The 55,842-nt window shown below is 72.7% G+C and carries 57 protein-coding genes (1 of these 57 running past the window's edge); 39 read left to right on the forward strand and 18 right to left on the reverse strand.

Annotated elements, in window-relative coordinates:
- The 5 genes in view from Csp2054_RS12695 to Csp2054_RS12715 are tightly spaced (at most 46 nt apart) and all read left to right on the forward strand, a layout consistent with a single transcriptional unit that may run on beyond the window.
- Positions 1-35, forward strand: partial view of a phosphatase PAP2 family protein gene (locus Csp2054_RS12695; RefSeq protein WP_096899680.1) — the final stretch only. 772 nt of this gene lie to the left of the window's left edge; the window shows 35 of its 807 coding nt (coding positions 773-807); the start codon falls outside the window, past its left edge; it ends in the stop codon at positions 33-35.
- 9 nt (positions 36-44) lie between these two features.
- Complete coding sequence (locus Csp2054_RS12700) at positions 45-1,712, forward strand: serine/threonine-protein kinase (RefSeq protein WP_096899681.1); 1,668 nt, start codon at positions 45-47, stop codon at positions 1,710-1,712.
- Positions 1,713-1,748: 36 nt separating this feature from the next.
- Positions 1,749-4,901: a GH92 family glycosyl hydrolase gene (locus Csp2054_RS12705; protein WP_255252733.1), complete on the forward strand. Its 3,153-nt coding sequence runs from the start codon at positions 1,749-1,751 to the stop codon at positions 4,899-4,901.
- A 34-nt stretch (positions 4,902-4,935) separates the two neighbouring features.
- On the forward strand, positions 4,936-5,154 hold the full coding sequence (locus Csp2054_RS12710; protein WP_096899682.1) for a hypothetical protein: 219 nt from the start codon (positions 4,936-4,938) through the stop codon (positions 5,152-5,154).
- A gap of 46 nt (positions 5,155-5,200) precedes the next feature.
- Complete coding sequence (locus Csp2054_RS12715) at positions 5,201-5,401, forward strand: hypothetical protein (protein WP_141399263.1); 201 nt, start codon at positions 5,201-5,203, stop codon at positions 5,399-5,401.
- Between the two features lie 157 nt (positions 5,402-5,558).
- On the opposite strand, the gene Csp2054_RS12720 is transcribed toward Csp2054_RS12715, so the two are convergent.
- The 6 genes from Csp2054_RS12720 to Csp2054_RS12745 form a co-directional block, all read right to left on the reverse strand.
- The gene (locus Csp2054_RS12720; protein ID WP_096899684.1) at positions 5,559-6,068 is read right to left on the reverse strand and encodes a GNAT family N-acetyltransferase; all 510 of its coding nucleotides are present in this window, start codon (positions 6,066-6,068) and stop codon (positions 5,559-5,561) included.
- A 144-nt stretch (positions 6,069-6,212) separates the two neighbouring features.
- Positions 6,213-6,413, reverse strand: a complete 201-nt coding sequence (locus Csp2054_RS12725; RefSeq protein WP_096899685.1) for a hypothetical protein — start codon at positions 6,411-6,413, stop codon at positions 6,213-6,215.
- Positions 6,410-7,186 carry an Abi family protein gene (locus Csp2054_RS12730; RefSeq protein ID WP_176491692.1) on the reverse strand — a complete coding sequence of 259 codons (777 nt, stop codon included), beginning with the start codon at positions 7,184-7,186 and terminating at the stop codon, positions 6,410-6,412. Before Csp2054_RS12730 ends, Csp2054_RS12725 begins: the two co-directional genes overlap by 4 nt.
- A 189-nt stretch (positions 7,187-7,375) precedes the next feature.
- Positions 7,376-8,302, reverse strand: a complete 927-nt coding sequence (locus tag Csp2054_RS12735) for an aldo/keto reductase family oxidoreductase (protein ID WP_096899687.1) — start codon at positions 8,300-8,302, stop codon at positions 7,376-7,378.
- A gap of 86 nt (positions 8,303-8,388) precedes the next feature.
- Entirely contained in the window at positions 8,389-9,000 is a 612-nt protein-coding gene (locus tag Csp2054_RS12740) for a CG0192-related protein (RefSeq protein WP_096899688.1), read from the reverse strand.
- Positions 9,001-9,023: 23 nt separating this feature from the next.
- Positions 9,024-9,779, reverse strand: coding sequence for an SDR family NAD(P)-dependent oxidoreductase (locus Csp2054_RS12745; protein ID WP_096899689.1), 756 nt, complete (start codon positions 9,777-9,779; stop codon positions 9,024-9,026).
- Between the two features lie 34 nt (positions 9,780-9,813).
- On the opposite strand from Csp2054_RS12745, the gene Csp2054_RS12750 reads away from it, so the two are divergent.
- Positions 9,814-10,656, forward strand: a complete 843-nt coding sequence (locus Csp2054_RS12750; protein WP_096899690.1) for a putative RNA methyltransferase — start codon at positions 9,814-9,816, stop codon at positions 10,654-10,656.
- Positions 10,657-10,681: 25 nt separating this feature from the next.
- Positions 10,682-11,116: a hypothetical protein gene (locus Csp2054_RS12755; protein WP_096899691.1), complete on the forward strand. Its 435-nt coding sequence runs from the start codon at positions 10,682-10,684 to the stop codon at positions 11,114-11,116.
- A gap of 71 nt (positions 11,117-11,187) precedes the next feature.
- On the opposite strand, the gene Csp2054_RS12760 is transcribed toward Csp2054_RS12755, so the two are convergent.
- Positions 11,188-11,607, reverse strand: a complete 420-nt coding sequence (locus tag Csp2054_RS12760; protein ID WP_096899692.1) for a VOC family protein — start codon at positions 11,605-11,607, stop codon at positions 11,188-11,190.
- A 61-nt stretch (positions 11,608-11,668) separates the two neighbouring features.
- On the opposite strand from Csp2054_RS12760, the gene Csp2054_RS12765 reads away from it, so the two are divergent.
- The 8 genes from Csp2054_RS12765 (at position 11,669) to Csp2054_RS12800 (ending at position 21,411) form a co-directional block, all read left to right on the forward strand.
- Positions 11,669-12,610 (forward strand): helix-turn-helix transcriptional regulator, encoded by a 942-nt coding sequence (locus Csp2054_RS12765; RefSeq protein ID WP_096899693.1) that lies wholly within the window; start codon positions 11,669-11,671, stop codon positions 12,608-12,610.
- A 226-nt stretch (positions 12,611-12,836) separates the two neighbouring features.
- Positions 12,837-12,926 (forward strand): K(+)-transporting ATPase subunit F, encoded by a 90-nt coding sequence (kdpF, locus tag Csp2054_RS12770; RefSeq protein WP_042724093.1) that lies wholly within the window; start codon positions 12,837-12,839, stop codon positions 12,924-12,926.
- Positions 12,926-14,614, forward strand: a complete 1,689-nt coding sequence (kdpA, locus tag Csp2054_RS12775; RefSeq protein WP_096899694.1) for a potassium-transporting ATPase subunit KdpA — start codon at positions 12,926-12,928, stop codon at positions 14,612-14,614. The genes kdpF and kdpA overlap by 1 nt, the downstream gene beginning before the upstream one ends.
- A complete protein-coding gene (gene kdpB / locus Csp2054_RS12780) occupies positions 14,611-16,746 on the forward strand; it encodes a potassium-transporting ATPase subunit KdpB (protein WP_096899695.1) in 2,136 nt (711 codons plus the stop codon). The genes kdpA and kdpB overlap by 4 nt, the downstream gene beginning before the upstream one ends.
- 1 nt (position 16,747) lies before the next feature.
- Positions 16,748-17,350 carry a potassium-transporting ATPase subunit KdpC gene (gene kdpC, locus Csp2054_RS12785; RefSeq protein ID WP_096899696.1) on the forward strand — a complete coding sequence of 201 codons (603 nt, stop codon included), beginning with the start codon at positions 16,748-16,750 and terminating at the stop codon, positions 17,348-17,350.
- 130 nt (positions 17,351-17,480) lie between these two features.
- On the forward strand, positions 17,481-19,973 hold the full coding sequence (locus Csp2054_RS12790; RefSeq protein WP_096899697.1) for an ATP-binding protein: 2,493 nt from the start codon (positions 17,481-17,483) through the stop codon (positions 19,971-19,973).
- Positions 19,970-20,662, forward strand: coding sequence for a response regulator (locus Csp2054_RS12795; protein WP_096899698.1), 693 nt, complete (start codon positions 19,970-19,972; stop codon positions 20,660-20,662). Before Csp2054_RS12790 ends, Csp2054_RS12795 begins: the two co-directional genes overlap by 4 nt.
- An 83-nt stretch (positions 20,663-20,745) precedes the next feature.
- Positions 20,746-21,411 carry a hypothetical protein gene (locus tag Csp2054_RS12800; protein WP_096899699.1) on the forward strand — a complete coding sequence of 222 codons (666 nt, stop codon included), beginning with the start codon at positions 20,746-20,748 and terminating at the stop codon, positions 21,409-21,411.
- Positions 21,412-21,544: 133 nt separating this feature from the next.
- Here Csp2054_RS12800 and Csp2054_RS12805 read toward each other — a convergent pair whose 3' ends face one another.
- The gene (locus tag Csp2054_RS12805; RefSeq protein ID WP_096899700.1) at positions 21,545-22,141 is read right to left on the reverse strand and encodes a hypothetical protein; all 597 of its coding nucleotides are present in this window, start codon (positions 22,139-22,141) and stop codon (positions 21,545-21,547) included.
- A gap of 223 nt (positions 22,142-22,364) precedes the next feature.
- Between Csp2054_RS12805 and Csp2054_RS12810 the strand changes: the two genes are divergently transcribed.
- The 4 genes from Csp2054_RS12810 to Csp2054_RS12825 are packed head-to-tail and all read left to right on the forward strand — an operon-like array spanning position 22,365 to position 25,156.
- Positions 22,365-22,844, forward strand: coding sequence for a helix-turn-helix transcriptional regulator (locus tag Csp2054_RS12810; protein WP_096899701.1), 480 nt, complete (start codon positions 22,365-22,367; stop codon positions 22,842-22,844).
- Positions 22,831-23,337 carry a GNAT family N-acetyltransferase gene (locus tag Csp2054_RS12815; RefSeq protein ID WP_255252734.1) on the forward strand — a complete coding sequence of 169 codons (507 nt, stop codon included), beginning with the start codon at positions 22,831-22,833 and terminating at the stop codon, positions 23,335-23,337. The genes Csp2054_RS12810 and Csp2054_RS12815 overlap by 14 nt, the downstream gene beginning before the upstream one ends.
- Positions 23,334-24,419: a bifunctional GNAT family N-acetyltransferase/class I SAM-dependent methyltransferase gene (locus Csp2054_RS18180; RefSeq protein WP_176491693.1), complete on the forward strand. Its 1,086-nt coding sequence runs from the start codon at positions 23,334-23,336 to the stop codon at positions 24,417-24,419. The genes Csp2054_RS12815 and Csp2054_RS18180 overlap by 4 nt, the downstream gene beginning before the upstream one ends.
- Complete coding sequence (locus Csp2054_RS12825; protein ID WP_176491694.1) at positions 24,416-25,156, forward strand: alpha/beta hydrolase; 741 nt, start codon at positions 24,416-24,418, stop codon at positions 25,154-25,156. The genes Csp2054_RS18180 and Csp2054_RS12825 overlap by 4 nt, the downstream gene beginning before the upstream one ends.
- Here Csp2054_RS12825 and Csp2054_RS12830 read toward each other — a convergent pair.
- Both Csp2054_RS12830 and Csp2054_RS12835 read right to left on the reverse strand, forming a co-directional pair.
- Positions 25,098-25,565: an NUDIX domain-containing protein gene (locus tag Csp2054_RS12830; protein WP_096899703.1), complete on the reverse strand. Its 468-nt coding sequence runs from the start codon at positions 25,563-25,565 to the stop codon at positions 25,098-25,100. The two genes, Csp2054_RS12825 and Csp2054_RS12830, sit on opposite strands and share 59 nt — an antisense overlap.
- 75 nt (positions 25,566-25,640) lie before the next feature.
- Entirely contained in the window at positions 25,641-27,008 is a 1,368-nt protein-coding gene (locus Csp2054_RS12835; protein WP_096899704.1) for an APC family permease, read from the reverse strand.
- Between the two features lie 142 nt (positions 27,009-27,150).
- Between Csp2054_RS12835 and Csp2054_RS12840 the strand changes: the two genes are divergently transcribed.
- Complete coding sequence (locus Csp2054_RS12840) at positions 27,151-27,918, forward strand: HAD family hydrolase (RefSeq protein ID WP_096899705.1); 768 nt, start codon at positions 27,151-27,153, stop codon at positions 27,916-27,918.
- A 65-nt stretch (positions 27,919-27,983) separates the two neighbouring features.
- A complete protein-coding gene (locus tag Csp2054_RS12845) occupies positions 27,984-30,494 on the forward strand; it encodes a glycoside hydrolase family 65 protein (RefSeq protein ID WP_096899706.1) in 2,511 nt (836 codons plus the stop codon).
- A 51-nt stretch (positions 30,495-30,545) separates the two neighbouring features.
- Here Csp2054_RS12845 and Csp2054_RS12850 read toward each other — a convergent pair whose 3' ends face one another.
- Genes Csp2054_RS12850 through Csp2054_RS12860 form a run of 3 tightly spaced genes read right to left on the reverse strand, consistent with a single transcriptional unit; the run spans position 30,546 to position 31,773 of the window.
- Entirely contained in the window at positions 30,546-30,959 is a 414-nt protein-coding gene (locus Csp2054_RS12850) for a VOC family protein (RefSeq protein ID WP_255252735.1), read from the reverse strand.
- Positions 30,956-31,483 carry a DUF1697 domain-containing protein gene (locus Csp2054_RS12855; RefSeq protein ID WP_096899748.1) on the reverse strand — a complete coding sequence of 176 codons (528 nt, stop codon included), beginning with the start codon at positions 31,481-31,483 and terminating at the stop codon, positions 30,956-30,958. Before Csp2054_RS12855 ends, Csp2054_RS12850 begins: the two co-directional genes overlap by 4 nt.
- Before the next feature lie 26 nt (positions 31,484-31,509).
- Positions 31,510-31,773, reverse strand: coding sequence for a hypothetical protein (locus Csp2054_RS12860; protein ID WP_096899707.1), 264 nt, complete (start codon positions 31,771-31,773; stop codon positions 31,510-31,512).
- Between the two features lie 141 nt (positions 31,774-31,914).
- Between Csp2054_RS12860 and Csp2054_RS12865 the strand changes: the two genes are divergently transcribed.
- From Csp2054_RS12865 to Csp2054_RS12885, 5 genes are read left to right on the forward strand one after another with little or no spacing between them, the layout of a single operon-like run.
- Complete coding sequence (locus Csp2054_RS12865) at positions 31,915-32,490, forward strand: ArsR/SmtB family transcription factor (protein ID WP_096899708.1); 576 nt, start codon at positions 31,915-31,917, stop codon at positions 32,488-32,490.
- A complete protein-coding gene (locus Csp2054_RS12870) occupies positions 32,487-33,767 on the forward strand; it encodes an MFS transporter (protein ID WP_096899709.1) in 1,281 nt (426 codons plus the stop codon). The genes Csp2054_RS12865 and Csp2054_RS12870 overlap by 4 nt, the downstream gene beginning before the upstream one ends.
- A 38-nt stretch (positions 33,768-33,805) precedes the next feature.
- Complete coding sequence (locus tag Csp2054_RS12875; protein WP_096899710.1) at positions 33,806-34,267, forward strand: prevent-host-death protein; 462 nt, start codon at positions 33,806-33,808, stop codon at positions 34,265-34,267.
- A 57-nt stretch (positions 34,268-34,324) separates the two neighbouring features.
- On the forward strand, positions 34,325-34,612 hold the full coding sequence (locus tag Csp2054_RS12880; RefSeq protein ID WP_255252736.1) for a hypothetical protein: 288 nt from the start codon (positions 34,325-34,327) through the stop codon (positions 34,610-34,612).
- Between the two features lie 58 nt (positions 34,613-34,670).
- Positions 34,671-35,132, forward strand: a complete 462-nt coding sequence (locus Csp2054_RS12885) for a hypothetical protein (RefSeq protein ID WP_096899712.1) — start codon at positions 34,671-34,673, stop codon at positions 35,130-35,132.
- A gap of 128 nt (positions 35,133-35,260) precedes the next feature.
- Here the strand turns inward: Csp2054_RS12885 and Csp2054_RS12890 are convergent, their stop codons facing one another.
- Positions 35,261-36,730: an NCS2 family permease gene (locus Csp2054_RS12890; protein ID WP_096899713.1), complete on the reverse strand. Its 1,470-nt coding sequence runs from the start codon at positions 36,728-36,730 to the stop codon at positions 35,261-35,263.
- Positions 36,731-36,879: 149 nt separating this feature from the next.
- Here Csp2054_RS12890 and folE point away from each other — a divergent pair, with 149 nt between their 5' ends.
- From folE to Csp2054_RS12915, 5 genes are all read left to right on the forward strand, one after another.
- Positions 36,880-37,509, forward strand: a complete 630-nt coding sequence (gene folE / locus Csp2054_RS12895) for a GTP cyclohydrolase I (RefSeq protein ID WP_255252737.1) — start codon at positions 36,880-36,882, stop codon at positions 37,507-37,509.
- Positions 37,506-38,444: a dihydropteroate synthase gene (gene folP, locus Csp2054_RS12900; protein ID WP_096899715.1), complete on the forward strand. Its 939-nt coding sequence runs from the start codon at positions 37,506-37,508 to the stop codon at positions 38,442-38,444. The genes folE and folP overlap by 4 nt, the downstream gene beginning before the upstream one ends.
- Positions 38,441-39,178, forward strand: coding sequence for a pyrimidine reductase family protein (locus Csp2054_RS12905; protein WP_096899716.1), 738 nt, complete (start codon positions 38,441-38,443; stop codon positions 39,176-39,178). Before folP ends, Csp2054_RS12905 begins: the two co-directional genes overlap by 4 nt.
- Positions 39,179-39,221: 43 nt before the next feature.
- Entirely contained in the window at positions 39,222-39,875 is a 654-nt protein-coding gene (locus Csp2054_RS12910; RefSeq protein ID WP_096899717.1) for an HAD-IA family hydrolase, read from the forward strand.
- Between the two features lie 110 nt (positions 39,876-39,985).
- On the forward strand, positions 39,986-40,537 hold the full coding sequence (locus Csp2054_RS12915) for a type 1 glutamine amidotransferase domain-containing protein (RefSeq protein WP_096899718.1): 552 nt from the start codon (positions 39,986-39,988) through the stop codon (positions 40,535-40,537).
- Here the strand turns inward: Csp2054_RS12915 and Csp2054_RS12920 are convergent.
- Positions 40,521-41,102, reverse strand: coding sequence for a molybdenum cofactor biosysynthesis protein (locus Csp2054_RS12920; protein WP_176491695.1), 582 nt, complete (start codon positions 41,100-41,102; stop codon positions 40,521-40,523). The genes Csp2054_RS12915 and Csp2054_RS12920 overlap by 17 nt on opposite strands.
- Before the next feature lie 88 nt (positions 41,103-41,190).
- On the opposite strand from Csp2054_RS12920, the gene Csp2054_RS12925 reads away from it, so the two are divergent.
- From Csp2054_RS12925 to Csp2054_RS12945, 5 genes are all read left to right on the forward strand, one after another.
- Positions 41,191-42,744 (forward strand): DNA-3-methyladenine glycosylase 2 family protein, encoded by a 1,554-nt coding sequence (locus Csp2054_RS12925; RefSeq protein WP_096899719.1) that lies wholly within the window; start codon positions 41,191-41,193, stop codon positions 42,742-42,744.
- Positions 42,741-43,253: a methylated-DNA--[protein]-cysteine S-methyltransferase gene (locus tag Csp2054_RS12930; protein ID WP_096899720.1), complete on the forward strand. Its 513-nt coding sequence runs from the start codon at positions 42,741-42,743 to the stop codon at positions 43,251-43,253. The genes Csp2054_RS12925 and Csp2054_RS12930 overlap by 4 nt, the downstream gene beginning before the upstream one ends.
- Before the next feature lie 169 nt (positions 43,254-43,422).
- Positions 43,423-44,238 carry an alpha/beta fold hydrolase gene (locus tag Csp2054_RS12935; protein WP_176491696.1) on the forward strand — a complete coding sequence of 272 codons (816 nt, stop codon included), beginning with the start codon at positions 43,423-43,425 and terminating at the stop codon, positions 44,236-44,238.
- 7 nt (positions 44,239-44,245) lie between these two features.
- The gene (locus Csp2054_RS12940; protein WP_096899722.1) at positions 44,246-45,118 is read left to right on the forward strand and encodes a hypothetical protein; all 873 of its coding nucleotides are present in this window, start codon (positions 44,246-44,248) and stop codon (positions 45,116-45,118) included.
- A gap of 264 nt (positions 45,119-45,382) precedes the next feature.
- A complete protein-coding gene (locus Csp2054_RS12945; RefSeq protein WP_096899723.1) occupies positions 45,383-46,858 on the forward strand; it encodes an APC family permease in 1,476 nt (491 codons plus the stop codon).
- A gap of 109 nt (positions 46,859-46,967) precedes the next feature.
- On the opposite strand, the gene Csp2054_RS12950 is transcribed toward Csp2054_RS12945, so the two are convergent.
- Positions 46,968-47,849, reverse strand: coding sequence for a LysE/ArgO family amino acid transporter (locus tag Csp2054_RS12950; RefSeq protein ID WP_255252738.1), 882 nt, complete (start codon positions 47,847-47,849; stop codon positions 46,968-46,970).
- 70 nt (positions 47,850-47,919) lie between these two features.
- Here Csp2054_RS12950 and Csp2054_RS12955 point away from each other — a divergent pair, with 70 nt between their 5' ends.
- A complete protein-coding gene (locus Csp2054_RS12955) occupies positions 47,920-48,837 on the forward strand; it encodes a LysR family transcriptional regulator ArgP (protein WP_096899726.1) in 918 nt (305 codons plus the stop codon).
- Positions 48,838-48,896: 59 nt separating this feature from the next.
- Positions 48,897-49,391: a hypothetical protein gene (locus tag Csp2054_RS12960; protein WP_096899728.1), complete on the forward strand. Its 495-nt coding sequence runs from the start codon at positions 48,897-48,899 to the stop codon at positions 49,389-49,391.
- A gap of 32 nt (positions 49,392-49,423) precedes the next feature.
- Here Csp2054_RS12960 and Csp2054_RS12965 read toward each other — a convergent pair whose 3' ends face one another.
- Complete coding sequence (locus Csp2054_RS12965) at positions 49,424-50,203, reverse strand: DNA-formamidopyrimidine glycosylase family protein (protein WP_096899730.1); 780 nt, start codon at positions 50,201-50,203, stop codon at positions 49,424-49,426.
- The gene (locus Csp2054_RS12970) at positions 50,196-54,872 is read right to left on the reverse strand and encodes an ATP-dependent helicase (RefSeq protein WP_096899732.1); all 4,677 of its coding nucleotides are present in this window, start codon (positions 54,870-54,872) and stop codon (positions 50,196-50,198) included. The genes Csp2054_RS12965 and Csp2054_RS12970 overlap by 8 nt, the downstream gene beginning before the upstream one ends.
- 161 nt (positions 54,873-55,033) lie before the next feature.
- Here Csp2054_RS12970 and Csp2054_RS12975 point away from each other — a divergent pair, with 161 nt between their 5' ends.
- Positions 55,034-55,699: a PadR family transcriptional regulator gene (locus Csp2054_RS12975; protein WP_255252739.1), complete on the forward strand. Its 666-nt coding sequence runs from the start codon at positions 55,034-55,036 to the stop codon at positions 55,697-55,699.
- Positions 55,700-55,842: the final 143 nt, after the last annotated feature.

Consider the following 55,842-nt stretch of genomic DNA (forward strand, 5'->3'; position numbering starts at 1 on the left):
GTCGAGGTGCGCGGCCCGTCAGGTCCGGCCGGTAGTTTCGCCACATGGGTGATCGGGTCTTCGGCGGCAGGTACCGCGTCACGGGCACGCTCGGACACGGCGGGATGGCGTCCGTCTACCGTGCCGTGGACGAGCAGCTCGGGCGCGAGGTGGCCGTGAAGGTCTTCCGCATCGGCGCGGTCGACCACGGTGAGCGAGCCCGTGCTGAGGCCGAGATCCAGGTGCTCGCGTCGCTGCGGAGCCCGGCGCTCGTGACGCTCCACGACGCGACCCTCGACGACGCCGACGGCGACTCGTACCTCGTGATGGAGCTCGTGCCGGGCAGTGACCTGTCCACCCGGCTGCGCGAGGGGCCGCTCGACCCGGTCACGAGTGCCCGGATGGGAGCCCAGGTCGCCGAGGGGCTGGCGGTCGCGCACGCGCAGGGCGTCGTGCACCGTGACGTGAAGCCCGCCAACGTGCTCCTCGAGTCGGACGGCGTGCACGTCAAGCTCGCCGACTTCGGCATCGCCCTGCTCCGTGACTCCGCCCGCGTCACCGGGACCGGCACCGTGATGGGGACGGCGGCGTACATCGCCCCCGAGCAGGTCCTCGGGCAGCCGATCACGGGCAAGGTGGACGTCTACGCGCTCGGACTGCTCCTCCTCGAGAGCCTCACCGGACGTCGGCCGTTCCCGGGCTCGGCCGTGGAGTCCGCGACCGCCCGGCTCGCCCGCGGACCCGAGATCGACCAGCACCTGCCGACGGCGTGGCGGACGCTGCTCCACGTGATGACCGCGCAGGACCCACGGGACCGCCCGACCGCTGCGGAGGCGGCCGAACGGCTCCGGGCCCTGGGACGGGACGACGCCGCTCCCGCGACCCAGCTGCTGCCCGGAGCCCCGGGTGCGGTGACCCGTGCCGGCGCGGCGGGCGGCGTGGCAGGTGCTGCGGCGGCCGGGGGTGCTGCGGCGGCGGGCGACACCGCTGCGGCCGACACCGCGGCGCTCGGTGCCACTGCGCCGATGGACCAGGCGGACTGTCCCGTCGGCCCGGACGAGGCGACGCGGGTGCTCCCGACGAGCCGCGCCCCCGGACCGGACGACGTGGCCACGACCGTGCTCGGCACCCGCGCGGCCGACAGCGGCGTCGCTGGTGGCGGCGTCGCTGGTGGCGGCGGCGCGGGCACCGGCGGCCCGGGTGGCCGGACGAGTGCCGCCGCTGGTGCAGCGGCCGGTGGCGGAGGTGCCGGGTCGGCTTCGGGCGGCTCCGGCGGTCGACCGCCGGGGCCGGGCGGCTCCGGCAGCCGGGGCGAGGACCCGGACCGCCGTCGCCGTCGCGCGGTCATCGCCGCGATCGTGGTCGTCGCCCTCGTCGTCGCCGCGATCGTGACCGCGCTCGTCGCCCTGGGCGGGGGTGGTGGGACACCGGCTCCGACCGAGTCGAGCACGAGCAGCCCCAGCAGCGAGCCGGGGCAGGAGCAGCCGAGCGACGACCAACAGCCGAGTGCGCCCGCCGAGCAGCCGAGCGACCAACAGCCGAGTGCGCCCGCCGAACAGTCGAGTGAACCGGCGCAGCAGCCGTCGCAGGACATTGTGCCGTCGACGCTACCGGAGCCGACGATCCCGGCCTCGAACCCCGTGCAGGCACCGCAGGGCGGGTCCGGGACGGGTGCCGGCACGAAGGGCGGCCCGGGGAAGTCGTCGGACGCGCCGGGACACGACAAGGGCTAGCGTTCGTCCACACGCTGGAGCAAATAGGCTCGTCGGGTGGATGAGCTGCAACGGAGCGGTGGGCCGACGACGGCCGTCGCGGCACGCAACGGCGTCGGCTTCACGTCGGCCGAGGCCTGGCTGGTCGAACGGCCTCTCGGCGGCAGCTCCGTCGAGCGGGTCGTGCCCGGGTTCGCGGGACGGGTGATCGAGCCCGGTGACGAACTGTCGTGGGTCTGGTTCCCCGAACGGACCCTCCCGGCCGGGCTGACCGAGCCCGCGGAGGCGGATCTGCAGCACTTCTGGGACGCCACCGCGTTCTCCGTCGACCTCGTCTGCACCGACGGCACCCGGCTGAGCGACACGGCAAGGGACCAGTACGGAGACGCCCTGACCCCGGAGGCCCAGGACGCCGCCCGCAAGCAGTGGGTCGACCAGTGGAACCGTCGGGCCGTCGACCTCACGCCGCTCGCCGGTCGCGTCGTGGACCGCCTGGAGGCGCGGCTCGGCTCCGCCACGCCGCACCCGTCCGGCGACGGCGCACGTCCGGCGCTCCGCGGCTGGCTCGACGACGTCCGGCTCGGTCCGGCGCGCCCGACCCCGACGACGCCGCTCGACCACGTCCGCACCACCCGCGGCACCCAGGCGTCCTCCCGGTTCTCCCGCGGCAACAACGCCCCGCTCGTGGGACTGCCGCACGGCGGGGTGTTCGGCCTGCCGATGACCGACGCGTCGAGCAACCGGTGGCCGTACGCGTACCAGGAGCACTCGCGGGTCGAGGGCGACCGGGTCCGTCCGGCGATCCAGGCCTTCGCGACGAGCCACCTCCCGTCGCCGTGGATGGGGGACCGCGGCGTCTTCCAGGTCATGCCCTCCCCGCTCGACACCCCGGACCCCGACCGGTCGGCGCGGGCCCTCGGGTTCGACCACGACGACGAACGCGACGGGCCGCACCGGTACCGGGTGGCGCTCGACCACGGCGTGACGGCGGAGGTGACCGCGGGGGAGTTCGCCCTGGGCTTCCGGTTCACCGGCACCCGCAGCGTCGTGCTCGACCACCACGGCCGGGTCACCGACGTCACGGTGACGGTCACGGACGGGGTCGCCGTCGTCGAGTGCCTGCTGGACGACCGGCCCGGCACCCCGTCGCACCACGTCCACCTCCGGGTACCCGGCGTCACCGCGGACCACACCACGGTGACGGACCACGAGCTCCGCGGCTGGTTCACCGTGGACGGTGACGTGGACGTGCTGCTCGGCATCTCGACGGTCTCGGCGGAGGACGCTCGCGCGAACCTCGCCGCCGCCGGGGACTTCGACGCGATGCACGCCCACGCCGAGGAGCGCTGGACCGCCGAGCTGTCGACGATCGCCTTCGAGGGAGCCACCCCGGACCAGCTGACGTCGCTGTGGTCGGGCCTGTACCGGCTCTTCCTCTACCCGAACCGTGCCGGCGAGACCGCCCGCGACGGCGTCCCGCGTCACCGGTCCCCGTACGGCTCCGTGCAGGACTCCCCGATCCGTGACGAGCCCGGACCCGAGGTCGTCGAGGGACCGTTCACCACCACGAACGGGTTCTGGGACACCTACCGGACCGCCTGGCCGCTGCTGGCGCTCCTCACCCCGGAGACCGCGGGAGAACTCGCGCAGGGCTTCGTCGAGCACCACCACGACGGTGGGTGGACGCCCCGGTGGAGTGCCCCCGGCGCCGAGGACTGCATGACCGGCACCACGAGCGACACCGTCTTCGCCGACCTCGCCACGAAGGGCATCGGCGGCTTCGACCTGGCGGCGGCGTACCGGAGCGCGCTGCGCAACGCGACCGTCCCGCCGCGGGACGAGCGTGTCGGACGCAAGGGGAGCCTCCCGGGCGCCTTCCGCGGCCACGTCGACACCGCGACCCACGAGGGGATGAGCTGGACCCTCGACGCGGCGATCAACGACTGGGGGCTCGCCGTGATGGCGAGCCTGCTCGCCTCCCGGGCGCGGGACGGCGCCGAGCTGGCCCGCTACGAGGCCGAGGCGGAGTGGTTCTCGCGGCGGTCGCTGCAGTACCGCAACGTGTTCGACGCCGAGCGTGGGTTCTTCATCGGCCGCGACCCGGACGGCTCGTGGCGGGTCGGCGCCGAGTTCGACCCGCGCGACTGGGGCGACGACTACACCGAGACGAACGCGTGGGGCACCGCGTTCACCGCTCCCCACGACGGCGACGGCGTCGTCGACCTGCACGGCGGGCCCGCTCGGTTCGACGCCGCACTCGACGCGTTCTTCGCCACGCCGGAGACCGGCGCGACGGCCCGGTCCGGCTCCTACGGCTTCCCGATCCACGAGATGACCGAGGCCCGCGACGTCCGGATGGGCATGCTCGGCATGTCGAACCAGCCAGCGCACCACATCCCGTTCTTCCCGATGTTCACGGGCCGGCACGACGACGCGCACCGCATCGTGCGGTCGGTGCTCGAGCGCCTGTTCGTCGGCTCCGACCTCGGCCAGGGCTACCCCGGCGACGAGGACAACGGCGAGATGAGCGCCTGGTACGTCTTCGCGACGATCGGCCTCTACCCGCTGGCGCCGGCGACGGGCACCTACGTGCTCGTGCCGCCGTCGGTCCGGCGCACGGTGCTGCGGCCGGGAGGCTCGGAGACCGTCATCGAGGTCGTGTCCGGTCCGGTGGGCGGGTACGTCGCGTCGGTGACGGTCGACGGTGCGCCGTGGGAGTCGGTGAGCATCCCGCACGAGGTCGTGGTCGCTGCGTCGCGCATCGAGTTCACGCTGTCCGCCGAGCCCACCGGGTGGGCGTCGGACACACGGCCGGTGTCGGCGTCCGAGCTGCACGGGTACCGGGACGTGCCGCGCGACCTGCTGCCGGTGGGTGCTGCGCTGGTGGGCGCTGCGCCGGTCGGTGCTTCCTCGTTGTGCGACGACACCGGGCGGACGACCACGGCGCTCGCCGCCAATTCCTCGGTGACGTTCGACGTCCCGCCGACCCCAGCGTCCCTGTACACCGTGACCGTCGAGGCTCCGGGGACGTACTCGTGGGACGTCACGCTCGGTACCGCGGCCGTGTCGGTACGCGACGCCGAGTTCGCGTGGGCCGGGCAGACGCGGGTCTTCCGGCTGCAGGGAACGGGGTCGACGTTCACCATGTCGGCCGTGACCGACCTTGCCCTGACGCAGCTCGAGCTGATCGCGGAGGACGGACAGCGTTGACCCGGCGTTCACCGATCGGGAGCATGCTCGGGCCATGTCGATGAGCGCACCCTTCGATCCCGAGCAGCCCGACGCGTCCGTCCCCGTCGACGGCAGTGACCCCACCGAACTCGAGGTGGAGGAGGAGCGCGGGGCCGATGCCGGCGACCCGAGCGTCTCCCCGGTCGACCACCGCGACGAGGACGAGGCCGGCGGCGGACCGGTGTTCCGACGTCCGCGGGCCGGCGACCGGCTGCACCCCGACGACCTCTGACGCGCTTCTTGGCGGATTGCCATGCGGGTCGGGCATGCTCTGCCGCATGTCGATCGCGAACTCCTGGGACCCCTCCGGCGGCCGGGCCATCCCTGAGGACCAGGTGAAGGAAGACGGACTCGAACTCGACGAGGAGACCGCCGCCGAGCTCGGCATCTCGTTCGACGTCGTCGGCGGTGCGTCCGCCGACCCGGCGCGCGTGTCGCCGGTGGACGTCGCCGTGCCGTCACCCCCGACCGAGGACTGACGCCCGGCGCGCGGTGTTCCCTGGGTGCCGTCGTGGAGCGTTGTGCGCATCGAATCTGCACAACCGAAGTCATGCCGAACCGCGAAGATCCGCGGTTCGGCATGCCTTCGGTTGTGCGCGGGCGTGCCGCGCCTGCCGCGCCCGTGGCGCACGTCGGTTAGCGCGAGTACTTGAACCCGACGTGCGACCCGACGAACCCGAGGCGTTCGTAGAACCGGTGAGCGTCCGTCCTGGCGGCGTCGGACGTCAGCTGCACCACCGATGCCCCGAGCGCCGGAGCGGCCTCGTCCGTCACCCACCGCATCAGTGCCGTGCCGATCCCACCGGACCGCTGCGTGCTCCGGACCCGCACGGCCTCGACGAGCAGCCGGGTGGCGCCTCGTCGGGCCATCCCCGGGATCCGGGTGAGCTGGAACGTCCCGACGAGTGCACCGGACTCGTCCTCGGCGACGAGCAGTCCGTTCGCGGGGTCGTCAGCGACCGCGCGCAGTGCCGCGGCGTAGCGCGGGCGGTCCTCCGGGGCGGCGACGTCGCCGCGCGCCGCGCTGACCGGGTCGTCCGACAGCAGCGCGACGAGTGCATCGAGGTCATCGTCCGTGACGCTCCGGAGCGTCACCTCCCCTGCGGGCGTGGAGAGTCGGACCGGGAGCGCGAGTTCGGAGAGCACACCTCCACCCTGCCGCACGGCGCCTCCGGTGGCCGGTCCGCTCGCGGGTGGCCGATCCGCTCGTGGGTTGCCGAATCGCTCGTAGGTGACCGAATCGCTCGTAGGAGGTTGTTTCTTCCGGCCTCCTACGAGCGATCCGGCTTTCTACAGCAGGCGCGATGGGACGGAACACTCGTCCGACAGCCAGTCGGACGGCTGGTCGAGCGCGACGACCCCGAACGCGAGCACGTCGACACCGCTCGCGACCGGGTCCGAACCACCGTGGTGGGCACCCGCCTGGCCGGTCCGCCGGGCCTGGTCCGACTCCTCGTCCGCCCGTCGGTGTGACTCACGGGCGCAGCTCAACGGCGATGAGGTCGTTTCAGGCCGTCTTGCCAGACGGGATGCCGGTCCACGAGGTCGAGCAGAGACTCGGAGTAGCCAGAGTCGCGCCGGATGCCGTCGACCAGGGAGGCAAGCGTGACGATGAGCCCCCACATCGTCTGTCGGTAGATCGACCGGTCCGGGTCACGCTGCAGGGGTCGCGGGACCTGGAGGGGAACCGTCGGGACCCGGTTCCACAGCCGGCCGTGGTGCGCGCACACGTTCTGGAGCACGGCGAGTGCTCGGACAGCCGACTCCGTCCGTTTCGGGTCGAGGCCGAACGACTTCGCGACGCTGTAGCGGACGTCGCCATCGTCGATGAGGCGGTGGATCTTCGACACCGCACCGAACGTCAGCGCTTCGACGGCTGCCCAGACGGGGACGGGGACACCTCGCCGCGTGTGGTGCGCGATGAAGTCTTCCTTCGACCGTCGGAGTTCGCGTCGGACGTCGAGGAGGAGTTCATCGCGGAGTTCGACGATCTGCCCGTCGCGAGCGACGACCTGTGCGCAGTACGCGTTGCGTCGGAGGTACGAGGTGGGCGACTCGATGTCATCGAGCGTCGCGTCTGGGCGGAACCGGTCGTCACCGAGGTGCGGAGCGACTTGGAAGTAACGCCAGTAGCCGGAGAGCCGGTAGTAGCCGTGGCTCATGAGGAGCCGTGCGAGTCGATTCCGCTCCCCAGCACCGAGACGAAGCCCCCGCGACTCGAGGAGATCGATCTGTTCGGCGATCGTGCGCGCTGGTTTGGACACGGGATGATCGTGGCACCGGTACATCACCGTACAGAAAAGCCCCGCCGGTCTTGGGGAAGCTCACGCTCTAGCCCTGGCGGGGTCTGTTGCTGTCAGTCTAGCAGTGCTCGCGGAAGCGGCGAAGAACCCTGCCGCCGACGTCCGTGGTACACGATCCTGCAGCGTGGACGTCGGCGGCCAGGACGAGGGTCAGGGGACCGTGTGACCCGCCGCCGTGAAGATCCGGTACCACTCCTCGCGCGAGAGCTCCACGTCCGAGCCGGCCGCCGAGTCCCGCACCCGCTGCGGGTTCGTGGTGCCGAGGACCACCTGGAAGTGCGCCGGGTGCCGGGTGATCCACGCCACGGCGATGCCCGTCGGGGTGACGCCGTGCGCCGCCGCGACCTCGTCGAGCACGTCGTTCAGCTCGGCGTAGTGCTCGCGGTCGCCGAGGAAGACGCCGTCGAAGAAGCCCTTCTGGAACGGCGACCACGCCTGCAGCGTGATGTCGTTGATGCGCGAGTGGTTGAGGATGTCGTTGTCCCGGTCGACGGACTGGTCGAGCCCGCCCATGTTCGCCGCGACGCCCTGCGCGATGACGTTCGCGTGCGTGATGCTCAGCTGCACCTGGTTGAACGCGAGCGGCTGGTTCACCGAACGACGCAGCAGGTCGACCTGGCCGGGCGTGTGGTTCGAGACACCGAAGTGGTGCACCTTGCCCGCGGCGTGCAGCTCGTCGAACGCCTTGGCGACCTCCTCCGGCTCCACGAGGGCGTCGGGGCGGTGCAGCAGCAGGACGTCGATGTAGTCGGTACGGAGCGCAGCGAGCGACTCCTCGACCGACGAGATGATGTGCTCGTACGAGAAGTCGAAGTACCCCTGGCGGATCCCGACCTTCGTCTGCAGCTGGATCTCCGCGCGCTCGGACGACGACAGCGTCACTGCCTCGCCGAAGCGCTGCTCGCATCCGTGCCAGCCGCCGTAGATCGCCGCGTGGTCGAACATCGTGACGCCCGCGTCACGCGACGCCGAGTAGAGGGCACGGATGCCCTCGTCGCTCATGTCGTTGATCCGCATCAGCCCGACGATGACGTCGCAGGCGGTGAGGTCGGTCTGTGGCAACTCCAGTGTCTTCACGCCGACGATCCTGCCAGCCGGACGGAGCCCGCGGCAGGCCCTGCCGGTACCCCCGGCCGCCCGAGGATCGGACGGAGCAGGAGCGGTCAGTCGGCGAGCACCACGAGGACGCCGGAGCCGGTCGGCCAGGTCGCACGGAGCGTCTCGCCGGACGGCACGGGCGACCCGACGACCCGCAGGACGACGAGCTCGCCGTGGCCGGTGTCGATCGTCGTCTCGCCCTCCTCGGTCCGGGTGTCGACCGCGGTCACGGTGGGCGACGACGGTGCCGAGCCGCTGCCGACCGCCGTGCACTCCTTCTCCCACGAGCCGGACCCGTCCGCCTGCACGAGGTCGGCCTCGTGGCCGCCGGTCGCGATCGTGCGGCGCACGACGTCGGCGTAGACCGGGTCGCCGGCAGCGTCGTACACCCAGCGTCGGCCGAGGACGGAGTGGTCCATCTCGGTCACGAGGAACGCCTCCGCCCGGTCGAGCGGCGCTCCGCGGTAGGTCAGCGGCGTGTGCAGGAGCCGACCCGACGTGGTGCGGACCACGATCGTCTCGATGCCGACCTCGCCGGCCGGGTCGTCGAGACGGAAGCGCCCGACGACCTCCACGTCCTCGCCGGGGGTGACGCCGCTCCACGGCTGGGACGGCAGCCAGGCGGCGAGCGCCTCGGCCTTGGACGGTCGGAGTTCCGCGCGGTGGATGATCGCCATGCGACGAACCTACCGAGCGACGCTCAGTGCACCGAGAACCCGCCGTCGACCGCGATCGACTGTCCCGTCACGTAGGCGGACCCGTGTCCCGCGAGGAACACCGCCGCTGCGGCGAAGTCGGCGGCGACCCCGTTGCGGCCGACGAGCGTCCGCGCGGCGAGCCGCTCGACGGTCGCCGGGTCCGCACTCAGGCGACGGTTCAACGCGGTCTGCACGAAGCCGGGCACGAGCACGTTCGAGGTGACCCCCTGCGCAGACCAGGCCTCGGCCTGCGACCTGGCCAACGCCTCCAGTCCGGCCTTGGAGACCCCGTACGCGCCGCTCGCCGCGAAGGGCCGATGAGCCTGTTGCGAGCTGATGCTGATGATGCGGCCGTGTCCCCGTGCTGCCATGCCGGGCGCGAGGCGCTGTCCGAGGACGAACGGGGCGTCGAGGTTCACCCGCATCGTCGCGTCCCACGTGTCCTCGTCGAGCTCGGCCATGGGCGGCCGGAGGTTGATGCCCGCCGAGTTGACGAGGACGTCGATCGGACCGACCGCGTCCGCGAGACGGTGGGCACCGGCACGGGTGGAGAGGTCCGCGACGACGCCCTCGGCCGAGCCGCCCGCGCTCCGGACGGCGGCGACCGTCTCGTCGATCGCCGAGCCGGTCCGTGCCGCGACGACGACAAGCGCACCGGCGTCCGCGAGGGCCTCCGCGATCGCTCGGCCGATCCCGGAGCTCCCGCCGGTGACGAGTGCGGTGCGGCCGTCGAGGCCGAAGAGCTGCTGCAGCGACATCCGGTCAGGCTACCGACGGCCCTACGCTGGACGGGTGCGCGACGACCTCCTCCCTGTGCTCGCGTGCCCCGTCTGCGCCGAGCCGCTCGGTCGAGTCGACGGGCAGGTCGGGTGCACGAACGGACACCGGTTCGACGAGGCCAAGCAGGGGCACCTGACGCTCCTGCCCGCCCGCCGTCGCGCCCTCACCGCGGACACGCCGGAGATGGTCGACGCGCGCATGCGTTTCCTCGGTCGCGGGCACTACGCCCCCGTCGAGCGGGGGCTCGCCGAGGTCGTCGTGGCGACGACGGCTCCGGGGATCGTCCTCGACGTCGGTTCCGGGCCGGGTACCTACCTCGCGCAGGCGCTGCGCGCGGCGGACGGGAGGCCCGTGGCCGGCTCCGCCACGGCGCCCACCGAGCGACTCGGGGTCGCGCTGGACCTGTCCGCGGTCGCGATCCGGCGTGCGGCACGTGTCCACGAGCGGGCGGGAGCCGTCGTCGGGGACGTGACCGAGCGCCTCCCGGTCGTCGACGGCGCTGCCGCGGTCCTGCTGGACGTCTTCGCACCGCGCAACCAGACGGAGTACGCCCGGGTCCTGCACCCCGACGGCGTGCTCGTCGTCGTGACACCGCGGGCCGGCCACCTGGCGGAGCTGGCGGAGGCGACGATCTCCGTCGACCCGGAGAAGGAGCGGCGCCTGCACGACTCGCTGTCGCCGTCGTTCGTGCGTCGGTCGTCCGAGGACCTGACGTGGACGATGCAGCTCGGTGCCGAGGACGTCCACGACGTCGTGCACATGGGTCCGAGCCACCACCACGTGCCCGCGGGGACGGTCTTCGCGCCCGCATCGGTGACCGCGGCGGTGACGATCAGCACGTGGTCTCGCTCCTGAGCCGTCCTCGGTGCAGGATGACCCCATGATCAGGAGCCGCCTCGTCGCCGCCCTCGTCCTGACGGTCGCAGTGGGCAGCGCCCTCTCGGGGTGCACCTCGTACCCGGTGTCCGGTCCGACGGCTGGCTGCGTCCCGCGGTTCACGGTGACGCCGGACACCGTCCGGGCCGGCGACACCGTGACGTTCGCCACGACGGACGAGTGCGACGTGGAGGTGCCCGACGGCGGGTGGCGGATCGAGGTGCAGCACGGGGGCGAGGACGTGCCCGAGGACACCGCGTTCGCCGATGCCGCGCGTTCGGACGACGCGTTCGACGGATCGTGGTCGGTGTCCGTCCCCGTCCCGTCGGACATCGAGCCCGGGGACGCCTGGGTCTCGATCCGGAACTGGGACTACTCGACGTGCCCGGACGACGCGAGCTGCGCGGGTCCGTCGCAGGACCTCACGATCGAGCGCTGACCCTCAGCCACCCCGGCCAGCCCGCCGACGTGCGGCATGCGCACGGGGGCGGGTCAAGGGCCGGAACGACGTCAGCCCTGCGGGCCGGCGACGTCGAGCGCCCAGATGACGCCGAACCGGTCCCGGAGCTGCCCGGCGAGCGGCGCCCACGCGGACGGGCCGAGCGGCTGCCGGACCTCGGCGCCGTCGAGCAGGCCGTCCCAGTACCGCTCGACCTCGGCCGCGTCGTCGCCGTGCACGTACACGTAGAACGCGTTGCTGCCCTGGTCCCAGGGCTGCCCGGGCCACACGTCGAACGCCATCACCCGCAGCCCGGTGTCGTTCGTCACCTGACCCCACACGATGCGGTCGGCCCAGGCGGGTTCGTCGGTGGCGCCCATCGCGCCGTAGGTCATGGACGCCACCGTGCCGCCGAACACCGCGGCGTAGTGGTCGAGGGCCTCGCGGGCCTGTCCGTCGAAGTTGAGGTGGGTCGTGGTCTCGATGCTCATGGGACGAGCTTGACGCCGGAAGCGGTCAGATCGTGACCGCTTCTCGACGGATACTGGTGCCGTGCCCGCTCCGTCCTCCCGCATGCTCACGCTGCTGTCCCTGCTGCAGGTGCACCGGGACTGGCCGGGCGACGAGCTCGCCGGCCGCCTCGAGGTCAGCCCGCGCACACTCCGACGCGACGTCGACCGGCTCCGCGGCCTCGGGTACCGCATCGATGCCCTCCGCGGCCCGTCGGGCGGCTACCGCCTCGCGCCCGGCGCGGACCTCCCGCCGCTGCTGTTCGACGACGACCAGGCGGTCGCGATCGCCGTCGCGTTGGCGGTCGCTCCCGCGTCCGGTGCCGACATCGTCGAGGGTGCGGTGCGGGCGCTCGCGACGATCCGGCAGGTCCTGCCCGTGCGGCTCCGGCACCGCATCGGCGCGGTGGACGTCACGACGACGGCCGCGCGGACCACCGTCGATCCGGAGGTCCTCGTGCAGGTCGGTCGCGCGGTGTCCGCCCGCGAGGTCCTGCGCTTCGGGTACGGACCGGACGAGCACCCCCGCAGGGTCGAGCCGCACGCCCTCGTCGCCCGCTCCGGGCGCTGGTACCTGCTCGCCTGGGACCCCGAGCGCACCGACTGGCGGACGTTCCGGGTCGACCGCATCGCGCCGCGGCAGCCGACGCGGCTGCGCTTCACGCCGCGACCCGTCCCGGGCGGGGACGCCGCGGCGTTCGTGGCCGCCCGCTTCAAGGGCTCGGACGTGGAGGACGTCTGGCCGTGCACCGGCACGGTCGAGCTGCGCTGCCCGGCCACGGCGATCGAGCCCTGGCTCGATGCGGACGCGAAGCTCGTCGCGGTGGACGCGGAGCGCTGCCGCCTGACGACCGGCTCGTGGTCGTGGGAGGCGCTGGCCGCGCGGTTCGCGGGCTTCGGGGTCGACTTCACCGTGGTCGGGCCGCCGGCCCTCCGCGCGGCGGTCGCGGCCGTCGCCGACCGCCTGCACGCAGCGGGGCGTTAGGACCGCGCATGCGTCCGTCAGGACGCCGTCAGGAATCCGTTAGCGACGGCCTGGAGGCACGACACCGGTCGCACCATCGGTGACGCACCAGGAATGGTGCGGCCCGCACCGCCCGGTGGCGGGCCCGTGCAACCTACGGAGTCCAAGTGTTCGACGTGTTCGTCGTCGCCGGTGTCCTCGCCGTGTTCGGCCTGGTCGCCCTCATCGCCAAGGGGGTGGAGCGGCTGTGATCGGCATCACCATCGCCGCGGCCGTCCTCGGCGTCGCCGCTGTCGTCTACCTCGTCTGGGCGCTCGTGCGCCCGGAGAAGTTCTGATGGGCTCCGCGGCCGACACCTGGGCCGGCATCGCCCAGGTCGCCACGCTCGTCCTGCTCCTCGTCGCCGCGTACCGCCCGGTCGGCGACTGGATGGGCCGCGTCTACACGAAGCCCGAGCACAGCCGGGTCGAACGCGGCGCCTACCGGATCATCGGCGTCGACCCCAACGCCGAGCAGTCCTGGCCCGCGTACCTGCGCGGCGTGCTGCTCTTCAGCGTCGTCGGCGTGCTCGTCGTCTACCTGCTGCAGCGCATCCAGGTGGTCCTGCCGGGCGACCTCGGCCTGCCGGACGTCGGGCCGTCGCTCGCGTTCAACACGGCGGTGTCGTTCGTCACCAACACGAACTGGCAGTCGTACTCGCCGGAGGCGACCCTCGGGCTCACCGTGCAGATGGCGGGGCTCGCCGTGCAGAACTTCCTGTCCGCCGCCGTGGGCATGGCCGTCGCGGTCGCGTTGGTCCGCGGACTGGCGGCACGGCGTTCCGGCACGATCGGCAACGTCTGGGTGGACATCGTCCGGACGCTCGGGCGGATCCTGCTCCCCGGCGCGTTCGTGTTCGCGATCGTCCTGATCGCGGGCGGTGTCGTGCAGTCGTGGGGGAGCGGCACCGACGTCGCCACGCTCGCCGGCGGGACGCAGCACATCCCCGACGGGTTCGTCGCCTCGCAGGAGGCGATCAAGGAGCTCGGCACGAACGGCGGCGGGTACTTCAACGCGAACTCCTCGCACCCGTTCGAGAACCCGCAGGCGTGGACGAGCCTCGTCGAGGTGTTCCTCATGCTCGTCATCCCGTTCTCGCTCCCGCGCACGTTCGGGAAGATGGTCGCCGACAAGCGTCAGGGGTACGCGATCCTCGCCGCGATGGCGGTGATCTTCCTCGTCTCGCTCGTCGCGATGACCCTCGCCGAGCTCGCCGCCGGCGGCACCGCGACCCAGGCCGCCGGTGCCGCGATGGAGGGCAAGGAGGCGCGCTTCGGCGTCCTCGGCACCACGCTGTTCGACACGACGTCGACCATCACCTCCACCGGAGCGGTGAACGGCATGACCGACAGCTTCACGCCGATCGGCGGCATGATGGCGATGCTCAACATGATGCTCGGCGAGATCGCGCCCGGCGGTGTGGGATCCGGCCTGTACGGCATGCTCGTGCTCGCGGTGATCACGGTGTTCATCGCCGGACTGCTCGTCGGCCGCACGCCCGAGTACCTCGGCAAGCGCATCGGCTCCCGTGAGATCCGGATGGCGGCGCTGTACATCCTCGTCACCCCGACGCTCGTGCTGGTCGGCACCGCGCTGTCGCTCCTCATCCCGGGGGTCCGGGAGCAGGTGCTCGGCACGTCGCTGTTCAACCCGGGCAACCACGGGCTGTCGGAGCTGCTCTACGCGTTCACCAGCGCGGCGAACAACAACGGCTCGGCGTTCGGCGGCCTGACCGCGAACACCACGTGGCTCAACTCGTCCCTCGCGGTGGCGATGGCCCTCGGGCGCTTCCTGCCGATGGTGTTCGTCCTCGCCCTGGCCGGCTCGTTCGCCGCCCAGGACCGTGTCCCGATCACCTCCGGCACGCTGCCCACCCACCGGCCGCTCTTCGTCGGCCTCCTCGTCGGTGTCGTCGTCATCGTCACCGCACTCACCTACTTCCCGGTGCTCGCACTGGGACCGCTCGCAGAAGGCCTCACCCGATGAACGCCCCGTCGACGACCGAACCGTCCACCTCCCGCGCCGACGAGGCGGAGGCGACCACCGCCTCCCGGTCGGCCACCTCGTCCGCCTTCGGGCCCCGCCAACTGGTGGCGGGCCTCCCGGGCGCGCTCCGCAAGCTCGACCCGCGCCTGATGTGGCGCAACCCCGTGATGTTCATCGTCGAGGTCGGTGCCGCGCTGACGACCGTCTCGAGCGTCGTGGAGCCGTCCGGCTTCACGATCGCGATCGCGGTGTGGCTCTGGCTGACGGTCGTGTTCGCGAACCTGGCCGAGTCCGTGGCCGAGGGCCGTGGCAAGGCGCAGGCCGACACGCTCCGCAAGACCCGGTCGACCACGAGCGCCCGCCGCGTGCTGCGGTACGACGCGTCGGCCGACCCGGCCGCCACCGGCAACGAGACCGAGGAGGTCGCGTCCGTCGACCTCGCGAAGGGCGACGTCGTCGTGGTGGTCGCCGGTGAGGTCATCCCCGGCGACGGCGACGTCGTGGACGGCATCGCCTCCGTCGACGAGTCCGCCGTCACGGGCGAGTCCGCGCCCGTGATCCGCGAGTCCGGCGGCGACCGCAGCGCCGTGACGGGCGGTACGCGGGTGCTCTCGGACCGAATCGTCGTGCGCATCACGTCGACACCGGGCGAGACCTTCATCGACCGGATGATCCGGCTCGTCGAGGGCGCCGCACGGCAGAAGACGCCCAACGAGATCGCGCTGAACATCCTGCTGGCGTCCCTGTCGATCGTCTTCGTGATCGTCTGCCTGACCATGCAGCCCATCGCCGGCCTCGTCGGAGCGACCGTGAGCATCCCGGTCCTCATCGCCCTGCTCGTCTGCCTCATCCCGACCACGATCGGCGCCCTGCTCTCCGCGATCGGCATCGCCGGCATGGACCGCCTCGTGCAGCACAACGTGCTCGCGATGTCCGGGCGCGCGGTCGAGGCCGCGGGTGACATCACCACGCTGCTGCTCGACAAGACCGGCACGATCACGTACGGCAACCGGCGTGCGTCCCGTGTCGTGCCGGTGCCGGGCGTCACGGAGGCCGCGCTCATGGAGGCCGCAGCGCTGTCGAGCGCGGCGGACTCCACGCCCGAGGGCCGCTCGATCGTCGACCTGGCCGGGGAGGCCGGGATCGGCGCCGGACTCCCGGTCGGTGCCGTCGAGGTGCCGTTCACCGCGCAGACCCGCATGTCCGGTCTCGACCTGACCGACGGCACCGAGGTCCGCAAGGGTGCCGCGTCGGCGGTGCTCGCCTGGGCGGCCGCGTCCTCGTCGGCACCGGAGGCGCACGTCGTGTCCGCGATCGACACGACGGTGGCCGAGGTCTCCGACCAGGGCGGTACCCCGCTCGTCGTGGCCCGCCGCTCGCCGGACGGGGCGGTCACCTTGCTCGGCGTCGTGCACCTGAAGGACGTCGTGAAGGACGGCATGTCCGCCCGGTTCGCGCAGCTCCGCGAGATGGGGATCCGCACGGTGATGATCACCGGCGACAACCCCCGCACGGCGAAGGCCATCGCGGCCGAGGCCGGCGTCGACGACTTCCTCGCCGAGGCCACGCCGGAGGACAAGCTCGCGCTGATCCGCAAGGAGCAGGAGGGCGGCAACCTCGTCGCGATGACGGGCGACGGCACGAACGACGCCCCGGCCCTGGCGCAGGCGGACGTCGGCGTCGCGATGAACACCGGCACCACGGCGGCGAAGGAGGCGGGCAACATGGTCGACCTCGACTCGGACCCGACCAAGCTCATCGACGTCGTCCGCATCGGCAAGCAGCTGCTCATCACCCGCGGTGCACTCACCACGTTCTCGATCGCCAACGACGTCGCGAAGTACTTCGCGATCATCCCGGCGATGTTCCAGGCGGCGTTCCCGGGCCTGGCGGCGCTGAACATCATGGGCTTGCACAGCCCGTCGTCCGCCATCCTGTCCGCCGTCGTCTTCAACGCGCTCGTCATCGTGGCGCTCATCCCGCTGTCGCTGCGCGGCGTCAAGTACCGCGCCGCCTCGGCGTCGTCGATCCTCGGCCGCAACCTGCTCGTCTACGGGCTCGGCGGCGTGATCGTCCCCTTCATCGGCATCAAGCTGATCGACCTCGTGGTCGGTCTCATCCCGGGGTTCTGACATGGCTTCCTCCCGTTCCTTCCTCCGTTCCACCGGTGTGGCCGTCCGCCTCACCCTCCTCTGCACCGTCGTCCTCGGCGTCGCCTACCCGCTCGCGGTGTGGGGCGTCGGCCAGGCGGCGTTCCACGACCAGGCCAGCGGATCGATGGTCACCGACTCGTCCGGCAAGGTCGTCGGGTCGTCCCTCATCGGCCAGTCGTTCGACGGGTCCGGCTCCGCCCGCTGGTTCCAGTCCCGCCCGAGCGCCGCGGGTGAGAAGGGCTACGACGCGAACGCCTCCAGCGGCTCGAACCTCGGGCCGAACAACCCGGACCTGCTGAAGGCGATCGAGGAGCGCAAGGCCGCGATCGCGAAGGCCGACGGCGTCCCCGAGTCATCGGTGCCGGCGGACGCGGTCACCGCCTCGGGCTCCGGCCTCGACCCGGACATCAGCCCGGAGTACGCGATGCTGCAGGTGTCGCGCGTGGCGGAGGCCCGCGGGCTCTCGGAGTCGACGGTCCGGGCGCTGGTCGAGCAGCACACCGAGTCGCGGCAGCTCGGGTTCCTCGGCGAGCCCGTGGTGAACGTCCTCGAGCTGAACCTGGCGCTGGCGAAGGCGTCCTGACGGTGCCCGGGAACCAGGTTCCGGACACAACACCGCGAAGAAGCGTGGTGCTGTGTCCGGAACCTGGTTCCGGCGGGCGCCCCACGAGCGCCATACCCCATCACGACACCGAACGCGGGAGGATGAGCACGTGAGACGAGGCAAGCTGCGGGTGCTCCTCGGGGCAGCGCCCGGGGTCGGCAAGACCTTCACGATGCTCGAGGAAGGGCACCGACTCCGCTCGGAGGGGCGTGACGTCGTGGTCGCCGTCGTCGAGACCCACGAGCGCGCTGCGACCGCCGCCCTCGTCGAGGGGCTCGAGGTCGTCCCCCGCCGCGTGGTGGAGCACCGCGGGGTCGAGCTCGACGACATGGACCTCGACGCCGTCATCGCCCGCCAGCCCGACGTCGCCCTGGTCGACGAACTCGCGCACACGAACGCGCCCGGGGGCCGGCACGACAAGCGCTGGCAGGACGTCCAGACCCTCCTCGAGGCCGGCATCTCGGTGGTGAGCACCGTCAACGTCCAGCACATGCAGTCCCTCAGCGACGTGGTGCGGGAGATCACCGGCACCGTCCAGCGGGAGACCGTGCCGGACGCGGTGGTCCGGGCCGCCGACCAGATCGAGGTCGTCGACCTGGCGCCCGCCGCCCTCCGCGAACGGCTCTCCGACGGCCTGGTGTACCCGGCCGCCCGGGTCGACGCCGCCCTGTCGAACTACTTCCGGCTCGGCAACCTCACGGCACTGCGCGAGATCGCCCTGCTCTGGCTCGCCGACGAGGTCGACGACGCCCTCCGCGCCTACCGCGCAGAGCACGGCATCGAGCACCGCTGGGAGGCCCGCGAACGCGTCCTCGTCGCACTGACCGGTGGTCCGGAGGGCGAGACGCTCCTCCGCCGCGGCGCGCGGATCGCCGCCAGGAGCGCCGGCGGGGAACTCGCGGCCGTGCACGTCACCTCCAACGACGGACTCCGCGAACGCCACCCCGGCGCCCTCGGCAAGCAGCGCGCCCTGCTCGAGCAACTCGGCGGGACCTACCACCAGGTGGTCGGCGACGACGTCCCGACGACGCTCGTGCGGTTCGCGAAGTCGATCGACGCGACGCAGATCGTCATCGGGGTGAGCCGCCGCAGCCGCCTGGTCGCCGCGCTCACCGGCCCCGGCATCGGCACCACGGTCATCAGCGAGTCCGGGGACATCGACGTGCACGTCGTCACCCACGAGCGCGCCGGTGGCGGGTTCGCCCTGCCCCGACTCGGCGGCAGCCTGTCCCGGAGCCGGATCGTCGCGGCGTTCGTGCTCTCCCTCGTCGCCGGACCGCTGCTGACCTGGCTGCTGTCGTTCGGCACCGACCCGGACGCGATAACGGTCGACGTGCTCTCGTACCAGCTGCTCGTGCTCGTCGTGGCGCTCGTCGGCGGCATGTGGCCGGCCGTGTTCGCCGCCGTGCTCTCCGGCCTGAGCCTCGACTTCTTCTTCGTGCAACCCCTCTACATGGTCACCGTCCAGCAGCCGTGGCACCTCGTGGCCCTCGTCATGTACGTGGTCAGCGCCGTGCTCGTGAGCTTCGTGGTGGACCGCTCGGCGCGCCGCTCCCGAGCCGCCCGACGGGCCGCAGCCGAGTCGGGACTCCTGGTCGGGATCGCCGGCAGCGTCCTCCGCGGCGACGACGCCCTCCAGGCCCTCCTCGACCGCACGCGGGAGGCCTTCGGGTTCGCGGGCGTCCGCATCCGCCAGGGCGACGAGGTGCCGGCCACCTCCGGGACGTTCGGCGACGCACCGGACGCCACCACGAGCCTCCCGTCCGGCGCCGTGCTCGAGTTCGCCGGCGCACCCGACGACCCGACCCAGCGTCGGCTCCTGCGCGTCGTCGAGCAGCAGCTCGACGCCGCGGTGGAGCACCGCGAGCTCACCAGGACCGCCGTCGACGCGGAACGGATCGCCGCGGCGGACCGCGTCCGCAGTGCGATCCTCGCTGCCGTCGGCCACGACGTGCGGCGACCCATCGCGGCCGCCTCGGCGGCCGTGCAGACCCTCCGGGCCGCGGACATCACGCTCTCCGACACCGACCGGGAGGCACTGCTCGCGACCGCCGACGAGAGCCTGCGACAGCTCGCGGTGCTGTTGGCCGACCTGCTCGACGTGAGCCGCGTGCAGGCGGGGGTGCTCGCCGTCACCCCGGTGCCGATCGCGCTCGAGACGGTGGTCGCCCCGGCGCTCGACAAGCTCGAGCTCGGACCGGAGGACGTCGACCTCGACCTGCCGGCCGACCTGCCGCCCGTCCTGGCCGACGCGGTCCTGCTGCAGCGCGTCGTCGTGAACCTGCTCGCGAACGCCAGCCGCTACGCCCCGGACGGCACCCGCGTCCGGGTCGCCGCGAGCGCGTTCGGCGGCGGGGTGGAGCTCCGGGTCGCCGACCACGGTCCGGGCATCCCCGCCGACCGTCGCGACGAGGTCTTCCAGCCGTTCCAGCGGCTCGGCGACACCGACAACGACACCGGGCTGGGGCTCGGACTCGCCCTCGCCCGGGGGTTCACCGAGGGCATGGGCGGCACGATCGAGGTCGACGACACCCCCGGCGGCGGACTCACCGTCGTCGTCCGCCTGCCGATCGCCGGACACGTCGGAGTGGAGGTCCTGTGAGCACCAAGGTCCTGATCGCGGACGACGACGCGCAGCTCGTCCGTGCGCTCGCCGTGACCCTGACCGCGCGCGGGTACGACGTCGTCACCGCGCGGGACGGTCGCGCCGCCCTCGACGTCGTCATCACCGAGCGACCCGACCTGGTGCTGCTCGACCTCGGCATGCCCCGGCTCGACGGCATCGGCGTGCTCGAGGGCCTGCGCGCCTGGACGCAGGTGCCCGTGCTCGTGCTGTCCGGCCGGACGGACTCGTCCGACAAGGTCGACGCGCTCGACGCCGGCGCGGACGACTACGTGACGAAGCCGTTCCAGATGGACGAACTCCTCGCCCGGCTCCGGGCCCTCGGTCGTCGGCGGGTGACGACCCTCGACGAGGCACCGACCATCGCGATCGGCGACTTGTCGGTGGACCTCGTCGCGAAGCAGGTGACCCAGCGCGAGGGGCCCGCGATCCGGCTCACCCCGACCGAGTGGCGGCTGCTCGAGGTGCTCGTGACGAACCCCGACCGGCTGATGACCCGCGAGATGCTCCTCACCGAGGTGTGGGGTCCGTCACACGGCAACGACTCCGGCTACCTCCGGCTCTACATGGCGCAGCTCCGACGGAAGCTCGAGCCCGATCCCGCGAACCCCCGGTACCTCCGCACCGAGTCCGGCATGGGCTACCGGTTCAGCCCGAACCCGTCCTGAGCAGGCGTTGCTCGGCTCACCGCGTGTGCCATATGCTGAAATGTTGTATGTACACTGGTGGTTCCTCAATGAAAGGAACCACCATGCGCAACTCTGTGCTCCTGTCCGCGGCGCTCGCCGCGGGCTGCCTGGCAGCGGTCATCGTCCCGTCTCTCGCCGAGGCCGAGACGCCGGCGACGACCCCCGTCGCGGCCTCGAGTGCCGTCTCCGCAGCAGCGCCGACCCTGACCGCCGGTCGCACGTACACCCCGGGCGTGCCGCTCACGATCGCGGGCACGGCGACCCCGGCCGCGACCATCGACATCGTCATCCCCGGTGCCGGGATCCGCACCTCGACCAAGGCGGACGCTGCCGGACGCTTCACCACGACACTCTCGCGGACCTTCCAGACCGGCTCGTACGCGGGCAACACCGTGCGGGACGGCGCCACCGGTGCGACGCTCGGCTTCGACATCGCGCCGAGCAGTGGCTCGGTCGCTCCGGTCCCCGGGCAGCGCCCCGTGATCTCGAGCTCGACCTCCTACCGTCCGGGCATCCCGCTGACGATCGCCGGTCGAGCCACGCCGGGTGCCACGCTCGACGTGTTCGTGCCGGGAGCGGGCATCCGCGGCTCGGTCGTCGTCGCCGCGGACGGTTCGTTCTCGTACACGATGCCGCGGACCTTCCAGATCGGGTCGTTCCACAGCAACACCGTGACGGACCGTGCATCCGGTGCGGCGACGTCGTTCGAGATCGTCCCCGCTGCCTGATCGAGCCGAACGGACGAGGGCCCGGCGTGCTGTGACACGCCGGGCCCTCGTCCGTTCGTGCACCACGACGGTGGTCGACGCGACCGAGGCCCGGTGCGCTGTGACACACCGGGCCCCGTCAGCTGTCACGTGGTCAGCCGATGGTCCAGTACGCCGGAGCCGAGGTCTGGCCGCCGACCTCCTGCGTGATGGTCACACGACCGTGGAGGTCCCACAGTGGGACGAAGAAGAACCCGTTGCTCTGGGTGGTCGACGAGTGGCCGTCCTCGTCGGTGGCGGTGACGACCGCCCCGTTCACGGCCCGACCGCCGAGGAGCATGGTGTCGGCCAGGTGCAGGGTGTTGACCGGGCTCGGCGCCGCGGTGCCGTTCGTGCCCCAGGTGACGGCGGTGCTCGACGTGCCCGCCACGACCTGCGTCACGCGGAGCTGCGGCTGCAGCCCGTTGATGCTGGCGAACCACCAGCCGTCCGTGTCGGTGACCACGGTTCGGACGACGGTGCCGACCCGGTCGGTGACGACGACGGTCGCGCCCGTGATCCCTCGACCGCCGAGACGGCCGTCCGGGTCGATGTGCAGGGTGGTGACGGGTGCGACCGGGGCCTTCGCCGTCGCGGAGGTCGCGGCCGGGGCCGGCGTCGCCGCGGAGGCGGCCACTGCCGGGGCGAGGATCGCGGTGGCTGCGATGCAGGTGGCTGCCGCGGCGGTGGTGAGGACGCGGGATGCGCGCATGGTGTTCCTGTTCTTGTGTGTGGGGGTGCTGAAGACCAGCACTTCAGTATGTTGTATTCCACCTGATTGTCACCTGGTCCGAATGACACGGACCGGGTGCATCGCTCTCCGGCGGCACCGTGGCGGTGCCGTGACCGTGGCGGTCACGAGGCGGGTGCGTGACGGCCAGGTGGCGGGTCCGTGTCGTGGCGCTGTCACGTCCGACGTTCCTAGGCTCGGAGCCATGAACGAGATGCGGATCACCGCCCTCCGCCGCGAGCGGGGATGGACCCAGGAACGCCTGGCCGAGATGAGCGGCGTGGCCGTCCGGACCGTGCAGCGGGTCGAGAGCGGCAAGGACGCCAGCCTCGAGACCCTCGGCGCGATCGCCCGGGCCCTCGACGTGCCCGTGCGCGAGCTCTTCGCCGATGACGAGCCGGTCACGCTCGATCCCGCCGTGCGCGGTCTCGACGAGCGGACCGCCGCCGACCAGGCCGCGCGCGACCGGGTCGTCGCCGGGTTCTGGTCGCTGTACTCCGCGATCGGCATCGGGTTCGGGATCGTGACGACCCTGCTCGTGGTGCTGCGGACCTGGTCGCCGCTCGCGTTCCTCGCCGTCGGCGCCTACTGGGCGGTCGGGCGGTACCTCGGGCGGTTCGTCCTCGACGCCGTCGTCCAACCGCGTCTCGATCGCCGCTACCCGCTGTCCCGTGCCACGCCCTGACCCGACGACCCCGCTGTCGGTGGGCCCGGACGACCTCGACGGCGTCCGGGGCTTCCTGACCGCATGCGACCTGACGGTCGCCGGGCTGGGCGCTGCCGGCGTGCACCTGTGGGCGGTCCGTGACGCGGACGGCGCGATCGTCGCCACCACGGGGTACGAACGCTCTGCCGACGGGAGGCACGCCCTCCTCCGCAGCGTCGCCGTCGGGCCGTCGCGACGCGGCTCCGGCACCGGGACCCGCCTCGCCCGCTTCGCGATGCACGCGGCCGCGGCCGACGGCGCTGAGGTCGCCTGGCTGTTCAGCCGCCGCTCCGGCCCCTTCTGGCAGGCACTCGGCTTCGCCCCCGCGGACCGGGCCGAGCTCGCCGGCGCGCTGGCGGGGACCACGCAGGTGGAGCTCTTCCGGTCCTCCGGACAGCTCGACCGCGAGGTCGCCTGGACCCGACCGATCGGCCGGCAGTCCGTCGTGCCGGACGGTAGCGTCGGGGCGTGACGATCGAGCTCCGCCGGGTGACCGCCGACGACTGGGCCGACTGGCGGCCGGTCCGGCTGGCGGCGCTCGCCGACGCCCCGTACGCGTTCGGTTCCCGGCTCGCCGACTGGCAGGACGCCCCGGAGCACCGCTGGCGGAGCCGGCTCTCCGTCCCGGGCGCGCTGGACCTGCTCGCCGTCGACGGCACGACCGCGGTCGGGATGGCGAGCGGGATGCCCGACCCGGACGACCCCGCCCGCGTCGAGGTCGTGTCCGTGTGGGTCGCGCCCGCGGCTCGGCGATCCGGTGTCGCGCGGCACCTGCTCGACACCATCGCGCACTGGGCAGCCGACCGCGGTGCGCACGCACTCGAGCTGTCGGTGGTGCCGGACAACGCCGCCGCCCTCCGCGCCTACGAGCGTGCCGGGTTCGTGGCGACCGGGGAGTCCGGCGAGGCCCTGCCCGACGGCCGGCACGAACTCGTGATGCGACGTGACCTGACGGCCGAGCGGACCCTCCTGGCGTACGAGCGCGGAGCCGACCGCTACACGGCGCGGACCGACGACCACCGTGCCGGGCTCGTCGACGACCTCCTCGCCCTCGTGTCGCCCGGCGCACGTGTCCTCGAGCTCGGCTCCGGCCCCGGTCGTGACGCCGCGGCGCTCGAGGCGGCGGACTTGCACGTCGACCGCACCGACGGGGCGCGGGCGTTCGTCGACCGGCTCCGGGCGGAGGGGCACGACGCCCGGGTGCTCGACGTCCGGCGCGACGACTGGGGCGGTCCGTACGATGCGGTCTTCGCCAACGCGGTCCTCGTGCACGTCGAGCGCGCGGCGACCCCGGCGGTCCTCGGGCGGGCCCTCCACGCCGTCCGACCGGGAGGCGTGCTCGCCGCGACCGTCAAGCGCGGCGACGGCGCCGGGTGGAGCGACCGGAAGCTCGAGGACGAACGGTTCTTCACCTACTGGACCGAGCCCGACCTCGCCGCCTGCGTCCGTGCCGCCGGCTGGGACCGGGTGGAGGTCCGCGAGACCACCCGGCCCGGTGCCGAGGAACGCTGGCTCACCGTGACGGCCCGCAGGCCCGAGGAGGAACGACCGTGAACCGAGCACTCCGCGTCACCGCCTGGGTCGTCGCCGTCGTCGTCCTGCTCGCCGTCGTGTTCCTCGTGTACGCGAACATCGTCATGCAGGGCACGCGCAGCGCGGCGTTGCAGGTCTGGCGGGACGACCGGGTGTCGGTCCGCGACGCGGGGGACTCGGTCGTCATGACCCCGACGGGGCAGCCGGACGACAAGGGGATCGTCTTCATCCCCGGCGCGAAGGTCGACCCGTACGCCTACCTGGCGACCTTCCGGCAGGTCGTCGCGTCGGGCACCACGGTGGTCATCACGAAGCCGACGCTCAACCTCGCCTTCTTCGACACCCGGCCGCTGTCGACGTTCGAGGCGCACGCTCCGACGATCCGGACCTGGGCGGTGGGCGGCCACTCGCTCGGCGGAGTCCGTGCGTGCCAGCTCGCGAAGGACGCCGACGGCCTGCTGCTCCTCGGGAGCTACTGCGCGAACGACATCAGCCGCTCGTACATCCAGGTCCTCAGCGTCTCCGGCTCGCGCGACGGGCTCTCGACGCCGGCGAAGGTGGAGGCGGCACGGCACCTCCTGCCCTCGACCGCGACGATGGTCGAGGTCCAGGGAGCGAACCACGCCGACTTCGGCGCGTACGGCGACCAGCCGGGGGACCGGACCGCCACGATCTCGCGGGGCGACGCCCGGGCGCAGATCAGCGCGGCGATCGAGCGCTGGGTGCGGGTTCTGCCTCCGGGGACCGACCTGCGCTGACGGCCATCCGGACGGCCTCGACCGCGAGCGGCGGCACGAGCCCGACCGCCCCGAGGTCGTCGACCGGCACCCACGTCGGCCGGTAGCGGTTCGTCGGCGTCGCGCGACCCTGTTCCGGCGCGTCCCCGGCGAGCTCGGGGGCACCCGGTCCGGCCTCGACGTGCAGGTACAGGGCGGGTTCCTGCCGGTCGAGCCCGACCGGTAGGAGTGCGACGACGGTCCCGTCGAGCCCGGTCTCCTCGCGGAGCTCCCGGAGACAGGCCTGCTGCGGGGTCTCGCCCTCCTCGACGCCGCCGCCGGGCAGGACGGCGTACCGGCGTCCGTCCCTCTCGCGGAGGACGAGCAGCACGTCGTCGTCGCGGACCGCCACGGCGGCCGCTCGGAGCCGCAGTCGGGTGGAGCCGGTCACGTGGTCACCGTACGCGGTCCGGTCGCGGTGATCCGCGCCTCCCGACGGTCGCCCTGGAGGCGCGGCGCGACCCCGTCAGTCGGCCCGCGTGCGCGGCTGGTCGGGTCCGCCGCTGCGAGAGGTGCCACCTCCGGTGGCCCGGGCGACGAAGTACAGCACCACGCCGACGGCGAGGAGCAGGGCCGCGTACAGCCACACCGGTCCGCGTTGCTGCGTCAGCAGCAGTACGCAGGACGCGACACCGAGCACCGGGACGAAGGTCCAGACCCGGAAGTGGTCGTGTTCCACGTGGTCGCGACGGAGGACGAGCACCGCGACGTTGGTGCTGATGAAGACGAGCAGGAGCAGCAGCACGACCGTCTCGGCGAGCGTGCCGACGTCGCCGACCAGGGTCAGCAGCATCGCGACGGCCGTGGTGGCGACGATCGCGGTCCACGGCGTCCTCCGGTTCGGCAGGACCTTGGCCAGCAGGGCCGGGAGGAGCCGCTGCTCGGCCATGCCGTACGTGACGCGACTGGCCATGATCATCGTCAGGAGTGCGCCGTTCGCCACCGCGACCAGCGCGATCAGGCTGAACACCCGGTCGGGGATCGGGACGCCGGACGCCGAGACCACGGCCAGGAGCGGACCAGACGAGTCCTCGAGCGCGCTCGCGGGGAGGGCGGTCGCGCTCGCCAGTCCCACGAGCACGTAGACGACGCCCGCGGTGGCGAGGGCTCCGAACAGGGCCTTCGGGTAGACGCGCCGGGGCTCACGGACCTCCTCGGCGACGTTCGCACTCGTCTCGAAGCCCACGAACGAGTAGTACGCGACGATCGCGGCGCTCAGCGTGGCGAGTGCCGGGTTCGCGTCGGCCGGGAACGCCCCGACGCGCCTGACGTCGCCGCCTCCACCCCCGAGCATGACCGCGACGACGACGATCACGATCACCAGGCCGGACACCTCGATGACCGTCATGACGACGTTGCTGCGGAGCGAGTCCGAGATGCCGCGGGCGTTCAGGCAGGCGACGAGCGCCAGGAACACGATCGCGGTGGGGATCGGCGGCAGTTCCACGAACGTGCCCAGGTAGTCGCCGGCGAACGCCAACGAGAGGCCCGCGGCACTCGTGACGCCCGCGGCGAGCATGCAGAAGCCGACGAGGAAAGCCACCAGCGGCGCGTGGTACGCCCGCTCGGCGAACACCGCGGCGCCGCCGGCCTTCGGGTACTTCGTGACGAGCTCGGCGTACGACCCCGCGGTGAGGAGGGCGAGCAGGAGCGCGAGGACGAGCGGCGCCCAGAGTGCACCGCCGACGTCCTCCGAGAGCGTGCCCATGAGGGCGTAGATCCCGGCGCCGAGCACGTCGCCGAGGATGAAGAGGTAGAGCAAGGGGCCGGTGATCGCCTGGCGGAGCTTCGAGTCGCCGTGCGTGGGTGCTGCGGTGTCGCTGGCGCTGGTCATGGTGGAGCCTTCCGTCCCGGCCAGCGTGGCCGACGCGCGGCTCCGAGGTCGTCCAGCACGTCCGCATCGCGCGGGTGAACTCTCTCCACAGATCGGCGACGCATCAGCAACCACCCCCGGTCACGGTCCTAGACTCGCCTGCATGACCGCACCGGACCGGCCCACCCCAGCCCGCCTCGCGGATCAGCGCGCGCTGCTGTTCGACCTCGACGGTGTCCTCACCCCGACGGCCGAGGTGCACATGCGCGCCTGGAGCCGACTGTTCACGCCGTACCTCGAGTCGCACGGCGTCGCCCCGTACACGGAGCAGGACTACTTCGACCACATCGACGGCAAGCCCCGCTACGACGGCGTCCGCTCCCTGCTCGCCTCGCGCGGGATCGAGCTGCCCGACGGCACGCCAGACGACGACCCGTCGCTCGACACGGTGTGCGGCCTCGGCAACCGGAAGAACGCCGAGTTCACCGCCGAGCTCGACGAGCACGGGGTGGAGCCCTACCCGGGCTCGTACCGGTTCCTCGTCGCCGCGATCGACGCCGGCTACTCGGTGGCCGTGGTGTCGAGTTCCGCCAACGCCGTGCCCGTGCTCCGGACGGCCGGGATCCTCGAACGCTTCCCGGTGATCGTGGACGGGCTGGTGGCGCGCGAGGACGCACTGGCGGGCAAGCCCGCCCCCGACACCTACCTCGACGCCGCGAGCCGCCTCGGTCTGACCGCCGCCGAGTGCGTCGTCGTCGAGGACGCCACGAGCGGCGTCGAGGCCGGGCGCAACGGCGCCTTCGGGCTCGTCGTCGGCGTCGACCGCGGTGCGGGAGCCGACGCGCTCCGCGCGCACGGCGCCGACGTCGTCGTGACCGACCTCGCCGACCTCGTCGACGACCTCCGCAGCGTCCCCACCCCCGCGCCGTAGGCGGCGCGCACGGCGCACCCCGCGCCTCCCGTCCGGACCAACGACCTCCCTTCCCACGGAGCAGCATGAACCCCATCACCTCGGACCCGCTCGATCGTGTCCGCTACCCGATCGACGAGTGGGCGCTCGTCGAGACCGAGTACGCGCCGGACGAGCAGGGCGTCGCGGAGACGAACTTCGCGGTCGGCAACGGCTACCTGGGCCTGCGCGGCAACCTCGACGAGGGCCGCGGCGGCGTGCAGTACGGCACGTACGTCAACGGTTTCCACGAGACCTGGCCGATCCGCCACGCCGAGGACGCGTTCGGGTTCGCGAAGACCGGGCAGACGATCATCAACGCGCCGGACGCGAAGGTGATCCGCCTCTACGTCGACGACGAGCCCCTGGTCCTGGCCGAGGCGGACATCCTCCGGCACACCCGACGCCTGGAGTTCCGTGGCGGGTACCTGTTCCGCGAGACCGAGTGGTCGACGCCGTCCGGCAAGCGGGTCCTGATCCGGTCGAAGCGTCTCGTGTCGTTCACGGACCGGCACCTGGCGGTCATCGACTACGAGGTGACCGTGCTCGACGCGGACGCCTCCATCCTGCTCTCGAGCCAGATCCTCAACCGGCAGGACGTGCAGGACGAGTACCACGCCGGCATGCGCGCCGCGGCGAACGCGTTCGACCCGCGCAAGGCCGAGGCGTTCACCGAGCGGGTGCTCGAGCCCAAGCTCAAGCGGAGCACGGGCGGGCGGTCCCTCCTGGGCTACCAGGCGGCGAGTTCGGGCATGACGATCTGCGTCGGCGTCGAGCACCACCTCGAGACCGAGAACGCGTGGGACGAGTCCTCGTCGATCGACGACGACCTCGCCAAGCACGTCTACCGGGTGCAGGCGAAGGCCGGTGTCCCGATCCGGCTCGTCAAGAGCATCGTGTACCACACCTCGCGCGGCGTGCCCGCTCGGGAGCTCGCCGACCGCTGCGACCGCACGCTCGACCGTGCGCACGCCCAGACCGTCGACGACGTGTTCGCCGCCCAGCGCGCCTGGATGGACGACTACTGGTCGCGGAGCGACGTGGAGGTCCCCGGCAAGCCCGACGTCCAGCAGGCGGTCCGGTGGAACCTCTTCATGCTCGCCCAGGCGACGGCCCGGACGGACGGGCACGGCATCGCGGCGAAGGGCGTCACGGGCTCCGGGTACGGCGGTCACTACTTCTGGGACATGGAGATCTACGTCCTGCCGTTCCTGTCGTACACGGCGCCGATCGTCGCCAGGAACGCGCTGCGGTTCCGCTACAACATGCTCGACGCCGCCCGGTCGCGGGCGCGTGAGCTGAACCAGCGGGGCGCCCTGTTCCCCTGGCGGACGATCAACGGGGAGGAGTCGAGCGCGTTCTACGCGGCGGGCACCGCGCAATACCACATCGACGCCGACATCACCCACGCGCTCATGCAGTACGTCCGGGCGTCGGGCGACAGCGAGTTCCTCAAGCGTGGCGCGATCGACATCCTCGTCGAGACCGCGCGGCTGTGGGAGGACCTCGGGTTCTGGCGCTCGAACGGCGACAAGAAGTTCCACATCGACGGCGTCACCGGCCCCGACGAGTACACGACGGTCGTCGACGACAACCTCTACACGAACGTCATGGCCCGCGCGAACCTCTGGTCCGCCGTGCAGGCGTGCCGGGAACTCGCCGCCGACGACCCCGAGGAGTACGGCCGGATGGTCCGGCGCACCGGGCTCGACGCGGACGAGATCGCCGGCTGGGAGCACGCCGCCGAGTCGATGGAGATCCCGTTCGACCCGCACCGCGGCATCCACCCGCAGGACGCGCAGTTCCTCGACAAGGAGCTGTGGGACCTCGAGAACACGCCGGAGTCCAAGCGGCCGCTGCTGCTGCACTACCACCCGCTGGTGATCTACCGGTTCCAGGTGCTCAAGCAGGCGGACGTCGTCCTCGCGCTGTTCCTGCAGGGCCACGAGTTCACCGCCGCCGAGAAGCGTCGCGACTTCGACTACTACGACGCCCTGACCACCGGCGACTCGACCCTGTCCGCGGTCGTGCAGTCGATCATGGCGGCGGAGGTCGGCTACTGCGAGCTCGCCGTGCAGTACTTCCTGACCGCGCTCTACGTCGACCTCGCCGACCTGCACGGCAACACCTCCGACGGTGTGCACATCGCGTCGACGGGCGGTGTCTGGGGTGCCCTGGTGAACGGCTTCGGCGGCATGCGCGACCACGGCGGCCGCATGACCTTCAACCCGCGCCTGCCGAAGGACTGGGAGCGGATCACCTACCGGCTCACCGTCCGGGGCAACCGCGTGAAGGTCGACCTCGAGCAGGACACGCTCACGTTCACGATCGAGCACGGGGACGGCCTCACGGTCTGGGTCCACAACCAGCAGTGGGACCTCACCCCGGGCGCTCCGACGGTCGTGCCGCTGCCGCACCAGGGGCCGCGGATGACGGGTCGCGCACCGACCACGAGCGACATCCAGGGGACCCTCCGGGCGGACGGGTCGGTCATCACCGCGTCCATCCCGACGATCTCGTTGGAGCGGGACCTGGAGCCGGACGACCAGACCGCGTAGCGCCGGGTGCCGGACCGGAGGCGCGGTGCGCCCCCGGCAGATCGGCGTACGTCAGAGGATGGTCGCCACCAGTTCGACCTTGATCCGCTCTGCGTCCTCGAGGAACGCTGCGTGGTGGTCCGGTCCGCCGGCGTGCGGGTGGCGATCGGCGTAGAGGTGTGACCACCCGTGCGTCGGTGCGGCTCGCCACAAGCGGTCGACGTCCGCCGGGGTGCCGGCATGGAACGCCAGGTGGCTCAGGCCGGGTCGACGCCGGTCGTGCGCGCCGTCGAGCGGGGCCGCCTCGATCACGACGTACGTGCTGCCCGCGATCCAACTGCGCCCGTCGTCCCATCGCTGGTGGGGCTCGTGTCCGAGTTCCTCGAGGAGCCAGCCCCACGCCCGGGCGGCCCGGTCGAGATCGGCGACCCTGAGTTCGACGTGGTGCAGCGCGCCACGGGGCACACCCCCGGCGTGCCCGGTCACAGGAGCTTCCGGAGGGTGTTCGCGTTCCGGGTCGTGGTCGTGCGCTTGAACCGTGCCGCGCCGGCACGCTTGGCGAACACCGTGTCCGTGCTCGACCCCTTCGGGCACGACCAGTACACGACACCTGCGCCGCCGCCCGTGCCCCGGGCGACCCGTTCGACGGACTCGTCGACGGTGAGGTCGGCCAGCAGCTCGTCGATCACGGCCGGCGCGGAGGCGAAGACGACGTAGTCGTGCCGGTCGGGCCCGGAGTCGAACGGGAAGGCACCGACGATCCCGGCCAGCCCGTCGTGGCGGAGCAGGACGATCCACGCGTCGTAGCCGAAGCGGTCGCGGAGGGCCCGCTCGATGTCGGCCTTCACGGTCGTCGCGGAGCCGTCCGCGGTGAACACGACGTTGCCCGAGGCGAGGACCGTCCGGACGTCCGCGTACCCGAGCCCGTGGAACGTCTCGGCGAGGTAGGCACTCGTGATGGTGATGCCGTTCACGTTGACACCGCGCAGCAGGGCGATCCACCTGGTCATGTCGGGACGGTAGCGCGCCGCGGTGATCACGTCCACGTCCGTGCGACGCCCCACCCGTCGCCCTCGGGCACGATGTCGACGACGAGGGTCTCGCCGTCCTCGGCTGTCGCCTGGAAGCGCCACCCGACCGTCCGCTCGGGGGCGTGGGTGATGGCGGTGGGGAGTTCGGCGCGGGTGACGGTGAGCCGCGTGGGGGTGTCCGTGACCCGCCAGCGGCGACCGGACCACACCAGCCGATCGGGGACGCCGGCGGTCCACCAGACCGTCGCGGCCGTGTCGATGATCACCACGATGACCTCCTGTCACTCGAACGTGTGTTCGAATGCTAGGTCACGCGACGCCCCTCGGCAATCGCGCGGTGCGCTCGACGAACCGCCACCGAATCCACAAGAACCATTGCGCAACGTGTCTTGTGCACCTAGGCTCGCGGCATGCCGACCACCAGACGCCTCGACGACGCGGCCCACATGCGCGCCCTCGCGCACCCGACGCGCCTCCGGATCGTCGGGTTGCTCCGGACCGCCGGCCCGCAGACCGCCGCGATGCTCGGCGACGTCGTCGACGAGGCCCCGGGGACCATCAGCTACCACTGCCGGCGACTCGCGGAGGCGGAGCTGATCGAGCCGGCGCCGGAGCTCGGGACGGACCGTCGGGAGCGCTGGTGGCGGGCGACGGCCGAGCACACCTCGTGGAACTTCGCCGACGCCTTCGACGACCCCGAGCGGATGCTGGCCACCGCAGCCCTCGACCACACGGTCGCGCAGGTCCACGCCGACGAGTACTCCGCGTTCGTCGACCACGTGCCGGTGCTGGGACGTGAGTGGGTGGCCGCGTCGAACAGCTCCGACCGAGCGCTCCGCCTGACCGTCGACGAGCTTCGGGCGTTGAGCGCTGAACTGAACGCTGTGCTCGACCGGTGGGAGTCCGTCAGCGCCGAGCACGTGCCGGGCGACGGCTCCGAGCGCGTGGTCGGCCTCGTGCAGAGCTACCGGAGAGCACGGCCGTGAAAGCGCGGTGGCGGCTCCGTGCCCTGCTCGCGGTGCAGGTCGTCTCCCGGACCGGCAACGTCGCCACCACGATCGCGGTCCCCTTCGTCGTGCTCGCGCGTGGCGGTTCGGCGTCCGACGTCGGTGTCGCAGCGTTCGCCGCCACCGTGCCCATCGTCCTCGGCGGCGCGTTCGGCGGGGTGCTCGTGGAGCGGTTCGGATCGGTGCGGTCCAGCGTCGTCTCCGACCTCGCCAGCGCCGTGACCCTCCTCGCGATCCCGGTGCTCGCGTGGACGGTCGGGTTGCCGTCGTGGGCACTCCTCGTGCTGGTGTTCCTCGGTGGCCTCTTCGACACGCCGGGTGAGTCCGGGCGGCGCGTGCTCCTGCCCGGACTGGCGGACGAGGCCGCTGTCCCCCTCGAACGCGCCGTCGGACACTTCGAGGCCTCGGTCCGCTTCTCGGTCCTGCTCGGAGCACCGGCCGCGGGTCTCCTCGTCGGGGTGGTCGGCGCCCTCCCGGCGCTCGTCGTCACCGCCTGCGTGTTCGGCACCGCCGCCCTGCTCGGCGCCGTGGTGCTCCGGGAGCCCCTCCGAGCGCCGGCCGACCCGGGCGCGCAGGCCGCTCCGGCACCGTCGGGGACCCCGACGAGCGGCTACTGGCGCGACCTCGGTGCCGGCCTCCGGTTCTGCGTGCACGACCCGCTGTTCCGGCTCGTCATCGCGCTCGTGCTCGTGACGAACCTGCTCGACGCCGCACGTTCGAGCGCGCTGTTGCCGCTGTACGCCGATCGGGTGCTCGGTGGTGCGCAGTCGCTGGGCCTCGTGAGCGGGACGTTCGGCGGGGCGGCGTTCATCGGCTCGCTCGTCTTCAGTTCCGTCGCGCACCGGGTACCGCGGCGGACGACGTTCGTCGTGTGCTTCGTCCTCGCGGGCGGCCCGTCGCTGGTCGCACCCGCGTTCGGACTCGGCCTGCCCTGGTTGCTCGCCGCGTCCGCCGTGTCGGGGCTCGCAGCCGGGGCCCTCAACCCGATCCTCGGCGCGGTCGAACTCGAGCGGATCCCGGCACCGATGCGCGCTCGGGTGTTCGGGTTGCTCTCCGCCGGATCGTGGGCCGGCATCCCGCTCGGCGGCCTGTCGGGCGGTGTCGTCGCGGACGCGATCGGGGTCTCCGCGACCTTCGGCGTGGTCGCGGTGGTCTACACCGTCGTGACGCTCACCCCGCTCCTCGGCGGGTCCTGGCGCCTGATGGAGCGACGACCGGCCCCGCACGGGTTCGCCGGACTCCTCCCCAGCCGCTGACGGTTGCGTTCAGAACGTGTTCTGAATACGCTCGAACCATGACGATCGCGCCTCCCGTCCGCAGACGGTCCGTCCAGTCCTCCGACCTGTCGCGACATGCGAAGGAGGTCTTCGCCGCGGCGGAACAGGAGCCGCTCGAGGTGACCAGGCGGGACGGCAAGCCGCTGGTGCTCACCACGAAGGAACGTTCCGACGATGACGAAGCGGTCCTCGACATCGCCGCACAGTTGATCGCGGCCGTCACCGTGAACGAAACGCTGCCGCTGCACGAACGGCTGGCGATCCCGTACCCGTGGCTCACCCTCCTCAGCCGGGACGACCAGGTGCGGTTCGCCAAGGAGATCGTCGAGGTCGCACGGGGATCGTTCTCTCTGCGCCAGCCGCGTGCGCTCCTGCTCGAGATGCAAGCCTGGCGCAACTCGGCCGAGGCGATCGCCGCCGGCTGGCACCGCTCCGAGGCCGAGTCGTTCGAGGCCCCCGTCCCCGTCGAGCGTCCCTGATCCGTGGCGCGGCGCACCACCGTCCCCCGTCCGGTCCGCACGACGGAGTACTCGATCGTGTTCCTGACCCGCCCTGCCGAGACCGGCTGGCGCGACCTCGTCGCCACGCAGCGGAATGCTGTGGCCGCAGCATGGGACCGGTTGACGGTCGATCCGCTGACCGAGGACCTCGCGTGCCATGCCCTCCGCGGCGAGCTCGGCAGGGTCACGCACAGTGGTCGGGAATGGACCAGGCGACAGATCGAACTCCGTCGCGGGGCTCGGGTCTGGTTCACCGTCGATGAGGAGATGCGCACCGTTCACCTGCTCGACGTCCACACGCACCATCCGAACGCGACGAAGTGAACGCCGGGGGACGCCAGACCTCGGAGCGGCCGCAGCACCCCTCCGGTAGACGAGACGCATGACGGACGAGCAAGACGACGACCAGGGCCCAGACACCGCGCACCAGGTACCGAAGGGGGTGTCCGAGGCGACCGTCGAGGCACTCGGCACGCTGTCCGCGGCGGTCGAGGTCATCGAACACGCGCGCGGGCTGCTCTACGGCTTCCACCGCCTGACGGGCATGGCCGACCTGAACCTCGGCGAGGCCGTCGAGCAGCTGCGGAAGGCCGGCCACACCGAGCTCGCGGACCGTATCGACACCGAGCTCGTCGGGCGGAACGTCATCGCCGGCCGGTGGACCTTCCAGATCATGGAGGACTACGACGACGGCTACTACGCGCTCGCCAAGGAACTCGAGAAGACTGCCCGCGACGAGCTCGTCGGCGGGAAGCGGCACCTGTACGAGGCGGGCATGAAGGAGGACCGGCGCACGCAGGGCCGGCGCCACCACGAGGCCAGGCCGAGCGACCTGCCGGACTGAGGCCGCGCCTCCCGGGCAGCCGGCCGGCCGGAACGCGAAAGCGACAGTTTCCTGCGATCGGATCGCAGGAAACTGTCGCTTTCGCGGAACAGTCCGGCCGGGAGCTCGCGCCCCCCCGCGCCCCCGCGTCACCCGACGCCGAGCAGCGCCTCCAGCGGCCCGCGCGCGAAGTACAGCAGGAAGCCCGCGGCGACCACGTAGAGCAGCCACGAGACCTCGCGGCCACGGCCGGACAGCAGCTTGATGAGCACCCAGCTGATGAAGCCGGCGCCGATGCCGTTCGCGATCGAGTAGGTCAGCGGCATCACGACGATCGTCAGGAACGCGGGCAGTGCGGAGCCGAAGTCGGTCCACGAGATGTCCGCGACCTGCGACACCATGAGCGCGCCGACGACGACGAGTCCGGCGGCCGCGACCTCGAGCGGGACGACCTGCGTCAGCGGCGTGAGGAACATCGAGAGCAGGAAGAGCACGCCCGTCACGACCGACGCCATGCCGGTCCTGGCCCCCTCGCCGATGCCGGAGGCCGAGTCGATGAAGACCGTGTTCGACGACACCGAGGCGCCACCGCCCGCGATGGCACCGACACCCTCGACGACGAGCGCCGACTTCAGCCGGGGGAACGTGCCGTCGGGGTGCGCGACGCCGGCGGCCTTGGCCAGACCGGTCATCGTGCCCATGGCGTCGAAGAAGTTCGTGAAGACGAGCGTGAAGACGAGCATCGACGCGGCGAGCGGGCCGATGCGGCTGAACGCGCCGAAGTCGAAGTGGCCGACGAGGGACAGGTCCGGCACGGCGAAGAGCGCCGACGGCAGGCCGGGGGCGTTGAGGTTCCAGCCGGTCTTCGAGTCGACCGAGGTCGGCACGTGGAAGATCGCCTGCAGGATGATCGCGATGATCGTCGTCGCCACGATGCCGATCAGCAGTGCACCCTTGACCCGGCGGGCCATGAGCGTGCCGATGATGACGAGGCCGATGAGGAACACGATCGTCGGCAGCGCCCCGACGGAGCCGTCCTCACCGAGCTGCAGCGGCGGCGACGCGAGACCCGACGACCGGACGAACCCGGAGTCGACGAGCCCGATGAACGCGATGAACAGGCCGATGCCGACCGTGATCGCCGCCTTGAGCTGCGCGGGCACGGCCGTGAAGATCATCGTCCGGATGCCCGTCAGCGCGAGCAGCACGATGATGATGCCGTTGATGACGACGAGGCCCATCGCCTCCGCCCACGTGACCTGCTTCACGACGCTGACCGCGAGGAACGAGTTGATGCCGAGACCAGCGGCGATGCCGAACGGCAGGTTCGCGATGAGTCCCATCGCGATGGTCATGAGGCCGGCGACGAGCCCGGTGGCCGCGGCGACCTGGGCGTTCTCGAGCCAGCCGCCGGTGACGTCCTTGGCAGCCTGGTCGGCGCTGAACCCGCCGAGGATGAGCGGGTTGAGGATGACGATGTAGGCCATCGTGACGAAGGAGACGAGACCACCACGGATCTCTCGGGGGATCGTCGACCCGCGGCTCGTGATCGAGAAGAAGCGGTCGAGGCCGGACGCGAGGGCGTTCCGGGGCGGCGTGTCGGTCTGCTGGGCGCTCACCGGACGAGTTTACAGAACGCTGGGAGCCCGGCGCGTCGCGCCGTCGGCGCGCAGCGGTGCCGGACGGGAGGCCCGGATCGCGTCGACGGGGTACGTCACCCGGGTGCGTGCTCGCGTTCTGCGGCCAGGGACGGTGTTGGATGAAGCACGTGAACGAACGTCTGGACCGCGCGCGCATCGAGGCGGCCGTGCGCGAGCTCCTCCTCGCGGTGGGGGACGACCCCGACCGGCCCGAGCTCGCCAGGACACCCGGTCGCGTGGCCGACTCGTACGCGGAGTTCTTCTCGGGCATCGGCACGGACGCCGTCGCGATCGCACACGCCGGGGTCGTGCACGCCGAGGAGGGGGACCGCGGGCAGCTCGTCGTCGTCCGCGACGTGAAGTTCCGCTCGATGTGCGAGCACCACCTCCTGCCATTCATCGGGGTCGCGCACCTCGCCTACGTGCCGGGCGACCAGCTGATCGGGCTCGGCACCCTGTCCCGCGTGCTGGACGCCGTGGCCTCCCGCCCGCAGCTGCAGGAGCGGCTCGGCGAGCAGGTCGCGGCCACGATCGCCGAGGGGCTCGACGCCACCGGGGTGCTCGTCGTGCTCGACGCCCAGCACCAGTGCGTCACGACCCGGGGCGAGCGGCAGACGGGCTCGACCACCGTGACGGTCGCCGCGACCGGATCCCTCGCCGAACCCGTCGGACGGGCCGAGGCGATCGCGCTCATCGGCGCGGGCGTCGGCACCGCCGGGGGACCCGCTGCCGGAGCCGACCACGGGGCGGGCGCATGACGACCGAGCAGCGCGACCAGCGCCTCCAGGGCGACGTCGCCGGACCCGGCTGGGTCGTCCCGGACCTGCGCGACCCGGTGCGCACCATCGGTCGACGCTCCTTCGACTTCGACCGCCGGATCGCCGTGATGGCGATCGTCAACCGCACGCCGGACTCGTTCCACGACCAGGGTGCGACCTTCGCGCTCGACCGGGCGGTCGCGGCCGCCGTGCGCGCCGCCGAGCAGGGCGCCGACTGGGTCGACATCGGCGGCGTGAAGTTCGCCCCGGGCCCGGAGCTGTCCGCCGCCGACGAGCTCGACCGGGTCCTGCCGGTCGTGGCGCAGCTCGCGCAGGAGTCCGACGTGGTCATCTCGGTCGACACGTTCCGCCCCGAGGTCGCCGCGGCCACGATCGCCGCCGGCGCGAGCGTGGTCAACGACACCACCGGCCTGTCCGACCCGCGGATGGCCTCCGTCGTCGCGGACTCGGACGCCACGATCGTCATCACGCACTCGACCGCCCCGCCCCGGCAGCACCTGCCCGAGCCGCCGCACTACGACGACATCGGCCGCGAGGTCGTGGACTTCCTGCAGGAGCGGGTCGACCGGGCGCTCGCCGCGGGCATCCCGGAGTCGCGGATCATCGTCGACCCCGGACACGACCTCAACAAGAACACCGTGCACACCCTCGAACTGACGCGCCGGCTGCCCGAGGTCGTCGCGCTCGGGTACCCGGTGCTCGCGGCCGTGTCGAACAAGGACTTCGTGGGGGAGTCGCTCGGACGGCCCCGTGGCGAGCGGCTGCCGGGCTCGCTGGCCGCCGCCACCGTCAGCGCGATGCTCGGCGCCCGGATCGTCCGGATGCACGACGTCGTGGAGAGCGTCGACGCGATGCGCATGGTCGAGGCGGTCCTCGGCTGGCGCGAACCCGTGGAAGCGCGGCACAACACGTGAACGTCCTGCCCCCGTCCGTCGCCGACCGCTCCGACGAGGACCTGCTCGCGCTCTACGCCGACGGCGTCCCCGACGGTCCCTGGCTCCGCGTGAACTTCGTCACGACGCTCGACGGCTCGGCCTCGGCCGGTGGTCGGACGGCGGACCTCGGCGGCGACGACGACCTCCGCGTGTTCGACCTGCTGCGGCGGACTGCCGACGTCGTCCTCGTGGCCGCGGGCACCGTCCGTGACGAGGAGTACGGGCCGATGGTCCTGCACGACGCCGACGTGGCGTGGCGCCGAGCGCACGGGAAGCCCGACCACCCGGTGTTCGCGATCGTCACCGGCTCCGCGGGGCTCGATGCGTCGTCGCGCGTGTTCACCGAGGCGCCCGTGCGACCCGTCGTGCTGACCTCGGCCTCCGGCGCCGCGTCCGAGCGGGGCCGAGCGCTCGCCGAGGTCGCCGACGTCGTCACGTGCGGGGACGACACCGTCGACGTGGCCGCGGTCGTGCGGGCCCTCGGCGACCGCGGGCTCGACCGCATCCACTGCGAGGGCGGGCCGTCGTTCTTCGGGGCGCTCATCGCGGAGGACCTGGTCGACGAGCTGACGTTGACGGTCGACCCGACGCTCGAGGGCGGGCAGGGTCCGCGGATCGCGACCGGGGCGTCGCCCGAGCTGCGGCGCATGCGTCCCGCACACGTCCTGCTCGGCGCCGATGGTGTGCTCCTGACACGGTACGTGCGCGCCTGACGCACTGCTCGCTCCCTCGGGACCCGCCGGTAGGGTCGGAGGTGTGATCGACGTCGTGGTGTCCGGGGTCCTGTTCGACATGGACGGGACGCTCGTCGACTCCACCGCGGTCGTCGAGGAGGCGTGGAGCCGGTTCGGCGCCACGCACGGGATCGACCCCGTCGAGATCCTCGCCTTCTCCCACGGACGCCAGACGATCGACACCGTCCGACGCTTCCTGCCCGACCTGCCCGAGGACGAGCAGCGCGACATCGTCGACGCGATGATCGCAGCCGAGATCGGCTACGTCGACGGCATCGTCGAGGTCCCCGGCGCCGGCGCGTTCGTCCAGCGGCTGCTCGACCTCGGCGCGCCCGTGGCCCTCGTGACGAGTGCGCCGCGCGAGCTCGCGGTCGAGCGCATGACCGCGGCCGGGGTGCCCGTCCCCGAGGCGCTCGTGCCGTCCGAGGACGCCGAGCGCAGCAAGCCGCACCCCGAGGGCTACCTCCGCGGGGCCGCGCTCCTCGGGGTGCCGGCCGAGCAGTGCCTGGCCTTCGAGGACGCGCCCGCCGGCGTCGAGGCCGCCCTCGCCTCCGGGGCGACGACCGTCGTGGTCGGCGACCTCGAGGCGTCGGTCACCGCCGGGCTGCCGCGCATCGCGGGGTACACCGGGCTGACGGTCGAGCGCGAGGGGTCCGCTTTCCGCATCCGCGGCTGAGCATCCCCGCCCGCAGCTGGGGAACGACTGCCGACTGCGAGCGCGTCCAGCACCGCCCGACGACCGTGGACCCCGGCGGCCGGAACCACCGGGCCGCGGAAGGAGTCACCATGGCAGCCCTCGACGGCAAGAAGATCCTCGTCATCGCGACGAACTACGGCGTGGAGCAGGACGAGATCGTCGTCCCCACCGACCAGCTGCGTGAGCGCGGCGCGGACGTGACGGTCGCCGGTCAAGAGTCCGGCCCCATCCAGACCCTCGTCGGCGACAAGGACCCGGGCAAGTCGGTCGACACCGACACCACCATCGGCAGTGTCAGCGGAGCCGGGAACTACGACGCCCTGGTCGTCCCCGGCGGCACCATCAACGCGGACACCATCCGCCAGGATGCCGACGCGGTCGCGTTGGTCACGGCGTTCGCGGAGGCCGGCAAGCCCGTCGCCGCGATCTGCCACGGCCCGTGGACCCTGATCGAGGCGGGTGTGGTGTCCGGCAAGACGATCACGTCGTTCCCGTCGCTGCAGACCGACGTCCGGAACGCCGGCGGCGAGTGGGTCGACCAGGAGGTCCAGGTCGACGGCGGCCTGATCACCTCGCGCAACCCGGACGACCTGCCCGCGTTCGTCGACGCGATCGAGCACGCCCTCACCGCGTCGGCGTAGCCCGCAGCGGGACGGGCGCGGCGGTCCACAGCGTCGCGGGGCCGACGGAGAGCACCCCGTCGGACTCCGGGTCGCACCGGACCCCCGCCCGCCCCCGCATCGCCCGGAACGCCCCGGGCGCGACCTCGTGGTCCATCCACGCGCACGGGTTCGCCGGACGGTAGCCGCGGAAGCGCACCACCCCCTGCCCGGAGTCGAGCGCGAACGGCTGGCCCCGGAGCGCCTCGACGTCGGCGCCGCGGAGGAACACGTTCCGCCGGGTCGCCGCGACGTCGAGGTCCGTCCCGAGCGCCCGGCCGACGGCCTCGAGCCCCTCGAGGCCCACCACCGTCACGCTCGCGTGCACGTGTGCCCGGGCGGCGAAGTAGCGGTCGCCCACGATCCCGAGGCCGGCCCGCAGCTCGACGTGGTCCCGCAGCTCGGGCGACGACTGGTCCGCGGGCAGCGCACCGTCGGCCGGGCGTCCCTCGTACCGGTGCCGGGGCGACGCGAGCAGCAGGCCCACCACGACGTCGGTCCGGCAGGGCAGCCCGTCGGGCGCGACCGGGTCGTCGGCGGAGGTCATGGGACCAACGCTAGCCGCGCCTCCCGACCGTTACTGCCGTGTCCGATTCCCGCCAGTCGATGTCGGTGAGCCGTGCGACGCTGGACCCATGTCCACCACCGCAGCCGACCCGCTGCACGCCGAGCGGTACCGCGTCGTCGCCTCACGCGACGCGCGGTTCGACGGCCAGTTCGTCACCGCCGTGCACTCCACCGGCATCTACTGCCGCCCCTCGTGCCCGGCGCGCACGCCGCGCGAGTCCGGTGTCACGTTCTACCGGACGAGCGCCGCCGCGCACCTCGCCGGCTTCCGCGCGTGCAAGCGCTGCCTGCCGGAGGCGACGCCCGGCAGCCCCGAGTGGGACCTCCGCGAGGACGTCGCCGGACGCGCCATGCGCCTCGTCCTCGACGGGGTCGTCGAACGCGACGGCGTCCCCGGGCTGGCCGCCCGTGTCGGGTACTCCGAGCGCCAGCTCGGCCGCATCATGACGGCGGAGCTCGGCGCCGGACCGAAGGCGCTCAGCCGGGCGCACCGCGCCCAGACGGCGCGGACACTGCTGACCTCGTCGGACCTGCCGATCGCCGACGTCGCCTTCGCGGCCGGGTTCTCCAGCGTCCGCCAGTTCAACGACACCGTGCGCGAGGTGTTCGCCGTCACCCCGTCCGAGCTGCGGGCACGACGCACCCTCCGGCCGGTCGCGGACGGCGCCCTGCACGTCCATCTGCCCGCCCGGGCGCCGTTCGACGCGCAGGGTCTCCTCGAGTGGCACGCGCTCCACGCGCTGGCCGGCACCGAGCAGGTGGACGTCGGCCCCGACGGCCGGGTCACGGCGTACGGACGGCTGGTGTCCCTGCCGGGAGGCACGGGCTGGTTCCGCGCGACGGCCGCCGGTGGGCGCGCGGTCGGGATCGACCTGCAGGTGCGGGTCGAGGACCTGTCGGACCTCCCCACGCTGGTCGCGCGCGTCCGCGCGCTCTTCGACCTCGACGCCGACCCGACGGCGGTCGACTCGGTCCTCGCGACCCTCTCCGAACTCGCTCCGGCGGTCGAGCGGGTCCCCGGGATCCGGCTCCCCGGCGCGGTCGACCCCCACGAGGTCGTGTTCCGGACGCTCATCGGCCAGCAGGTCTCGGTCGCGGCGGCCCGGACCGCGCAGACCCGGCTCGTCGCGGCGCTGGGGGCGGTGGCGCCGGAGTCAGTGCTCCCCGGCGGACGGCTCTTCCCGTCGGCCGACGTCATCGCCGCACAGGGCGGGTCCGTCCTCCGCGGTCCGGCCGCCCGCGTGGACACGATCCTCCGCGTCGCCGCAGCGCTCGCCGACGGGTCGCTCGTCGTCGACGCCGGCCAGTCGGTGCAGGAACTCCGTGCCGGGCTCCTCGCCGTGAAGGGCATCGGCCCGTGGACCGCCGACTACGTGGCGCTCCGCGTGCGGCACCACCCCGACCTCTTCCTCCACAGCGACCTCGCCGTGCGCAACGGTGCACAGGAACTCGGCTTGCCCGGTGCCGTGCGCGAGCTCTCCCTACGGTCGGAGCAGGTGGCCCCGTGGCGGAGCTACCTGACGATGCACTGCTGGCGACCGATCGTCGACCGCGCGATGGCGACGGCCGGCGTCAGCCACATGACCACGGCGGCCACCGCCGCCCGGAAGGACCGACCATGACCGACGCGATCATCCAGACACTCGACACCCCCGACGGCGCCTTCACGGTGCTCGAGGACCCGGACGGGCGCGTGCTCGCCTCCGGGTGGACCGACTCCGCCGAACGGATTCTCGGGCGGCTCGCGGCACGGCACCGGCCGGAGCGCCTCGTCGACGGCCGGGTCTCCGCAGCCGATGCGGTCGACGCCTTCTACGCGGGCGAGGCCGAGCATGCGATGCAGGTCCCGGTGCGCCAGACCGGCACCGCCCTGTTCGAGGAGGGGTGGCGGCAGCTGCGGCGGATCCCGGCGGGCGCGGTCCTGACCTACACGGAGTTCGCGGCCGCCATGGGTCGGCCGGATGCCGTGCGCGCCGCCGCCAGCGTGTGCGCACGGAACGCCCCGGCACTGTTCGTCCCGTGTCACCGGGTGCTGCGGTCGGACGGGACGCTCGGCGGTTTCGCGTGGGGCCTCGACGTGAAGCGGTCCCTGCTCGAGCGGGAGTCGGTCGGGACGACGGCGCTGGTCTGAGTCACCCGGGTGGGGGCGGTCGGGCTGTCCTCCCCCTGGTTGCGGGTGATGACGCGGCCTGAACGGACTGCCATGCTCGTGGCATCCACCCCGCACGGTCCATCCCGAGGACCACGCGCAGCGCCGACGACCGGTGCCGTGCCGTCGCCGAACTCGAGGAGCCATGCACGTGAGCCGCCCGCCCCACGCGTCCGACCGGACGGTGGTCTCCGCGGACGGCACCGAGCTCGCGGTCTCCGAGACCGGGGACGGCCCCGCGCTCGTCCTCGTCGGCGGAGCGTTCGACCACCGCGGCACCCCGTACCTCACTCGGCTCGTCGCGGTGCTCGCGGAGCGCTACCGGGTCGTCACCTACGACCGCCGCGGCCGCGGGGCCTCCGGCGACACCCTGCCGTGGTCGATCGAGCGCGAGGTCGAGGACCTCCGAGCGGTGATCGACGCCGTGGACGGGCCCGCCTGGATCTACGGCTACTGCGTCGGCGCCGGGCTCGTGCTGCACGGCCTCGCGGCCGGCGTCCCGACCACGGGCGCGGTGCTGTACGAGCCGCCCTTCCGCGCGAGCGTCGAGCACCACGTCGACGACGTGGTCTTCGCCGACATGCTCGACGAGCACGTCGCAGCCGGACGGCGCTCGCAGACCGTCCGGGCGTTCCTCGCCCACGTGCTCGGCGTCCCGATGGGGCAGATCGCGCTGCTGCGGCTCCGACCCGCGGCCTGGTCCGGCCTGCTCGCCGAGGCGCACGTGCTCTCCCGGGACGTCCGCGTGCTGAACGGCCTGGTGATCCCCGAGCGGGTCGCGGCCGCCGTCGGGGTCCCGGTGCTCGTGGCCTCCGGCGACGACGGCCCAGAGTTCATGCGCCGGGCCGCCCGGGCGCTGGGCGAGGCGGTGCCGGGTGCGACGTACGTCGAGCTGCCGGGACAGTGGCACCGGCCGGAGCCCGAGGCCGTCCGCGCCGCCCTGGAGCGGTTCACGGGCCTGCGATGATGGTGGAGTGACCCAACCCCGCCTCGGACTCCTGCTCGACGTCGACGGTCCCATCGCCAGCCCGCTCACCCGCACCATCGCGATCCCGAGCATCGTCGAGGACCTCGTCGCCCTCGCAGCCGAGGGGATCCCGATCGTCTTCAACACCGGTCGCAGCGACGCCTTCATCCGCTCCGAGGTCGTCGGCCCCCTGCTCGCGGCCGGCCTGGCGGAGGGCACCCGGGTGCACGCGGTGTGCGAGAAGGGTGCGGTGTGGTGCTCGATCGGGCCGCAGTACCCGGACGGCACGGGCGAGCTGACCGTCGCGGAGGACCTCGCCCTGCCCCGCGACTACGCCGACGAGATGCGGGAGCTGGTCCGTGCCGAGTACGCCGACCTGGTGTTCTTCGACGAGACGAAGCGCGCGATGGTCTCGATCGAGCAGCGGGTCGAGGTTCCGAACATCACCTACCTCGAGCGGCAGCCGGGCTTCGACGCGCAGGCGATGGCGGCGCTCGTCCGCCGGGGCCTCGGGGTGCGCCGGCTCGACGACGTCCGACCGGCAGCGGACGGCAGTGTCGCGTGGCGCATCGACCCGACCATCATCTCCACCGACGTCGAGTCGGACCGCAGCGGGAAGGACCTCGGGGCCGAGCGGTCGCTCGAGCTCCTCGCTGTCGACGGCGAGCTCCCGGTGACGTGGCGGACCATGGGCGATTCGCGGAGCGACTACGCGATGGCGGACTGGCTGCACGCGAACGGCCACGACGTCGCGCACGTCGACGTCCGGCCGGCCGACGGGGTCCCCGCGACGCCGTACCCGGTGCTCACCGCGCCGGACGGGGTCGTCCACGACGAGGCGGGCGCGCGGTTCCTGCGCGACTGGACTCGCGCGGCCTGACGCGAACGCGCCGGCCTCGCCGCGCGTGCGGCCTGACGCGGACGCGCCGGCCTCGCCCCGCGCCGGCCTCGCCCCGCGCTGGCTGCGCCCCGCGCCGGCCCCCCAACACGACGCAACCACCCGCGCACGGCCCGCCGCCTGCCGGGCGCACACCGCGCCTCCCGGCCGTCACGGTGACCGCACTGGTACACCATGTTTGCGTGTCGGGGTGGTACACCAGTACCCTCACGGGGTCCACCGCCAGCCGATGACGGGAACCACCCCATGGCAACACCGCTCCGTGTCAAGTCGATCGAGGCGAGCCTCGCCGACTCGGAAGAGCAGGGCCGCTCCCTCAAGCGGTCGCTCAAGACATTCGACATCGCCGCGATGGGGATCGCCGTCGCGGTCGGTGCCGGCATCTTCTCCGTGGGCGCGAACGCCGCCGCGAACTTCGCCGGGCCGAGCGTCATCCTGTCGTTCGTCCTCGCGGCGGTCACCTGCGGCCTGGCCATCATGTGCTACGCCGAGTTCGCGTCGACGATCCCCGTCGCCGGTTCCGCGTACACCTTCACCTACGCGACGATGGGCGAGCTGCTCGCCTGGATCGTCGGCTGGGACCTGATCCTCGAGACCCTGACCGCCAGTGCGGTGATCGCGAAGTACTGGGGCATCTACCTGAGCACGGCGTTCGACGTGTTCGGCGTGCAGCTGCCGAGCTCGATCGCGCTCGGCCCGATCGGCTTCGCCTGGGGTCCGGTCCTCATCGTGGCCGTGTTCACGGTGCTGCTCGCCTTCGGGACGCGGCTGTCCTCGCGGGTCTCGGCGGTGATCACGGTCATCAAGGTCGCGATCGTCGTCTTCGTCATCGTCGCCGGCGCGTTCTTCGTCAAGGCCGCGAACTTCACGCCGTTCATCCCGCCGGCCGCCCCGGCGAAGGGTGCCGACGGCAGCGTCTGGACGCAGTCCCTCGTGTCGTTCGCCACGGGCGCGGCGCCGGCGCAGTACGGCGTCTTCGGGCTCCTCGCCGCCGCGTCGCTGGTGTTCTTCGCGTTCATCGGGTTCGACGTCGTCGCGACGAGCGCCGAGGAGACCGAGAACCCGCAGAAGACCCTGCCGCGCGGCATCTTCCTCGGACTCGGCATCGTGACCGTGCTCTACGTCGCCGTCTCCGTCGTCATCACCGGCATGGTCTCGTACCAGCGGCTCGCGCAGGAGGACGCGCCGTCCCTGGCCTCGGCGTTCTCGATCGTCGGCCTGCCGTGGGCCGCCGGCATCATCGCGATCGGCTCGCTGATCGGCCTCACCACGGTCGTCATGGTGCTGCTCCTCGGCCTGTCCCGCATCGTCTTCTCGATGAGCCGCGACGGCCTCCTGCCGCGGTGGTTCTCGCAGACCAACCCGAAGACGCAGACCCCGGTCCGTGTGCAGGTGGTCGCCGGCATCGTCGTCGCGTTCCTCGCCGGGTTCACGCCGGTGGAGAAGCTCGAGGGCATGATCAACATCGGCACGCTCTCGGCGTTCGTGCTCGTGTCGGTCGGCATCGTGGTGCTCCGCCGGTCGCGTCCGGACGCCCCGCGTGCCTTCCGGGTGCCGTGGTCGCCGGTGGTGCCGATCCTCTCCGCGGTGCTGTGCTTCTGGCTGATGCTCAACCTCGAGGTCGAGACGTGGCTGCGGTTCGTCATCTGGCTCGCGATCGGCTTCGTCATCTACTTCGGGTACAGCCGTCGGCACAGCCGGGTGGGGCAGGGCCTGCAGTAGGGCGCGACCTCCCGCGGAACCAGGTTCCGGACACAGCACCGAGCACCTGCGCGGTGCTGTGTCCGTTCCGCGGTGCGCGCCGCCCCGCGCCGCCCCGCGCCGCGCAGCGTCACGCTCCGACGACGAGCGCGATGCCGAAGCCGAGCATCACGACGGCCACGAGGCCGTCGAACACCCGCCAGGTGAGCGGCTTGGCGAAGAGCGGCCGGAGCAGCTGTCCGCCGAAGCCGACCGCGCCGAACCAGGTGCAGCTCGCGAGGATCGCCCCCACCGTCCACGGCCACCGCTCCACGGGGCCCTGCTGGTTCGCCACCGAGCCGAGGAACACCAGCGTGTCGAGGTAGACGTGGGGGTTCGCCCAGGTGAGGACGAGCATGGTCGCCACGGCCGTGCGCATGGTCGCCGGCCGCCCGGGAGGCACGGTGCGCCTCGTCCGCTCCGCCCGCGTGGGCAGCGTGGTCGGCTGTGCGGGCGGGGCCGCCGTGGCCGCGTTGCCTGCGGCCGCCGTGCCTGCTGCCGCCGTGTCTGCTGCCGCAGTGCCTGCGGCCGCTGTGTCGTCGCGCCCCCGCGCGGACAGCGCGCCCCGAAGCGACGGGGCGCACCGTTCCTTCGGGGGTGCGACCGTGTCGCGCGCGGACCGGGCGGCGCCGTCGGCCGTCACCGTGTCGGAGCCCGCGTCGTCGGGACGCAGGGCCTCATCGGTCGGCCGAAGCGCACGTCGCGCCGCGAGCACGCCGTAGGTCACGAGGAACGCGGCCCCGACGAACCGGACCACCACCAGCGCGACCGGGAACCGCTCCACGACCGCGCCCACGCCGAGCACCCCGGCGAGGATGAGCACGGCGTCGGACGCCGCACAGACCAGCACAGCCACTACCACCACACGACCGGACGCCGACACGGCGAGGCGTAGCAGGTACGCGTTCTGCGCACCGATCGCCACGATGAGCGCGAGTCCGGTGCCGAGGCCGGCGAGGAGTGGGAGGAGCACGGCATCGACCCTACGGGCGACCCCCAGTGAAGCCCAGTTCACGTTTCTGCAGCACCGTAAGCTGGACTGCATGCGCTTCCAGCGTGCACACCTCGAGACCCTCCTCGCAGTGGTCGACCACGGCACCTTCGACGCCGCGGCGCGCGCGCTGTCGATCACGCCGTCCGCAGTGTCGCAGCGCGTCAAGGCGATGGAGCAGCAGGTGGGTCGGGTCCTCGTGCAGCGATCCACCCCCGTGGTCCCGACCACTGCCGGCGCGGTCCTCCTGCGCCACGCGCGGCAGGCCCGACTGCTCGACGACGAGACCACCCAGGCGCTCGGCGCCGACGCCGGGTCGGTGCCGACCATCGCGTTGGCGGTCAACGCGGACTCGCTCGGGACCTGGTTCCTGGACGCCCTCGCCCTCGTGCGGGTCGACACCGAGGTCGTGTTCGACCTCCACCGCGAGGACCAGGACCGCACCGCCGAACTCCTCCGCGCCGGAACGGTCACCGCGGCGGTCACCGCCGAGGCGGACCCGGTCCAGGGCTGTACGTCGGTCGCCCTCGGCGTCGACCGCTACCGGGCGGTGGCATCGCCGTCGTTCCTGACGCGCTACCTGCCCGACGTCGACCCGAGCTCGGACAGCGAACGGCGGCTGCTCGCCCGCCTCGACCGGGTCCCACTCGTCGACTACGACCGGGACGACGACCTCCAGCAGGGTTACCTCCGCCGTGTGCTCGGCCACGCTCCACGGGGACCGCGGCACTTCGTCCCGACGTCGGCGGACTTCGCACGGGCGGTCGGACTCGGCTTCGGCTGGGGGCTGCTCCCCGAGGCCCAGTGCACCGACGCCATCGCCCGTGGCGAGCTCGTGGAACTCGTCCCCGGGCGCCGCGCCGACGTCGCGCTGTGGTGGCAGCGGTGGAACCTCGCGTCGCCGCTGCTGGACCGGGTCACCGACGCCGTCCGGAGCACGGCGGCACGCCACCTGCACGCTCCGGCCTGACCGCGCTCTCCGGACCGTCCCGGACGCGACCCCACCGGCGCCCGCTCACCGTCCGGGCCATGTCATCCCGCACCAAGACCGCTGCCGTGCTCGTCGGCGTCGCCTCCGTCGCCCTGCTCCTGACCGCCTGCCAGGACGGCGGCGCGCAGAACGGCAAGCCGGTCGGCAAGGGACCCGCCACCGACGACCCGGCCCGGCAGACCTGCCCGGTGGCTGCGAAGTCGGCCGTCGACGCCATCGACGCGGCCGTCGGGAAGCAGGACGACACCGACTTCGCGAGCGTCCAGCGTGGCGACGGCGGGTGGTACCTCGCGGCGTCGATCGTCCCGAACGTCAAGGACGATCCGAAGACCGATGACGTGACCGTCTGGGCGACCACGGCCGACCCGACCGAGGAGGACTTCGACGGTCCGCTCGCGCCCGTCAACGACGAGGCCCGCGCATCGGTCTCGAGCGACGACGCCAGCGCGTCAGCCGTGCCCAGCACCTGCAGCGACGACTCCGACGCTGCGAAGGCCGTGGCCGGGTGCCTCATCAACGCCGCGAACCGCTGAACCTGCGGCGGCACCGGGACGCGTCCGCCGGGTCAGGTCTGGCACCGCGGGCACCAGTAGGTGTCCCGCAGCGTGAGTTCGGACTCGCCCAGCTCCCCGCGCCGGATCGGCGTGCCGCACCGCAGACACGGCTTCCCCGCACGTCCGTACACCCAGAGCCGACGCCCGGGACGGTCGACCCCGGTGGTCACCCGCGCGTTGCGGTCCCGGTTCGCCGTGATCAGTCGGCTCGCCATCGTGATCATGCGCGCCGGGTCCGCCACCTGCCCCACGGGACGGGTCGGCAGCGCACCTCGGAGGAAGCAGAGCTCGGCACGGTAGACGTTCCCGAGTCCCGCGAGCACCCGCTGGTCGAGCAGGGCGAGGCCGACCGGGCGCTCGGGGTCTCGGAGGAGGTTCGCCAGCGCCTGGTCCGCGTCCCAGTCGGCGCCGAGGAGGTCGGGACCCAGGTACCCGACGACCTCCGGCTCCTCTTCGCGCGGCACGACCTCGAGGATGCCGAGGGTGAACCCGACCGTCGACACGTCGGCTGCGTCGAGGACGACCCGGGCCTGGTGCGCGGGCCGTCGCCAGCGCTCGCCCGGGGCGTAGACGTCCCACCGACCCTCCATCTTCAGGTGTGAGTGCACCGTCAGGTCGCCGATCCGGTGGAGCAGGTGCTTGCCCCGGGGGACCACCTCGTCGACGGTGCGCCCGACCAGGTCGAGCGTGGCGAAGGCCGGCACCCGGAAGTCGCTCCGCGTCAGCTCCTTGCCCGCCAGCGCCGCGTGCAGCCGGTGTGCGGCGCGGTAGACGGTGTCTCCCTCAGGCACGGAGTCGTACTCCCTGGGGCGTCGCCGTGAACCCGGCGTCGCGGAGGGCCGACCCGAGCGGGGACTCGAGCACGAAGCCCCCGTCGACGCGCTCCACGGAGAGCTTCCCGAGCCCGCGGCGGACGGTCGCTGCGATCGACTCGGCTGCAGCGGTCAGGTCGGCGGCGTCGTCGGTGAAGGTCAGCACCGACTTGCCGCCCCGCTCGACGTAGACCGCGAGCGCGCCGTCGACGAGCACGACGAGCGCGCCCGCCTTGCGTCCGGGGCGGTGTCCGCGAGTCTTCGCCGTGACGGTCTCGTCACCGTCGTCCGCGGTGTCCTCGCTCGGCCACGGCAGCGCGGCCCCGAACGGGTTCGCCGGATCGGTCGCCGCGAGCGTGATCGCCTGCCGGTGCCGCTCCGGGTCACCGCGCTCGTCGTCGTCCAGGTCGCGGGCGAACGTGCGGAGTCGGTCGACGGTCGGACCGGTGGCGAACTGCGCCGCACCGAGCCCCTCGACGAAGTACCCGCGCCGGGCCCGACCGGTCTCCTCGAAGCGGGCGAGCACGCGGTACACGCCGGCGAACCCGCCGCGAACGCCCTCGACCTGCACAGCACCCCTGGTCACGACGCCGTACCGCTCGAGGAGCTGTTCGGCCGTCGCCGCCGCCCGGACGGTGGCGTCCGACTGGGCGAGCGGCAGGATCGACCAGCGCCCGCCGACGGTCGGCGGCCCGGACTGCGTCGGCAGGGTCGGCCGACGTCGTCCCCGGTAGGCGCGGGTCCGGGGCGCGCTCGTGCTCTTCGCCTTGCCCCCGAGCATCGACCGCAGTGGCGCGAGCGTGTCGTTCGTGATCTGCCCCGCCCAGACGAGATCCCACAGGGCGGTCGCCAACTCCTGGTCGTCGGTGCTGCCGACGGCCTGCGCGAGCTGCCGGAAGAAGTACGCGCCGCCGCCCGCCAACGCCCCGAGCACGTCCCGCTGCAGTGCGGTGGTCTCCTCGCCCGACGGCTCCGCCAGCGTGGTGTCCGCGGTCTCGGCCAGGTGGAAGCGCACCCAGCCGTCGTTGCCAGGCAGGTTCCCGGCCCCGGACCACAGGACCTCCCCGGTGGCGGTGAGCTCGTCGAGCATCGACGGGGCGTAGTCGGTCACGCGGGACGGCAGGACGAGGGACTCCCACGCGCTCGCCGGGATCGCCACCCCGGCGAGCTGGTCGAGCACCTGCAGCACACCGTCCACGCCGCGGAGTCCGCCCCGGGTGCCGGGAGTGTGCACGTGCTGCCAGACGGGCAGGAACCGGGCGAGTGCATCCGGGGCCACCGGCTCGACCTCGTGCCGGAGCGCCGCGAGCGACTTGGTCCGGATGCGGCGCAGCACCTCCGCGTCGCACCACTCGGCGCCCTGCCGGTCCGGACGGAACTCGCCCTCGACGACCCGGCGGTCCGCGACGAGACGCCGGAGCGTGTCCTGCACGACCGCGATGCCGAGCCCCAACCGGGCGGCGGCCTCCTGTGCGGAGAACGGCCCGTGCGACCGGGCGTACCGACCGACGAGGTCGCCCAGCGGGTCCGCGACCGGCTCGACGAAGGCGGTGGGGACACCGATCGGCAGCGGTACCCCGAGGGCGTCGCGGAGGCGCGAGGCGTCCTCGATGACCGCCCAACGGGTCTCGCCGGCGTGCGTGAACGACAGCACCCGACGATCGCGTTCGAGCGCCTGCAGGGCGGCGGCGACCGCTGCCTCGTCGCCCGTGTCGGCCGCCCAACTCCGTGCCGTGACCTCGGCGAGGTCGAGCGCGCCGACCAGCCGCAGCACGTCGACGATCCCCTCGGCGTCCCGGGCCCGGCGGTCGGGCGAACGGCGCTGGAGGTCCTGTTCGACCGAGGCGATGACGGCCGGGTCGAGCAGCTCCCGGAGCTCGGCCCGTCCGAGGAGCTCCCCGAGCAGGGTGGAGTCGAGGGAGAGTGCCGCCGCCCGGCGCTCCGCGAGCGGCGAGTCGCCCTCGTACATGAACGCCGCGACGTAGCCGAACAGGAGTGACCGTGCGAACGGCGACGGCTGCTCGGTCTCGCTCTCCACCAGCCGGATCCGCCGCCCGGCGATGTCGTCGGCGATCCCGAGCAGGGCCGGTACGTCGTAGACGTCCTGCAGGACCTCGCGCACGGTCTCGAGCACGATCGGGAACGTCGGGTACTTCTGCGCCACCTCGAGCAGCTGCGACGCACGCTGGCGCTGCTGCCAGAGGGGCGAACGCTGTCCGGGGTTCCTCCGCGGCAGCAGGAGGGCCCGTGCCGCGCACTCGCGGAACCGTGCCGCGAACAGGGCCGATCCACCGACCTCGTCCGTCACGAGCACCTCGAGCTCGTCGCGCTCGAAGACGAACAGGTCGGCTCCGGGCGGCTCGGCGTCGGTCTCCGGGATCCGGACCACGATGCCGTCGTCGGCCGCCATCGCATCGCCGTCGATCCCGTGTCGCTCCCGGAGTCGGGCACCGACCGCGAGGGCCCACGGCGCGTGCACCTGCATGCCGTAGGGGGAGTGCATGACGAGACGCCAGTCGCCGAGCTCGTCGCGGAACCGCTCGACGACGAGCGTCGTGTCGTTCGGCACGGCGCCGGTGGCCGCTCGCTGGTCGCGGAGGAACGTGAGCAGGTTCGTCACGGCGCGGTCGTCGAGCCCGCCCTCGGCGACGCGCGCGCGGGCGTCCTCGTCGGAGGCGGCGTCGACCTCACGCACGAACGCCCCGGTGGCGCGGCCCAGCTCGGCCGGCCGGCCCAGTCCGTCCCCCTTCCAGAACGGCACCCGTCCCGGCTGGCCGAACGCCGGGCTGACGAGGACCCGGTCGTGCGTGATCTCCTCGATGCGCCAACTGGTCGCGCCGAGTGCGAAGACGTCGCCGACCCGGGACTCGTAGACCATCTCCTCGTCGAGTTCACCGACCCGGGACGCACGTTCGCCGACCATGAACACGCCGAACATGCCGCGGTCGGGGATCGTGCCGCCGCTCGTCACGGCCAAGCGCTGCGCACCCGGCCGACCCGTCAGCGTGCCGTGCACCCGGTCCCAGACCAGGCGCGGCCGGAGCTCGGCGAACTCGTCGCTGGGGTACCGGCCGGTCACGAGGTCGAGCGTCGCCTCGAACGCCGAGCGCGGCAGCCCGCTGAACGGCGCGCTCCGCCGCACCAGCTCGAACCAGTGCTCGACGTCCAGGGTGTCGACCGCTCCCGCCGCGACGGTCTGCTGCGCCAGGACGTCGAGCGGGTTCGCGGGCACCCCGATCGACTCGATCTCGCCGCGGACCATCCGTTCCACGGTCACCGCGCTGTTCACCAGGTCCGCACGGTGCTTCGGGAACAGGACCCCGCGGGAGACCTCGCCGACCTGGTGTCCGGCGCGACCGACCCGCTGCAGGCCGCTCGCGACCGACGGCGGCGCCTCGACCTGCACGACGAGGTCGACCTCGCCCATGTCGATGCCGAGTTCGAGCGAGCTCGTGGCGACGACGCAACGGAGCCGTCCGGACTTCAGGTCGTCCTCGATGATGGCCCGCTGGTCCTTCGACACCGAGCCGTGGTGTGCCCGCGCGAGCACCGGGACGCTGGCGTCGGACCCGCCCCCGCCGGTCTGCCCGGACGCGCCGATGACGTCGGCCGGCGGCCGCTTCGGCTGGGCGACGGGCGCGTGGGCGGACGCGCGGCCCGGCGACTGCGTCACCGGTGCGCCGACCCCGGCGGCCACCGGCTCGCCGGCCCCCGAGGCGGCGAGCACTCGCTCCTCGTGGATCTCGTTCAACCGCGCGGTCAGGCGCTCCGCCAGCCGTCGGGAGTTGGCGAAGACGATGGTCGACCGGTGCTCCTCGACCAGGTCGACCACGCGTTCCTCGACGTGCGGCCAGATCGACCCGTTCGACGGCGCCTCGGTGGCGTCGGCCCCGACCGGCGGCGCCCCGAGCTCGGCCATGTCGTCGACCGGCACCACGACCCGCAGGTCGAACGTCTTCTGCGCGGGGGGTGCGATGATCGTGACGGGAGCCCGACCGCCGAGGAACCGCGCGACCTCCTCCGGCGGGCGGACCGTCGCCGACAGCCCGATGCGCTGCACCGGCTGCTCGAGCAGGTCGTCGAGGCGTTCGAGCGAAACGGCGAGGTGTGCGCCGCGCTTGGTCGAGGCCACCGCGTGCACCTCGTCCACGATGACGGTGTCGACGTTGACGAGCGTCTCCCGCGCGCGCGAGGTGAGCATGAGGTACAGCGACTCGGGCGTCGTGATGAGGATGTCCGGAGGCTGCCGCAGGAGCCGCTGCCGGTCGGACGACGGGGTGTCTCCGCTGCGGACGCCGACCGTGACCTCGGGCGGTTCGGTGCCGAGCCGCCTGGCCGTCTGGGTGATGCCGACGAGCGGGCTGCGGAGGTTCCGCTCGACGTCCACGCCGAGCGCCTTGAGCGGGGACACGTAGAGCACGCGGGTCCGTTGCTTGGCGGGTGGCCGATCGTCGGCGCTGATGAGCCGGTCGATCGACCACAGGAACGATGCGAGCGTCTTGCCCGACCCGGTCGGCGCGATGACGAGCGCGTGCTGTCCGGTCGAGATGGCGTCCCACGCCCCGGTCTGGGCCGGGGTCGGCGCGGCGAAGGCACCGCGGAACCACTCCGCGGTCGCGGGGGAGAAACGCTCGAGGACGTCCGTCATGGTCCGTCCCATCCTGCCCGCGACCACCGACAACGGCCCGAGCGGCAAAAGCGCTTGACAGACCGATAGTTACCGATCTATCGTCACTACATCGCGATACGACGAAGGCCGATCGGTCAGACCGGATCGCGAGCCGACTCACCACGACGGAAGGACACCTCATGCGCTTCGACGACATGAACCCCCAGCAGCACCAGCACCCGCGCGGTCCCCGCTTCGGCGGCCCGCGCCACCACCACGGCGCCGGCTTCCCCGGACGCGACCGCGGCGACCACCAGCGCGGCGGCTTCGGCCCCGGCCGCGGCTTCGGCCCCGGCCGCGGCTTCGGCCCCGGGTTCGGCGGACCGGGCTTCGGCCCCGGGTTCGGCGGTCCCGGGTTCGGCGGCCGCGAGCGCCGACGCCGCGGCGACGTCCGCCTCGCGATCCTCGGCCTCCTCGCCGAGGGCCCGCAGAACGGGTACGCCGTGATCAAGACGATCGCCGAGCGCACCGGTGGCGCCTGGAAGCCGAGCCCGGGCTCGGTCTACCCGACGCTCCAGCAGCTCGTGGACGAGGACCTCGTCGTCTCGACGGGCGACGGTCGGAAGACGCTCTTCGAGCTCACCGACGCCGGCAGGGCCGAGGCGGAGGCGAAGGCGGACGAGATCGCGGCCGCGTTCGAGGCGCCCGGCATGCCGGACGCCCAGCGCGCCTTCGTCGAGTCGCTCCGGAAGACCATGGGCGTCCTGCACATGTACCGGACGACGGCGACGGACGAGCAGATCACCGCGGCGACGGACCGGGTGGACCAGCTCCGCAAGGACCTCCTGCAAATCCTCGCCGACTGACGATCCGACCACACGACGGACGGGAGGCACGGTGCCAGCTGGCACCGTGCCTCCAGTCCGTCCGGTCTCGGAAAGCGACAGATCTCGGTGTCGCTCCCGCGAAAGCGACAGTTCAGCGCGCGCACGCGGCACAGTTCTGTCGC

The organism is Curtobacterium sp. 'Ferrero' (genome assembly GCF_002412165.1).
Classification (GTDB): domain Bacteria; phylum Actinomycetota; class Actinomycetes; order Actinomycetales; family Microbacteriaceae; genus Curtobacterium.

Coding starts and splice junctions, on each gene's coding strand:
- Csp2054_RS12840 (WP_096899705.1), top strand. CDS start 27,151: ATGACCGCACCGGACCGGCCCACCCCAGCCCGCCTCGCGGATCAGCGC.
- Csp2054_RS12800 (WP_096899699.1), top strand. CDS start 20,746: ATGCGCAACTCTGTGCTCCTGTCCGCGGCGCTCGCCGCGGGCTGCCTG.
- kdpC (WP_096899696.1), top strand. CDS start 16,748: ATGGCTTCCTCCCGTTCCTTCCTCCGTTCCACCGGTGTGGCCGTCCGC.
- Csp2054_RS12945 (WP_096899723.1), top strand. CDS start 45,383: ATGGCAACACCGCTCCGTGTCAAGTCGATCGAGGCGAGCCTCGCCGAC.
- Csp2054_RS12700 (WP_096899681.1), top strand. CDS start 45: ATGGGTGATCGGGTCTTCGGCGGCAGGTACCGCGTCACGGGCACGCTC.
- Csp2054_RS12875 (WP_096899710.1), top strand. CDS start 33,806: ATGACGATCGCGCCTCCCGTCCGCAGACGGTCCGTCCAGTCCTCCGAC.
- Csp2054_RS12930 (WP_096899720.1), top strand. CDS start 42,741: ATGACCGACGCGATCATCCAGACACTCGACACCCCCGACGGCGCCTTC.
- Csp2054_RS12920 (WP_176491695.1), bottom strand. CDS start 41,102: ATGACCTCCGCCGACGACCCGGTCGCGCCCGACGGGCTGCCCTGCCGG.
- Csp2054_RS12710 (WP_096899682.1), top strand. CDS start 4,936: ATGTCGATGAGCGCACCCTTCGATCCCGAGCAGCCCGACGCGTCCGTC.
- Csp2054_RS12865 (WP_096899708.1), top strand. CDS start 31,915: ATGCCGACCACCAGACGCCTCGACGACGCGGCCCACATGCGCGCCCTC.
- Csp2054_RS12885 (WP_096899712.1), top strand. CDS start 34,671: ATGACGGACGAGCAAGACGACGACCAGGGCCCAGACACCGCGCACCAG.
- Csp2054_RS12915 (WP_096899718.1), top strand. CDS start 39,986: ATGGCAGCCCTCGACGGCAAGAAGATCCTCGTCATCGCGACGAACTAC.
- Csp2054_RS12845 (WP_096899706.1), top strand. CDS start 27,984: ATGAACCCCATCACCTCGGACCCGCTCGATCGTGTCCGCTACCCGATC.
- Csp2054_RS12760 (WP_096899692.1), bottom strand. CDS start 11,607: ATGAGCATCGAGACCACGACCCACCTCAACTTCGACGGACAGGCCCGC.
- kdpA (WP_096899694.1), top strand. CDS start 12,926: ATGGGCTCCGCGGCCGACACCTGGGCCGGCATCGCCCAGGTCGCCACG.
- folP (WP_096899715.1), top strand. CDS start 37,506: ATGACGACCGAGCAGCGCGACCAGCGCCTCCAGGGCGACGTCGCCGGA.
- Csp2054_RS12740 (WP_096899688.1), bottom strand. CDS start 9,000: ATGGCGATCATCCACCGCGCGGAACTCCGACCGTCCAAGGCCGAGGCG.
- Csp2054_RS12755 (WP_096899691.1), top strand. CDS start 10,682: ATGATCAGGAGCCGCCTCGTCGCCGCCCTCGTCCTGACGGTCGCAGTG.
- Csp2054_RS12960 (WP_096899728.1), top strand. CDS start 48,897: ATGTCATCCCGCACCAAGACCGCTGCCGTGCTCGTCGGCGTCGCCTCC.
- Csp2054_RS12925 (WP_096899719.1), top strand. CDS start 41,191: ATGTCCACCACCGCAGCCGACCCGCTGCACGCCGAGCGGTACCGCGTC.
- Csp2054_RS12970 (WP_096899732.1), bottom strand. CDS start 54,872: ATGACGGACGTCCTCGAGCGTTTCTCCCCCGCGACCGCGGAGTGGTTC.
- kdpB (WP_096899695.1), top strand. CDS start 14,611: ATGAACGCCCCGTCGACGACCGAACCGTCCACCTCCCGCGCCGACGAG.
- Csp2054_RS12855 (WP_096899748.1), bottom strand. CDS start 31,483: ATGACCAGGTGGATCGCCCTGCTGCGCGGTGTCAACGTGAACGGCATC.
- Csp2054_RS12810 (WP_096899701.1), top strand. CDS start 22,365: ATGAACGAGATGCGGATCACCGCCCTCCGCCGCGAGCGGGGATGGACC.
- Csp2054_RS12805 (WP_096899700.1), bottom strand. CDS start 22,141: ATGCGCGCATCCCGCGTCCTCACCACCGCCGCGGCAGCCACCTGCATC.
- Csp2054_RS12955 (WP_096899726.1), top strand. CDS start 47,920: ATGCGCTTCCAGCGTGCACACCTCGAGACCCTCCTCGCAGTGGTCGAC.
- Csp2054_RS12975 (WP_255252739.1), top strand. CDS start 55,034: ATGCGCTTCGACGACATGAACCCCCAGCAGCACCAGCACCCGCGCGGT.
- Csp2054_RS12835 (WP_096899704.1), bottom strand. CDS start 27,008: ATGACCAGCGCCAGCGACACCGCAGCACCCACGCACGGCGACTCGAAG.
- Csp2054_RS12715 (WP_141399263.1), top strand. CDS start 5,201: ATGTCGATCGCGAACTCCTGGGACCCCTCCGGCGGCCGGGCCATCCCT.
- Csp2054_RS12745 (WP_096899689.1), bottom strand. CDS start 9,779: ATGTCGCTGCAGCAGCTCTTCGGCCTCGACGGCCGCACCGCACTCGTC.